We start from the raw sequence: 57,671 nt of genomic DNA on the forward strand, positions 1-57,671 counted from the left end.
GCGGACCAGCGACGAGATCGCCAGTCCGAGAATCGCCGAGGCGACACAGGTCGCCGCGACGGTGGCGAACAGTTCGGTGGTCGCCCCGATGGTCGAATGGCCGAGCAGAACGGCGCCGCGCGTCGGCGCGCTCTTGCCGATCACCACGATCGCGGTGATGATCGCCGACTGCAGGACCGCGAACCCGCAATACACCGCCGTTTTCGCGAGCAGGTAGGCCGTGGTCGACAGCCCGACCGCCTGCTCGCGCTGGAAGATCGGACGCTCGCCGACCAGGTCGCGGATGGTCAGCGCGGTACCCATGAACGCCGCGGCCGGCATCAGCAGGGCCAGAATCTGGGCCGCTTCGTCGGGCGTCCCGGCGTTTGCGCCGGGCAGATGGAATCCATTGCTGCCCGGAACGGTCAGGGACAGCGACCCCAGGATGAACGGCAACAGCGCCAAGAAGATGAAGTACGCCCGGTCGGCGACCACCAGGCGGATCTGCCGGCGGGCGACCGTCGAAATCTGGCGCCGCACACTGGTATGCACCGGTTCGCCCAGGGCCCCAGGCTCATCGGCCTTGTCCGGCACCGGTTTCTGCGGGCGCTTCTCGGCGTCACGCTGCTCGAGGAAGCGCCGGTTGGCCTCTTCGGGGTCGGCGCCCACCTTGGTGAAGATCTTCGCCCAGTCGGTGGTCCCCATCGCCTCGCCGATCTGGTCCGGCGGGCCGCAGTAGGCCGTCTTGCCGCCCGGGGCCACCAACAGCAGCTGATCGCAGGTGTCGAGGTAGGACAGCATGTGCGTCACCACGATCACCACCCGCCCGGCGTCGGCCAGCTGCCGCAGCATCATCATGACCTGGTGGTCGAGCGCGGGGTCCAGGCCCGAAGTCGGCTCGTCGAGGATCAACAGCGAAGGGCCGGTGAGCAACTCGAGCGCCACCGAGGCGCGCTTGCGCTGACCGCCGGACAGCTTGTCCACGCGGGTGTCGGCGTGCTTGGTCAGGTCGAGCTCTTCGAGGACCTGGGCGACGACCTTCGCCCGGTCGGATTTGCTGGTGTCGGGCGGCAGTCGCAGTTCGGCGGCGTAGCCGAGGGCCTGGTTGATCGTCAGCTGCCGGTGCACCACGTCGTCCTGCGGGACCATGCCGATGCGGCTGCGCAACGACGCGTATTCGGCGTGAATGTCGTGGCCCTCGAACGTAACCGAGCCGGAGCTGGGGGTGCTGTAGCCGGCGATGAGCCTGGCCAGGGTGCTCTTGCCGGCGCCCGACCCGCCGATGACGGCGGTCAGCGTGCCGGGGCGCGCGAGCAGCGAGATGTCGTCCAGCAGCTGTTTGCCGTTGTCGACGACGTACTTGACGTTGTGCACCTCCAGACCGACGGTGCGCGTCGCGGCCTCGCTGCGTTGGGTCAGGGCGCCGTCATGAAAAACCAGATCGATGTTGCCGATGGTGACTACGTCGTCGTCGGACAGGATCGCCGATCCGATCCGGGTGCCGTTGACGAAGGTCCCGTTGATGCTGTTGTCCCGGATTTCCGTGCCGAGCGGCGTCTGCACCAACGTCGCATGCCGGCGTGAGGCCAACACGTCGGAGACCACTATGTCGTTCTCCGCGGCGCGACCAATCGTCCTGGCGCCCGGGGTGCCCGCGGCGGCCGACGAGCGCGGTGAAAGCAACTTCACAAACCGCGTCGCAAGGTTCGACACGTCGGCGGTCTTGGCGTCGACCACGGTGAGTTCGGTGGGCGGCGTCGCGGCTGGCGGCGCCGCGCCGGCGTGCACGACGGTCCGCTCGTTGAGCGGTGCGCCGCGGAGGCCCGGCGCGGGCACGGGCCCGTCCGGCGCCGGGCGGGGCGGTGAAACCCGCTGGCGGGACGGCGAATTCGGCACCCCCACCGGCGGCCTGGGCGGCAGCGGTCGCGACGGTGCCGCGTTGGCGCCGCACCGGCCTGGATTCCTGACCGGATTCGTCTGCTCGGGAAGCGCCGACCAAGCCAGCGTCGGCGGCCCGGCCCCCGGGCTCGGCCGCGTCCTGCCCGGCCGGTCGGTGTAGCCCTGCCGCGGTCCGATGGCGAAGGTCAGCCGTGGCCCCTGCGGGTTGCCGACGTGAATGCTCTGACCGTCGTGGACGTCGATGACCGGCATCCGGTAGCCGTTGAGATAGGTTCCGTTCAGCGACCCGTTGTCTATTGCCAGCCAGCGGCCTTGGTCGAAACGCAGGATCAGGTGGGCACGCGAGATCCGTGGATCGGCGATGCGCACGTCGGCGTTGGTATCGCGGCCGATGACCACCTCGTGGCCGGCCGCGAAGGATCGTTGGGACCCGTCGTGCCGAATCGTCAGGATGGGCGGGGCGGGTCGAGTCACTACACAAGTATCGGTGCGTCGGGTGAGTGGTCTCTATCGGGATCGCCTGTGATTTCGCTATGTTTCGGTCCGGCCACTCATAACCGTTTCATAGCTTGCTGAGGCGAACCCCCCACCGGGATCCGGCATGATCTGAACGGAGGGGGTGCAGTCGGTTGTTTCGCGGGGCGCCGGGCACACCGTGGTGCCGGCCGCAGCGCCGACGCGGAGCAACGGCCCAATCGCGATGCCCTGGCAATGCGAAGGACGAGGGGACGAGGCGGTAGATGGATGAACACAAAGGGACTACCCGGCGCATCGGCGCCGGGCGCCGGCTGCTGAGGAACCCGCGTCAGGCCGGCGCGGCGATGCGCGCGAGCTTTCACTCGCTGCCCGCCGTGACGATCTCCCACCTGTTCCGCCGCATTCCTCCGGTCAGCTCGGCCCCGAGCGTCGAGCCCGAGGCCCCAAAGCGGGCCGATGGGTCTCGCCCGTCGATATCCGGCGGGGCGCCGTTCGCCGGCTACACGATCCTGCGGCAGCTGGGTGCCGGTGGCATGGCCGAGGTGTATCTGGCACTGCACCCCCGGTTGCCGCGTCGCGACGTGATCAAGGTGCTGGCGGAGGCGGTCACGGCCGATCCCGAATTTCGCGAAAGGTTCAACCGCGAGGCCGATCTCGCCGCGACGCTGTGGCATCCGCACATTGTCGGCGTGCACGACCGCGGCGAATTCAACGGTCACCTCTGGATTTCCATGGACTACGTCGAGGGCACCGACGCCTCCCGGCTGGTGAAAGAGCGCTACCGGGACGGGATGCCGATCCAGGAGGTGTGCGCCATCATCCACGCCGTCGCGGGGGCCCTCGACTACGCCCACGACCGCGGACTGCTGCACCGCGACGTCAAACCGGCCAACATCCTGCTCACCCATCCGGAAGACGGGGAACGCCGAATCCTGTTGGCGGACTTCGGTGTCGCGCGTCACCTTGGTGACATCAGCGGAATCACCGAGACCAACGTCGCCGTGGGTACGGTGGCGTACGCCGCGCCGGAACAGTTGACGGGATCCAACATCGACGGACGGGCAGACCAATATGCCTTGGCCGCAACGGCTTTCCATCTGCTCACCGGTGCACCGCCGTTTCAGCACTCGAATCCGATCGCGGTGATCGGCCAGCACCTGCACGAGGATCCGCCCCGGCTCAGCGATTACCGCCCGGAGCTGGCGCATCTCGATGAGGTGTTTCGCAAGGCGTTGGCCAAACGACCCGAGGACAGGTTCGAGCGGTGTCGCGCATTTGCCGCCGGTGTCGCCGAAGCCGGCCCGCGCGGCCGGGCCGGGTTGACGGCGCCGCCGCAGCGCGGACCGCGCGCCGTCGCTGCGGCGACGAACCACCGGTTCTCCTCGCGGACGCGGTGGGCGATCGGGTTGGTGTGCGCGATGCTCGTGGCCGTGGCTGCCACCGGATCGGTGCTGTACTCGGTTGAGCCGGACACGCCGCCGGCCAACCCGGCCCTCGCGTCCAAGCCGTCCGTCCCCGCGCCGGCCAGGTCCGGCGGACCGGTGCTCGACGGGAGCTACAAGCTGGACTACGACCAGGGCAAGCGGACCACCAATGGCGTCGCGATCCGCCACGACGGCCCCGCCACCGGCTGGTGGGCTTTCCGTTCGGTGTGCACCACCAACGGATGCGCGGCCACCGGGACCCGGCTGGACAACGCCGCCCACCAAACGGCCGACGGGGGCAAGACGGACACACTGCACTTTGTCGGCGGCTACTGGCAGGGCGCGCCCCAACAGGAGCGGCTGCCTTGTACCCAACCGCACGGCCAGGCCCGGGCCGCCCAGCAGGAGACCCTCGCCTGGTCGCTGGCGCCCCAATCCGACGGCACCCTGCGCGGCACCGTGACCGAGACCGTGCTCAGCAACGAGTGCGGCGCCCAGGGCGCGGTGGTGCGGGTGCCCGTGGTGGCGACCCGGGTCGGTGACGTGCCCGCCGGCGTGAACCTGAGCGACCCCGGCCAGGCCGTCAGCACGTCGACGGCGGCGTCGGCCCCGGCGCCGCCCGTGCTGGGCGGGTTGTGCGCCGACATCGACAAGCTGGCCTACGACCCGACCAACAGCGAGCAGATCGTCTGCGAGGGCAACAGCTGGGCCAAGGCCCCGATCACGATGGGCGTGCACGCCTCCGGCAGCTCGTGCGACCGCCCGGGCACTTCGGTGTTCGCGATGACCACTTCGAACGACGGCTATCTGCTGCAGTGTGACCCCGTCACCCGGACGTGGGCCCGTCCGGCGGGATAGCGGCCGTCCGCACCAATAGGCGACCTTCGAATCCGATATTCGCCCGCGCTCTCAAGTTCGCGGACCGCCTTGTCCCGTCAAGTTGGTACTGATGTGACGGATGTGGCCGCGTTGACCAGCACGGCGACGCTTGTCGGTGGGCGGTTCTACCCTGGTGGCATGGCTTTCGCCACGGAACATCCGGTACTCGCCCATTCGGAATACCGCGCGGTCGACGAGGTCGTGCGCGCCGGCGGCCACTTCGAGGTGGTCAGCCCGCACGCGCCCGCCGGCGACCAGCCGGCCGCCATCGACGAGCTGGAACGCCGCATCAAAGCGGGGGAGCGCGACGTGGTGCTGCTCGGCGCCACCGGCACGGGAAAGTCGGCCACCACCGCCTGGCTCATCGAGCGGCTGCAGCGGCCCACGCTGGTCATGGCGCCGAACAAGACGCTGGCCGCTCAGCTGGCCAATGAACTGCGAGAGATGCTGCCGCACAACGCCGTTGAGTACTTCGTGTCGTACTACGACTATTACCAGCCCGAGGCGTACATCGCGCAGACCGACACCTACATCGAGAAGGACAGCTCGATCAACGACGACGTGGAGCGGCTGAGGCATTCCGCGACGTCGTCGCTGCTGTCGCGGCGTGACGTCGTCGTGGTGGCGTCGGTGTCGTGCATCTACGGCCTGGGCACCCCGCAGTCGTATCTGGACCGCTCCGTGGAACTCAGCGTGGGCACTGAGGTGCCCCGCGACGCGCTGCTGCGGCTGCTGGTCGACGTGCAGTACGCCCGCAACGACCTGTCCTTCACCCGTGGCTCGTTCCGGGTGCGCGGCGACACCGTCGAGATCATCCCGTCCTACGAGGAGCTGGCGGTGCGCATCGAGTTCTTCGGCGACGAGGTCGAGGCGCTGTACTACCTGCACCCGCTGACCGGCGACGTGATCCGCCAGGTCGACTCGCTGCGGATCTTCCCCGCGACCCACTACGTCGCCGGCCCGGAGCGGATGGCCCACGCGATCTCCACGATCGAGGAGGAGCTGGCCGCGCGGCTGGCCGAGCTGGAGGGTCAGGGCAAGCTGCTGGAGGCGCAGCGGCTGCGGATGCGCACCAACTACGACATCGAGATGATGCGTCAGGTCGGCTTCTGCTCGGGCATCGAGAACTACTCGCGGCACATCGACGGTCGCGGCCCGGGCTCGCCGCCGGCGACCCTGCTCGACTACTTCCCGGACGACTTTCTGCTCGTCATCGACGAGTCGCACGTCACGGTGCCGCAGATCGGGGGCATGTACGAGGGCGACATGTCCCGTAAACGCAACCTGGTCGAATACGGCTTCCGGCTGCCGTCTGCGTGCGATAACCGCCCGCTGACGTGGGAGGAGTTCGCCGACCGGATCGGGCAGACGGTGTACCTGTCGGCCACCCCCGGCCCGTACGAACTCAGCCAGGCCGGCGGTGAGTTCGTCGAGCAGGTGATCCGGCCGACCGGACTGGTGGACCCGAAGGTCGTGGTCAAGCCGACCAAGGGGCAGATCGACGACCTGATCGGCGAGATCCGCAAGCGCACCGACGCAGACGAGCGGGTGCTGGTGACGACCCTGACCAAGAAGATGGCCGAAGACCTCACCGATTACCTGCTGGAGATGGGCATTCGGGTGCGCTATCTGCACTCCGAGGTCGACACCCTGCGCCGGGTGGAGCTGCTGCGCCAGCTGCGGCTGGGTGAGTACGACGTGCTCGTCGGCATCAACCTGCTCCGCGAGGGGCTGGACCTGCCCGAGGTGTCGCTGGTGGCGATCCTGGACGCCGACAAGGAGGGCTTCCTGCGGTCCTCGCGCAGCCTCATCCAGACCATCGGCCGCGCCGCCCGCAACGTCTCGGGCGAAGTCCACATGTATGCGGACTCCATCACGGACTCGATGAAGGAGGCGATCGACGAGACCGAACGGCGGCGGGCCAAGCAGGTCGCCTACAACGAGGCCCACGGCATCGACCCGCAGCCGCTGCGCAAGAAGATCGCCGACATCCTCGACCAGGTCTACCGCGAGGCCGACGACAGCGAAACGGTGGGGATCGGCGGCTCGGGACGCAACTCCTCGCGGGGCCGGCGCGCCCAGGGCGAGCCGGGCCGCGCCGTCAGCGCCGGCGTGTTCGAGGGCCGCGACACGACCAGCATGCCGCGGGCCGAACTGGCCGACCTGATCAAGGACCTCACCGAGCAGATGATGGCCGCCGCCCGTGACTTGCAGTTCGAGCTGGCCGCACGCTTCCGCGACGAGATCGCCGACCTGAAGAAGGAACTGCGGGGGATGGATGCCGCCGGCCTGAAATGAGTTTGCTGGCAGCGGATCTCAGGTCGGCACTATCGCGACACCCCATACGGTAGAAGGGTGACCGACACCGCGACCGTCACCGGCGGCTGGGACCAGCTGCTGGGTCCCAGGTATCTGAGGACCTCCATCCTGCTGGCCGGCGGAGTGGCCCTCTACGCCACCAACGAGTTCCTGACCACCAGCTTGTTGCCCAACACCATCGCCGAAATCGGCGGCAGCAGGCTCTACGCCTGGGTGACGACCTTGTATCTGGTCGGGTCGGTGGTGGCGGCGGCGATGGTCAATCCGATGCTGTTGCGCGTCGGGGCGCGCTCGTCCTACCTGACCGGACTTGCCGTGTTCGGCGTCTCCAGCCTGGTTTGCGCGGCGGCGCCGAACATGCAGGTTTTGATAGCTGGGCGCGCCCTGCAGGGCGTGGCCGGGGGGCTGCTGGCCGGCCTCGGATACGCCGTCATCAATTCCGCGCTGCCGCGCGCGCTGTGGACGCGTGCCTCGGCACTGGTGTCGGCGATGTGGGGCGTGGCTACGGTGGTCGGTCCCACGACGGGCGGGCTGTTCGCCCAGCTCGGCTTGTGGCGCTGGGCCTTCGTGGCGATGGCCGTGCTGACCGGCCTGATGGCCATGCTGGTGCCGGTCGCAATGGCCCGCGTCGAGCCCAGCACCGCCATGCCGTCGAGGAAGGTGCCGGTGCGGTCGCTGCTGCTGATCGGTGCGGCCGCGCTGGCGGTCAGCGTCGCCCAGATTCCGCGCAACACGCTGGCGACGTTCGCGCTGCTCGCCGCCGGCATCGCGCTGGTGGGGGTGTTCGTGGTTGTCGACTGGCGGACGCACGCGGCGATCTTGCCGCCCAGCGTGTTCGGCCCCGGTCCGTTGAAGTGGATCTACCTGACCATGGGCGCGCTGATGGGGGCCGCGATGGTGAACACCTACGTGCCGCTGTTCGGCCAGCGGCTGGCGCATCTGACGCCGATCGCGGCCGGCTTCCTGGGAGCCGCGCTGGCGCTGGGCTGGACGGTCAGCGAGATCATCAGCGCATCGCTGGAGAGCCCGCGAACGATCGGGCGGGTGATTGTGGCGGCGCCGATTGTCGCCGCGTCCGGCCTGGCCCTGGCGGCGGTCGCGCGACGCGGCGACGCGTCCCCGTGGACGGCGGGGCTGTGGGCGGTGGCACTGCTGGTGGCCGGGACCGGGATCGGAATGGCCTGGCCGCATTTGTCGGCGCGCGCGATGGCCTCGGTCGCCGACCCCGCCGAGGGCGGCGCCGCCTCGGCGGCGATCAACACCGTCCAGCTGATCTCCGCCGCGATCGCCGCCGGTTTGGCCGGCGTGGTGGTCAACACCGCCAAGGGAGGCGACGGGATGGCGGCGCACTGGCTGTTCACGGTGTTCACCGCGCTGAGCGCCGCCGGTGTGGCGGTTTCCTACCGCGCGACCCGAGGCGTGCGCGAGGCGCAGCCGGTCGGCTAGTTCGTGCCGGGCTCAGTCGGGGTTGTCGTCGGCCTGTAGGACCGCGACCACCCCGTCAACGTCGCCGAAAACTTGCCGTGCGTTCGCAATCTTGCTGCCCGACAAAGTCATGGTCACCCGGACCTCGCCGTCGTCGATGTCGTGGGCATCCGCGTCGAGCTCGGTGAGCTGCCAGTTCCGCTGCCCGCAGATTCGCAGCACCTCCCGCAGCATTCCCCGGCCGTTTTCGTAGATGATCTGCACCCGCACGGTGCCGCGCAGCTGGGCCGTCAAGCGGCCCTCGATGCCCTTGAAAAGCAGCGCGCTGACGAAGTGCAGGACCACGACCGCGGCGGCCAGCAGCAGCAAGCCGGCGCCCACGGCCATGCCGACTGCGGCCGATTCCCACACCGCGGCCGCCGTCGTGAGCCCGTGCACCGCACCGCGTCGGGTGATGATGATGCCCGCGCCCAAAAAGCCGATCCCGGAAACGATTTGGGCCGCGACGCGGGACGGGTCCAGCATGACCGTGCCGCCCGAGAGGACGTCGGCGAAGCCGTACTTACTGACCAGCATGATCAACGCCGCCGAGGTCCCGACGATCGTCTGGGTCCGCAATCCGGCGCTCTTGCCCTGGATGGTGCGTTCCAGGCCGATGAGCGTGGTCAACCCGAACGCGACGAACAGTTCGACGAGGTGCCGGACACCCTGTACGTTGCCACCCAGGAGCGGCGCGGCCAGCCAGCTCTGCATACTCGTCAACTACCCAACGAATGGCGGTTCACGCCGTCGGCAAAGCGGCAATCACCGCGTGGACTTCACCACCTGCGAATAATGGAACTGCCAACGTTCGACAATGCGGAAACCGAGATAACTCGGGAACCGATAAGCCGGGGCGCGCCCGAATGCGGCTCCCGGTGGCAATGACGGCCCGGATTGATGGTCGGGCAGCGACGTGTCTTTATTGGTAATCGTCCAGATCGCGGGACATTTGTTGATTTTGGCCGTCGTCAGCCACACGGCGACGTGGCCGTCCCACAGCGACCCCACCTTCGGCCCGTAGGCGCCGCGTTCGACGTCGATGAGCGACCGGAAGGCCGCGGGCCGGGTCGCCAGCAGGGCGCGGATCGGCCCGGGCCGCCACGGCACGGTGTTGTCCACCAGCAGACAGTCACCCGGCGCGGCGTGGGAGCTGATCAAATCGGCCACCTGGCTGTAGTCCCAGCCCTCCTTGGCGTACGGCCAGCGCTGAACGAACAGGTAGTTCGGCACCGCGGCGACGGCGCACGCCAGCACCACTGTCGCGATGGGCCCCGGCCTGCGGGCGATCGTGACGATGCAAACGGCCAGGACTACGGCCATCGCGGGGGCGGTGAAGATCAGGTAGCGGGGGTAGTAGATCGGTTCGCTGACGGCCGAATAGATGACCACGAGCGCGGTGGGGATGACCACCCACGCCGAGCAGATGATCAACAGCCGACGCGTGTCGCCGGCCGGGGGCCGGACGCCGGCCAGCCGGGCCGCGACCGCCGCCACGATGAGGACGGCCGACAGGATGGCGAACGGGACGCTGTGGTCGAAATACTGGCGCAGGATGATGTCGAACGCGTAATGCCAGCTGACCGGGTAAATCCAGTTGACCTGCCAAACCTGCGCGTGGGCGAACACGATGAACGGCGTCATGGCCGCGACCGCAACGCACGAGCTGATCGCCCACCAGATAACCGCGGATTTCCGCGCTTTCTCGGGCGCCAACAGCGGCACCATTACGGCGTAAACCGGCACCAACAGCACCATGTTCAAATTGAGCAGAATCGACAGCATTAATGCCAGCGCGTAGCAAACCCACAATCGCCCTCTGTTGCGGCGGGCGGCGACGACGAGCAATACGGTCAGCCAGACCGCCGCGGCGGCGGCGAAGGCATAGGGCCGCGCCTCCATGCCCGCCCAGGTGGTGCGCGGCAGGATGGCGAACATGACACCGGCGCAGATCGCCGTCGGCCGTGTCGAGAACTGCCGGGTGAATACCGTGACGCCCGCGGCGGCGGCGCCCACCGCCAGGGCGCTGGGCGCCCGCGACCAGAACTCGGTCGGCGGAAACAGCGCGAACCAACCGTGCATCACCAGGTAATACAGCCCGTGCACGGCGTCGATGTGGCCCAGCAGCCGCCACAGCTCCGCCAGCGTCCGGCTCCCGGCGGCCGAGATGGTCGCCCCCTCGTCGAACCACAGGGAGGGCCTGCAGGCCCACGCGCCGCTGACCACGGCCGCGAACACGGCGATCGCCCACGGGTCGAGCAACCGGCCCGGCGGACGCGCGGGCGCGGGCTCCTCGACTCCGTCCGCGACGCGCTGCTCGACGGTGGGCATGGACATGATGCTTGTCACTGTAAAGCGGAATCGCGGGGCCGGCTCACAAATCGCGGCCGGCCTATTAGCCGCGGGCGCCCGCATTCCGCGAAAAGCTGCGTTATGCAACGCTTTCCGCCTCGGGCCTGAGCATTTGATTGTTTTGTCATCGGCGATATTGTCCGCTGGCCCAGCGCGGCCCCGCAAATTGTCGACACGCCGCGCCACGCGGTGTCGGTAATCTGTTCCCTCTGCAACGGGCAAACGCGATACTGTCTTGGGTTGGCTGACCAACCGAAACTGGGAGGGTAAATGGGCGCCTATCAGACTGTGGTGGTGGGAACCGACGGCTCGGACTCGTCGATGCGTGCGGTAGACAAGGCGGCGCAGATCGCCGGACCCGACGCCAGGCTGATCGTCGCTTCGGCGTACCTGCCCCAGCATGAGGACAGCCGGGCCGCCGACGCACTGCGGAACGAGAGCTACAAGGTGTCCGGCACCGCGCCGATTTACGCGATCCTGCAGGACGCCAAGGAGCGGGCGCACAAGGCCGGGGCCAAGAACGTCGAAGAGCGCCCGATCGAGGGCGCCCCGGTCGACGCGCTGGTCAAGCTGGCCGAGGACGAAAAGGCCGACCTGTTGGTCGTCGGAAACGTCGGACTGAGCACGATCGCGGGCCGGCTGCTCGGATCGGTGCCGGCCAACGTGTCGCGGCGCGCCAAGGTGGACGTGCTGATCGTCCACACCACGAACTAGCTCGCGATCGCCAGTAGGGCCTACCAGCCCCGCGCGCGCCATTCGCCCAGGTGAGGGCGCTCTTCGCCCAACACGGTGTCGTCGCCGTGGCCGGGGTAGATGACGGTGGAGTCGTCGTACACGTCGAACACCCGGGTGGTGACGTCGTCGAGCAGCTGCCTGAAGTCCCCGGCCTGCCACGTCTTGCCGACCCCGCCGGGGAACAGGCAGTCGCCAGTGAACAGCTGCGTGACCCCGCCGGTCGCGGGCCCGTCGAGGGCCAGCGCGATCGATCCCGGCGTGTGCCCGCGCAGGTGGATGACGTCGAATGTCAGCTTGCCGATGTGCAGGGTGTCGCCGCCCGCGAGCAAACGCTCCGGTTTGACCGGCAGCGGTTCGGCGTCGATCTCGTTGACCGCGGTTGGCGCGCCGGTGGCCGCGGCCACGGCTTCGAGGGCCTGCCAATGGTCCCAGTGCTGGTGGCTGGTCACGATCAGTGACAGCCTCGGCGCGTAGCGCCGGATTAGACCGATCAAGACGTCCGCGTCGTTGGCGGCGTCGATCAACAACGTCTCCCCGGTCGCGGAACATGTCACCAGATACGCATTGTTGTCCATGGGGCCCACCGACACCTTTAGGATCGTGGCGCCGGGTAGGGTCCGGCGGGCCGCAGTACCAGGATCGACGTGTCCGGTGTAGTTGTCGCTCACCTTGTCGGGGGCAGTCATAGCGGCCACGTTACTGGTCAAACGTTGCTTGTCGGTACGGGCACATAGCATGGAATGCGCCGTGCGCATTACCGGCTGCAACACGTAAAGATCCACTGAGAGAGGGCAGCGTGGCTGACCGCCTGATCGTCAAGGGCGCCCGCGAACACAATCTGCGGGGCGTCGACCTCGACCTACCGCGCGACGCGCTGATCGTCTTCACCGGGCTGTCGGGGTCGGGCAAATCGTCGCTGGCCTTCGACACGATTTTCGCCGAGGGCCAGCGCCGGTACGTCGAGTCGCTGTCCGCCTATGCCCGCCAGTTTCTGGGCCAAATGGACAAGCCGGATGTCGACTTCATCGAGGGCCTGTCCCCGGCCGTGTCCATCGACCAGAAGTCGACCAACCGCAACCCGCGGTCGACCGTCGGGACGATCACCGAGGTGTACGACTACCTGCGGCTGCTCTACGCCCGCGCCGGCACGCCGCACTGCCCGGTGTGCGGCGAGCGGATCGCCCGCCAGACCCCCCAGCAAATCGTCGACCAGGTGCTGGCGATGCCGGAGGGCACCCGCTTTCTGGTGCTCGCCCCGGTGGTGCGCACCCGCAAGGGCGAGTTCGCCGACCTGTTCGAGAAGCTGAACGCGCAGGGCTACAGCCGGGTCCGGGTCGACGGCGTGGTGCACTCGCTGACCGATCCGCCCAAGCTGAAGAAGCAAGAAAAGCATGACATCGAGGTGGTGGTCGACCGCCTCACCGTCAAGGCCAGCGCCAAGCAGCGGCTCACCGATTCGGTCGAGACCGCGCTGAACCTGGCCGACGGCATCGTGGTGCTGGAGTTCCCGGACCACGGGGCCCACGAGCCCGATCATCACCGGGAGCAGCGGTTCTCCGAGAAGCTGGCCTGCCCCAACGGGCACGCGCTGGCGGTCGACGACCTGGAACCGAGGTCGTTCTCGTTCAATTCGCCCTACGGCGCCTGCCCCGAGTGCACCGGCCTGGGCATCCGCAAGGAGGTCGACCCCGACCTGGTGGTGCCCGATCCCGAAAGGACGCTCGCCGAGGGTGCGGTCGCCCCGTGGTCGACGGGCCACACCGCGGAGTACTTCACCCGCATGATGGCCGGGCTCGGCGACGAGCTGGGCTTCGACGTCGACACGCCCTGGCGCAAGCTGCCGGCCAAGGCGCGCAAGGCGATCCTCGAGGGCTCCGACCACCAGGTGCATGTGCGCTACCGCAACCGGTACGGCCGAACCCGTTCGTACTACGCGGATTTCGAGGGTGTGCTGGCGTTCCTGCAGCGCAAGATGGCCCAGACCGAGTCCGAGCAGATGAAGGAGCGCTACGAGGGTTTCATGCGTGACGTCCCCTGCCCGGAGTGCGAGGGCACCCGGCTCAAGCCGGAGATCCTCGCGGTCTCGCTGTCCGCCGGGGGGCGCGGCAAGAAGTCCATCGCCGAGGTGTGCGAGCTGTCGATCTCGGACTGCTCGGACTTCCTGAACGCGCTCACCCTGGGGCACCGAGAGCAGGCGATCGCCGGGCAGGTGCTCAAGGAAATCCAGTCGCGGCTCGGCTTCCTGCTCGACGTCGGGCTGGACTACCTGTCACTGTCGCGCGCGGCGGCCACCCTGTCCGGCGGTGAGGCGCAACGGATCCGGCTGGCCACCCAGATCGGCTCCGGCCTGGTGGGCGTTCTCTACGTGCTCGACGAGCCGTCGATCGGGCTGCACCAGCGTGACAACCGTCGGCTCATCGAAACCCTCACGCGGCTCAGGGATTTGGGCAACACGCTGATCGTCGTCGAGCATGACGAGGACACCATCGCCCACGCCGACTGGATCGTCGACATCGGTCCCCGCGCCGGTGAGCACGGAGGCGAGATCGTGCACAGCGGGACGTACGCCGAGCTCCTGGCCAACGAGGACTCGATCACCGGCGCCTTCCTGTCGGGCAAGGAAGCCATCGAGATGCCGGCGATCCGGCGTGCGATAGACCGCAAGCGTCAGCTCACCGTCGTCGGCGCCCGCGAGCACAACCTGCGCGGCATCGACGTCTCGTTCCCGCTCGGCGTGCTCACCTCGGTGACCGGCGTGTCCGGCTCCGGCAAGTCGACACTGGTCAACGACATCCTGGCCACGGTGCTGGCCAACCGGCTCAACGGTGCCCGGCTGGTCCCGGGGCGGCATACCCGGGTGACGGGTCTGGACCATCTGGACAAGCTGGTGCGGGTCGACCAGTCGCCGATCGGTCGCACGCCGCGGTCCAACCCGGCCACCTACACCGGCGTGTTCGACAAGATCCGCACCCTGTTCGCGGCCACTACGGAGGCCAAAGTCCGTGGCTACCAACCGGGCCGGTTCTCGTTCAACGTCAAGGGCGGCCGATGCGAGGCGTGCACCGGCGACGGCACGATCAAGATCGAGATGAACTTCCTGCCCGACGTGTACGTGCCGTGCGAGGTCTGCCACGGCGCGCGCTACAACCGCGAAACGCTGGAAGTGCACTACAAGGGCAAGACCATCTCCGAAGTGCTGGACATGTCGATCGAGGAGGCGGCGGACTTCTTCGAGCCGATCACCGGCATTCACCGCTACCTGCGCACGCTCGTCGACGTCGGCCTGGGCTACGTCCGGCTGGGTCAGCCCGCCCCGACGTTGTCCGGTGGCGAGGCGCAGCGCGTCAAGCTGGCCGCCGAACTGCAGAAGCGCTCGACGGGGCGGACCGTCTACATCCTCGACGAGCCCACCACCGGGCTGCATTTCGACGACATCCGCAAGCTGCTCACCGTCATCAACGGGCTGGTGGACAAGGGCAACACCGTCATCGTCATCGAGCACAACCTGGACGTCATCAAGACGTCGGACTGGATCGTCGACATGGGGCCCGAGGGTGGCGCCGAGGGCGGAACCGTTGTCGCCGAAGGCACCCCGGAGGACATCGCCGCGGTGCCGGAAAGCTACACCGGGAAGTTCCTCGCCGAGGTTATCGGCCGGGTCGCCCCGCCGCGGCGGTCGAGCCGGCGGCGCAAAGTCACCGCCTGAACGGCCATCCCGCCGCGGCCCAGCAGGCGGCGCAGTTGATACGGCCCGAACCGGCTCCCGATCCGCGAACCGGGCTGCGTTTCACTCATCGACGTCCCCCCGACGCTAAGCCAGCCGCCCTAGCCCTCGTCCTTGCGCATCGACTCGCGGAACTCGGCCAGCCGATCGGCCGCGGCGCGCTCGCGTTCGTCGTATTGCTCGGCGACAGAGCGGCCCTCCGGCGACTCGGCGTCCAATTCCGCGTCGCCCAAGGATGTCGCGTAGCGATTTTCGATCTTCTCGCGGACGGATTCGAAGGTCGGCACACCGGCGCTGTCGTACCCGGGATCGGGCGGGGTCGGTTCGTCGGGCATGAGGGTCACGTTACTAAAAGCCCGGCCGGGTCCCGCCGCTCGCGCTCCAGATAGCGCACCATTTGCTCCCAGTACACCAGCGTCAGCGCCATCTGCACCGTGACAGCGGCCGCGGCGGGCAGCGGGCGACGGCGGCGCGCGGCGACGACGGCACCGATCGCGGCCACCGATGTCAGCGCGCTGACCACCATGGCCGCGTCCCGGGGTCGACGGCTGATCCACAACTCCTCGCCCAGCATCGCCCGCGTCGACCACGCCCGCTCGTGCGCCGGCTTGCCGAATACGAACGGGTTGACGGCCAGCCACAGGCCAATCCACGCCGCATGGTTCCAGCGCCGCGTCCACGGTGGCACCAGGATCAGCGGGGTGCTCGCCCAGCGGGTCCAGGCGCTCCACGGATTGCAGTGCCGCGCAAAGATGGCGCGCCGAACCCGCGCAACGGCAAACACCAGCGGCCTACCGCCGGGCGGGATTGGAATGGTCGGCAGGGACGACGACCGGGGTGGCAGGCGCGGCCGGGGCGGCGCCGGGCAACGTGGTCCGCGGAATTCCCGGCGTGCCCAGCCGGCCGGCCAGCCACGGCAGCGCGGCGGCGAAGACCCGGTCGGCGAACGGCCAATCGTGCTTGCCCGGCTGCGCCAGCACCGCGCAGTCGATCCCGTTGGCGCGGCCGAGCGAACACAGCGAGTAAGCGGCCGCCGCCTGGTTGCCGGGGTTGGCTGCCGCTTCCCCTCTTGCGAGACGGATCGCGCCGCTGTCGGTCATCATCGGGTCGCGGCGCGGCGCGGGCGGGCCGTCGGAGGAGATCGCGAACCAGCCGGCCACGTCGCTGTACGTCCCGTGCCGGCTGATCACCGTCGTCGGGTCGAATGCCGCCCACGCGTCGGCGTTTCCGCCGAAGAGCCGGGCGATGGTTTGGGTCTTGCTTCCGGCGTTGGGGAAGAAGTCCCCCGCGACGTCGACGAACGCGCTGAACATGTCGGGGTGCATGACGGTCAGGTCCACGGCGCAAGTCCCGCCCATCGACCAGCCGGCGATGCCCCAGTGGGACCGGTCGCCGCTGACGCCGAACTTGGAAACCATATACGGCACAACGTCTTTGGTCAGATGGTCGGCGGCGTTACCGCGGACGCCGTTGACGCACTCGGTGTCGTTGTTGAAGGCCCCTCCGGAGTCGACGAACACCAACACCGGCGCCTTGCCGTCGTGGGCGGCCGCAAAGTCGTCGATAGTCTTGACCGCGTTGCCCGCGCGGGTCCAGTCCGCCGGGGTGTTGAACTGGCCGCCGATCATCATGACCGTCGGCAGCGCCGGCGGCGGGCTGCTGGTGAACCATTCGGGCGGCAGGTAAACCAGCTCACCGCGATGCTTGAAATGCGAGGCGTCAGAGGGGATCACCACCGGAACCACGCTGCCGTGCGGTGGGCGTGCCCGTTTGGCGGCCATCGCGGTGACGGTGGCCGGGTCGGTCTGATCGGGCAGGGGACCGGAGGAGATCTGGCTCCACGCGGCCTGCACGGTCGGGAAGTAGCCGACCCATAGGTTGAGCACCAGGGCGGCACACAGCGCGCACAACGGCACGGCCAGCAGGCCCGCCCCGCGCCGCCAGCGGCGAGCGCCGCGCCACCCCAGGATCAGCACCGCCACCGCCATGCCGGTCAACGTGATCCAGAGCCACAGTGCCGTCGGCGCGGGTTCGTCGGACAGGCCGCGGTCGACGATGTACCAGTGCGTCAGGTAGGCCACGGCGGCGCCGGCTAGCGCAGCCGCCGGCAACCACACCGCCCGCCACCGCCGCGATCGCCATCCGACGGCCAGCGTCAGCACGATCGCGGTCACCACCTGGATCGTGGTGGGCACCCAGCCGTGCATCAGCGAGGTGTGGCTGCTTGCCAGCAACTGCGTCGTGGCATTGGTCGTCGACGCGGTCACGGCATTCATTGTGATCCATCGTTAACCGGCCTGGAACATATTCACCGAATGTTCGCCGTCGGGCCGACCGCGCGTCGCGGGCCGCCTAGTGGGGCTTGGCCAGCGGAAATGGCAGGGTTTCGCGGATGCTGCGGCCGGTTATGAGCATGACGAGCCGATCGATGCCCATGCCGAGCCCGCCGGTGGGCGGCATCGCGTACTCCATGGCTTGCAGGAAGTCCTCGTCGAGCTCCATCGCCTCGGGGTCGCCGCCGGCGGCCAGCAGCGACTGCTCCTGCAGGCGGCGGCGCTGCTCCACCGGGTCGGTGAGCTCGCTGTACGCGGTCCCCAACTCGACCCCCCAGGCCACCAGGTCCCACCGCTCGGCGACGCCGCGCCGGCTGCGGTGCGGTCGGGTCAACGGCGAGACGGAGGTCGGAAAGTCGATGTAGAAGGTCGGTCGCTCGGTCCGGTTCTCGACCAGGTGCTCGTAGAGCTCCAGCACCACGGCGCCGGCGTCCCACTGCGCCCGATACGGAATGTGGGCGGCATCGGAGAGTTTGCGCAAAACGGACAGGGGCGTGTCGGGGTCGATGCGTTCCCCGAGCGCCTCGGACACCGCGTCGTGCACGGTCTTCACCGGCCAGTTCCCGGAGATGTCGACCGGTTGCAGGCGGCCGTCGGCGCCGGGGCGCAGCACCGTCTGCTCGCCGTTGGCGGCCTGTGCGGCGTTTTGGATGAGCTCCCGGCTACCGTCGATCCAGGCCGTGTAGTCGGCGTGCGCCTGGTAGGCCTCCAGCAGCGTGAACTCCGGGTTGTGGCTGAAGTCCACCCCCTCGTTGCGGAAGGCCCTGCCCAGCTCGAACACCCGCTCCACCCCGCCGACGCACAGCCGCTTCAGGTACAGCTCCGGCGCGATGCGCAGGAAAAGGTCCATGTCGTACGTATTGATGTGGGTGACGAACGGCCGGGCGGTGGCTCCGCCGTGGATTTGCTGCAGGATCGGCGTCTCGACCTCGATGAAACCCTTGGCGAACAAGGTTTCCCGCACCGAGCGCAGGACGCTGCTGCGCGCCGTGACCAGCTCGCGCGATTCGGGATTGACCGCCAGGTCGACGTAGCGGGTCCGTACCCGCGCCTCCGGGTCGGTCAGCCCCTTCCACTTGTTCGGCAGCGGCCGCAGGCACTTACCGATCATCCGCCAGTCGCGCACGATCAACGAGCGGGTTCCGTTCTTGGAAAAGCCCATGTGCCCGGTCATCTCGACGAGGTCCCCGAGGTCGATGGCCGCGGTGAAGTCCGCGGTGCGGCCGCGCTCCAGGCGTGAATTGTCCAGCAGCACCTGCAATTCGCCCGACCAGTCCCGCAGCTGGGCGAACAGCACCCCGCCGTAGTCCCGGATCCGCAATATCCGGCCGGCGACGGAGACGGTTTCCTGATCGTCGGCGTCCAGCACCCGGGAAACGGTGTGGCTGGGCGGGATTCCCACCGGATAGGCGTCAATGCCGTTGCGCCGCAGTACCTTCAGTTTCGCCAGGCGCACCCGCACCTGCTCGGGCAGGCGGGCTCTCGACTCTTCGAGTTCCGCGTCGTCGCGTCGTTGCTGCAACTCGCTGACGTCGGGCGCCGAGCCGTCGTGATGCAGCAGGCCCGACTCCGCCAGTCTGGGAGGCACGGCGGGGTGATGGCCGGTGTGCATCCTCTCGCGGCGGGTGAACGGCAAGACCAGGAAGCCCTCCGCGATCACCGAGGCGACGCCGACCCGCGGGATCAGGCGCGCGTCCTCGTAGCAGGCGTAGCGCGGAACCCATTCCGGTTGGTACTTCATGTTCGAGCGGTACAGCGTCTCCAGCTGCCACCACCGCGAGAAGAACAGGAGCAGCCCCCGCCACAACCGGGCGACCGGGCCTGCGCCGAGTTGCGCGCCCTGTTCGAACGCCGAGCGGAACATCGCGAAGTTCAACGAAATGCGGCTGATGCCAAGGGTTTCGGCGGTCAGCGCGAGCTCGCTGACCATGAGCTCGATGGTGCCGTTGGGGGATCCCGGCGAGCGGCGCATCAAGTCCAGGGAGACCCCGGTGGTTCCCCACGGGACCAGCGACAGCATCGCGACGACGGCGCCGTCGCGGTCCATCGCCTCGACCAGCAGGCAATCCCCATCGGCCGGATCGCCCAGCCGGCCCAGCGCCATGGAAAAGCCGCGCTCGGTCTGGGTGTCGCGCCAGGCGTCGGCGCGGGTGATGGTCTGAGCCATCTCCTCCGCCGAGATGTCGCGGTGCCGGCGGATGCGCACGGTCAGCCCGGCCCGGCGGGCCCGGGTCACGGCCTGGCGCACCCCGCGCATGTCGGGACCGGACAGCCGGAAATCGGCGGTCCGCAGGATCGCCTCGTCGCCCAACTCGAGCGCGTTCAGCCCGGCTTCCCGATAGACGCGCGCGCCCTGCGTGCTGGCGCCCATCACCCCCGGCGCCCAGCCGTAGGTCTGGCACAGCCCCAGCCAGGCATCGATGGCCTGCGGCCACGCCCGCGGGTCGCCGATCGGGTCACCGCTGGCCAGGCAGACGCCGACCTCGACGCGGTAAGTGATGGCGGCGCGGCCGCTCTGCGCGAACACCACCGACTTGTCGCGGCGGGTCGCGAAGTATCCGAGCGAGTCGTGCTTGCCGTATAGCTCGAGGAGCCCGCGGATGGCCGACTCGTCCTCACCCGTGAGCGCGTTCTCGGCGCGCTGCGATTGGAAGAGCACGATCGTCGCCAGGATCAGCGCCAGCGCTCCGAACAGGCCGAAGATCGCGTTGAGGAACACGTGCGGCTTGCCGGTGAACAGGTCCGGATCGGCCAGGGCGAATCCGACCACCCGGTTGGCCACGTAGGGCAGGCGGTCCTGGCGCGCCAGCGTTCCGGGCCACAACTCCACCAGGCCCCACGAGATCAGGATCCCGACCACATCCCCGGCGACCAGCACCGCGGCGGCTTTGACCAGCGCGCCTTTGCGGACCTTGGCCCAGAACTCCCGGTACGCCAGCACCAACAACACGATCGCGATGATGTGCACCGCGAACCCGAGGTTCTCGCCGAAGGTCTCGGCCGCGGTGTTGTCGCCCGCGGCCATGTCGGCGACGTTCAAGCCGGCGGCAAGGATCATCTGGCCGAGCAACACCAGCCAGGCGATCCGTTTTCGCGCGGTCAGTGCCGCGGCCAGCAAGGCGAGCACGAACGACCACGCGATGCTGGTGTCGGGGAAGTTGAACAGATAGCTGTTGATGAACTCGCGGGGGACCTTGATCAGCCACCGAAGCGCGGGGGACACGCTGGCCAGCAACGAAACCGTGGCGATGACGCCCACGATCCACCCGGCCGCCGCCGGTACCCAGCGATACCGGGATTGCGACCGACCGCGAGGTCCCGAACGGGGCCCCGAACGAGATGAAGCGAGTGTCACAGACCGCGAGGATATGCCCTCAGTCCGTGAAAAGCTTGGCGAAGCGCTAAGAGTGGCCAGCACTAATTGGTCCGGTCGCTCGGGCGTGCTCGTGCGCGCCGGACGGGGTCGGGGGCGAAGTGCAAAAAGCCGCCCCGTGGCTGCTAAACTGGCGTCCGCGACCATCCCGGCGAAGGCCAGGAACAGTAAGTGGAGTCCCACTCCCACCGCGCGCCACGAGGTTTTCTTCAAGGCTCGGCGGTCCGGTCACAGACATCGCGCATGTCTGTTCCGCGGGCAACGCGGGCGGCTTGACCAGTTGCAAGCCGTGATCGGTCGGCATTGGGCCCTGCTATTGCAGGGCTTTTCTGCTGGTGGTGTGGTGTTTCCGCCGCTGACTCCCGACCCAGGCCCTGGCCGTGAGCGCACGATATCTATCAGCCCAACAAGGGAGGCCCCATCAGCACTGAGACCCGCGTCAACGAGCGCATCCGCGTACCTGAAGTCAGATTGATCGGCCCCGGGGGAGAGCAGGTAGGCATAGTGCGCATCGAAGACGCACTGCGCGTCGCTGCGGACGCCGACCTCGACCTTGTCGAAGTTGCCCCGAACGCCAGACCCCCGGTCTGCAAGATCATGGACTACGGCAAGTTCAAATACGAGGCGGCGCAAAAGGCGCGCGAATCCCGCCGGAACCAGCAGCAGACCGTCGTCAAAGAGCAAAAACTGCGACCGAAGATCGACGATCACGATTACGAGACCAAAAAGGGTCACGTAATCCGCTTCCTGGAGGCGGGTTCGAAGGTGAAGGTCACCATCATGTTCCGCGGGCGTGAGCAGTCGCGGCCCGAGTTGGGCTACCGCCTGCTGCAGCGGCTGGGCGCGGACGTCGCCGAATACGGCTTCGTCGAAACGTCCGCCAAGCAGGACGGCCGGAACATGACGATGGTGCTGGCCCCGCACCGCGGCGCGAAGACCCGCGCCAGGGCGCGGCACCCCGAAGGACCGGGGGACGCCGCGGCACCGGACGCCGACGCCGGCGCCGACAGCCCTTCACCCAACTGACCTGAGACCACATAGCGAGCACTTCGAGAATTAGAGGAAACATGCCCAAGGCCAAGACCCACAGCGGGGCTTCGAAGCGGTTCCGGCGCACCGGAACCGGCAAGATCCTTCGCCAGAAAGCCAACCGTCGGCACCTGTTCGAGCACAAGCCCTCCACCCGGACCCGGCGGCTGGAAGGCCGCACCACCGTGGCGGCCAACGACACCAGGCGGGTCAACAAGCTGCTGAACGGCTGACCTTCAACAAGCCGAGCGTCGGCGCCAGTCGCCGCCGGCACCCGAACCAATTACTTTTCAAGTTACTTTCAGGAGAGCAGGAACCCCCATGGCACGCGTGAAGCGGGCGGTCAACGCCCACAAGAAGAGGCGCAGCATTCTCAAGGCCTCCAAGGGGTATCGCGGCCAGCGCTCGCGGCTCTACCGCAAAGCCAAAGAGCAGCAGCTGCATTCGCTGAATTACGCCTACCGCGATCGCCGCGCGCGCAAGGGCGAGTTCCGGAAACTGTGGATCTCGCGGATCAACGCGGCGGCGCGCGCCAACGACATCACCTACAACCGGCTGATCCAGGGTTTGAAGGCCGCCGGCGTCGAAGTCGACCGCAAGAACCTCGCCGACATCGCGATCACCGATCCCGCGGCGTTCACCGCGCTGGTCGACGTCGCCCGGGCCGCGCTGCCCGAGGACGTCAACGCGCGTTCGGATTCCGGAGAGGCCGCCTAAACCGGCATTGCAGGTGCTGACCGAACGTTCGGCCCGGGTCGCCGCGGCGGTCAAACTGCATCGCCACGTCGGCCGACGGCGGGCGGGGCGATTCCTGGCCGAGGGCTCCAACCTGGTCGAGGCGGCGGCAGCCCGGGGCCTGGTCCGCGACGTCTTCGTCACCCAAGCAGCGTCGCAGCGGTATGCGGCTTTGCTTGCCGCGCAGCATTGTCCGGTCCATGTGGTCAGCGAGCGGGCCGCGAAGGCGCTGTCCGACACCGTCACCCCTGCCGGATTGATCGCCGTCTGCGAGGTGCCTGCGACCGGCCTGGCGGACGTGCTGGCCGGTTCGCCCCGGCTGATCGCGGTCGCCGTCGAGATCAGCGAGCCGGGCAACGCCGGCACGGTGATTCGCATCGCCGACGCGATGGGCGCACAGGGCGTGATCCTCGGCGGGCACAGCGTCGACCCGTACAACGGCAAGTGTCTGCGCGCCTCGACCGGCAGCATCTTCTCGATCCCGGTGGCCGCCGCGCCCGATGCGGCCGCCGCACTGGGCGCCGTGCGCGCCGCGGGGCTGCAGGTGCTGGCGACGACCGTGGACGGCGAAACGCGCCTCGACGAGGCCGCGGCCCTGCTCGGCCGGCCGACGGCGTGGCTGTTCGGGCCCGAATCACAGGGCTTGCCAACCGAACTCGCGGCGGCGGCCGATCACCGCATGCGCATCCCGATGTCCGGCGGCGCCGAGAGCCTGAACGTGGCCTCCGCCGCGGCCATCTGCCTCTACCAGAGCGCGCAGGCGCTGGGCATGTTCAAGCGGCCCTGACGCGCCCCCGGGCGGGCCGCAGGCCCGCCAGCGACAGCGTCCCGTGCACCAGCGAGCCGGCGCGCTCCATCAGGGCCTTCGCGGGGTCGAGCGGCGAGCGCGGGGCGAGGCGGGAACGGGGGGGAAAATAATGCATCGGCAGCCCGCGGCGGTCGCGCGGCGGCGCCATGAACGGCGGAGCCTCCACCAACGGCGCGTTGCCGGGCAGCCGCCCCTCGGCTCGGCGGTATGCGGCCAGCGCACGGGGATGCAGCCGAATCTCGTCGGGAACCGCCAGGAAGGCCAGTTCCACGAGCTTGCCGAACAGGCGCAGCAGCACCTCGTCGCCGGGCGTCCAGCGCATGCCCGCCTTCTCCCGAACCGCGGGCTCGAACAGGCCCGCCGCGATCCAGCGCTGCCCGGCGACCAGCGGCTTGAACATCTGGTCCCAGATCGGCGTCGGCATCAGCACGAACTTGGGCTTGGGAATTCGAATTTGGAAGATGTCCAGCGTCGCCTGGTTGATTTCCAATTCCTCGCGGCAGACCCGATCCCAGTACTCGCAGAACTCCTCCCAGGAGGTGGGCACCGGCCGCATGCTCATCCCGTACATCCGGTACCACCGCACGTGCTCGTCGAACAGCTGCCGCTTCTCGGCCTCCGTCAAACCCCCGCAGAAGTACTCGGCCACCTTGATCACCAGCATGAAGAAGGTGGCGTGGGCCCAGTAGAACGTTTCCGGGTTCAGCGCGTGATACCGCCGGCCGGACGCGTCGACGCCCTTGATGGTGTGGTGGTAGCTCGTGATCTGCCGCCCGGTCTGGGCCGCGCGGTCGCCGTCGTAGACGACGCCCATGATCGGGTACACCGAGCGGGCCACCCGCTGCAGGGGCTCGCGCAGCAGGATCGAATGTTCCTCGACGCCCGCGCCCAGCTCCGGATACATGTTCTGGATCGCGCCGATCCAGACGCCCATCATTCCCGTGCGTAGGTCGCCGAAGTACTTCCAGGTCAGAGAATCGGGTCCGAGCGGATCGTCGGATCGCGTTGGAATGGCAGTCATCTCGGCCTCCTCGGCTCACGATAACTTTGACAACGCGCGTTGTCTACGATTTCGGCCGTTGCGCGCCGGCGGGTGTTATGGGGCGTCCACAGCGGTGTGGCGTCGCCGTGATCAGGCGATACGTTGCGAGCTGCGACACAAACGGTGGGGGCTTCATTGCCCGCCTCCGGCGGAACCAAATAACCTGGCCAGGTGGAACTCGCGCGTCGCGACTCGGATTCGGGCGGGCCCGAAGAATCGACGGTGACGTCATCCGATCCGCCACCGCGTTCCCCGGTCTCGGCGCACGGCGCCTCGCAGTGGTTGCACAGCCGGAATCACAGCCCCGCCGCGGTGGCGTTCATCCGCCGGGCCCGACGTCTGCTACCCGGCGATCCCGAGTTCGGCGACCCGCTGTCCACGGCCGGCGACGGTGGGCCGCGCGCCGCGGCGCGTGCCGCCGACCGGCTGCTGGGGGATCGCGACGCGGTGTCGCGCGAAGTCAGCCTCGGGGTGTTGCAGGTGTGGCAGGCGCTGACCGAGTCGGTCGCCCGCCGTCCCGCGAATCCCGAGGTGACGCTGGTGTTCACCGACCTGGTCGGCTTCTCGTCGTGGTCCCTGCAGGCCGGCGACGACGCGGCGCTCACCCTGCTGCGACAGGTGGCGCGCGCGGTCGAGCCGCCGCTGCTCGACGCCGGTGGCCACATCGTCAAACGGATGGGCGACGGCCTGATGGCCGTCTTCGGCGATCCCACGGTCGCGGTGCGGGCCGTCCTGGCCGCCAAGGAGGCGCTGAAGTCGGTCGAGGTGGCGGGCTACACGCCGCGGATGCGGGTCGGCATCCACACCGGGCGGCCCCAGCGGTTGGCGGCGGACTGGCTGGGTGTCGACGTCAACATCGCCGCGCGGGTGATGGAACGGGCCACCAAAGGCGGGGTCATGGTGTCAGGTTCGACACTCGACCTGATCGCCCAGAGCGAACTGGACGCGATGGGCGTGGTCGCCAAACGTGCACGTAAACCGGTGTTTGCGGGAAAAAGCACCGGCGTCCCGGCGGACTTAGCGATATATCGTTTGAGGACTCATAGGGAGTTGACAGCGCCCGATCACACTTCCGAAACCGATTACCCGACATAATGGATGCAATGTTTGGGGGCATCTTCACCCGGCTCGCCCGGGTCCAGTTCACGGTGGGGTACGTGGCGGTGCTGCTTGCCCTCAGCTGTGCCATCTTGCTGCTCGGCCCGCACGCGCATGACGTGCTCGTCGAGCGCGCCAGCACCAACCTGCACAACCTCGCCCACGGCCACGTCGGCACGTTGCTGGGCAGCGCGCTGGTCGTCGACGCCGGTCCGCTCTACTTCTGGCTGCCCTTCCTCACCTGCCTGCTCGCACTCGGCGAGCTGCACCTGCGCACGATCAGGCTGGTCGTGGCGTTCCTCGTCGGCCACATCGGCGCGACGCTGGTGGTGGCCGCCGCCCTCGCCGCGGCGGTCGAGTTCGGCTGGCTGCCCCTTTCGATCACCCGGGCCAGCGACGTCGGGATGAGCTACGGCGCCCTGGCGGTGCTCGGCGCGATGACGGCGGTGATTCCCCAACGCTGGCGGCCCGCCTGGGTCGGCTGGTGGGTGTCGGCCGGCATCGCCTCGGCAATCATCGGCGGTGATTTCACCGACGCCGGGCACACCGTCGCCGTGGTCCTGGGCGTGCTGGTGTCCGCCCGGTTCCGCCAGCCCATCCATTGGACGCCGGTGCGCTCCCTGATGCTGGTGGCCTCGTCGGGTTTCGGCTTCCTGCTCCTGGCCCACCACTGGGGAACCATGGCCGCGGCGCCCGCGGTCGGGGTGCTGGGCGCGCTGGCCGCCCACAAGATCGTGCAGTTCGTCACCGCGCGCGGCGAAGTGTTGGACGACGGCGCGCTGGCCGGTCCGCAGCCGGCTCCGGCGACCTAGACTTCCGCGGCTGCTCGGCCGCCCTTAGTCCGAAGCGCCCGCCGGACCGCGAGCACCGCATCACTATGATCGGCATTTGCGCTGGGCAATTTCCAGCCAGCCCCTCATCACCAAGGAGAGTGTCGCCGCGTGGGTGCTCAGCCCGTCGACCTGTCACCGGACGCCCTGGCCAAGGCCGTCGGCGCCGCCCGGGAGGCGATCGCGCTCGCCGGCGATCTGGAGGCCCTGGCACGCGTGAAGACCGAGCACCTCGGTGACCGCTCACCGCTGGCGCTGGCGCGGCAGGCGCTGGGTGGCGTCCCCAAGGACGAGCGGGCCGACGCCGGCAAGCGGGTCAACTCCGCACGAACTGAGGTCCAGCGCAGCTACGACGAACGACTGGCGACGCTGCGCGCCGAACGCGACGCGGCGGTGCTGGCCGCCGAGGGCATCGACGTCACGCTGCCGTCGAGCCGGCAGCCGATCGGCGCCCGGCACCCGATTACCCAGTTGGCCGAGCACATTGCCGACACCTTCGTCGCGATGGGGTGGGAACTGGCGGAGGGCCCGGAAGTCGAGACCGAGCAGTTCAACTTCGACGCCCTCAACTTCCCCGCCGACCACCCCGCGCGCAGCGAGCAGGACACCTTCTACGTCGCGCCGGACGATTCCCGGCAGCTGCTGCGCACCCACACGTCGCCGGTGCAGGTGCGCACCCTGCTCGCCCACGAGCTGCCCGTCTACATCATCTCGATCGGCCGCACCTTCCGCACCGACGAGCTGGACGCCACCCACACGCCGGTCTTCCACCAGGTCGAGGGGCTGGCGGTGGACCGCGGCCTGTCCATGGCGCATCTGCGGGGCACCCTCGACGCTTTCGCCCGCGCCGAGTTCGGCCCCGAGGCGCGCACCCGGATCCGGCCCCACTTCTTCCCGTTCACCGAACCCTCCGCCGAGGTCGACGTGTGGTTCGTCGGCAAGAAAGGCGGCGCCGGCTGGGTGGAGTGGGGCGGCTGCGGCATGGTGCACCCGAACGTGTTGCGGGCCGCCGGGATTGACCCGGACGTCTACTCCGGATTCGCCTTCGGAATGGGCCTGGAACGCACCCTGCAGTTCCGCAACGGCATCCCCGACATGCGGGACATGGTCGAGGGCGACGTCCGGTTCTCGTTGCCGTTCGGGGTGGGTGCCTGATGCGCATCCCCTACAGCTGGCTGCGGGAAGTGGTGGCGGCGGGCTCCCCGGGCTGGGACGTCACCCCCGGCGATCTCGAGCAGACGCTGGTGGGCATCGGCCACGAGGTCGAGGAGGTGGTCACCCTCGGCCCGGTCGACGGGCCGCTGACCGTGGGACGGGTGACCGGCATCGAGGAGCTTACCGGCTTCAAAAAGCCGATCCGCGCCTGCCGGGTCGACGTCGGCGAGGGGGCGGAACGCGACATCGTCTGCGGGGCAACGAACTTCGCCGTCGGCGATTTGGTGGTCGTGGCGTTGCCCGGCGCCACGCTGCCGGGCGGGTTCGCCATCTCGGCGCGCAAGACCTACGGCCGCGACTCGGACGGCATGATCTGCTCGGCGGCCGAGCTCGGTTTGGGCGCCGACCATTCCGGGATCCTGGTGCTGCCGCCCGGCACCGCCGAGCCGGGCGCCGACGGCGCCGCAGTGCTCGGATTGGACGACGTGGTATTCCATCTGGCGATCACCCCCGACCGGGGCTACTGCATGTCGGTGCGCGGGCTGGCCCGCGAGGTCGCGTGCGCCTACGGCCTCGACTTCGTCGACCCCGCCGACACGAAGCCGTTGCCGGCCGATGGCGAGGCCTGGCCCCTGACGGTGCAGGCCGAAACCGGTGTCCGCCGGTTCGCCCTGCGGCCCGTGACCGGCATCGACCCCGGGGCGGTGTCGCCGTGGTGGCTGCAACGCCGGCTGCTGCTGGCGGGCATCCGCGCGACGTCGCCGGCGGTGGACGTCACCAACTACGTGATGCTCGAACTCGGTCACCCCATGCACGCGCATGACTCCAACCGCATCTCCGGGGGCCTGGGCGTGCGGTTCGCCCGGCCCGGCGAGACCGTCGTCACCCTGGACGACATCGAGCGCCGGCTCGATCCGGCCGACGTACTCATCGTCGACGACCGCGCGACGGCGGCGATCGGCGGCGTGATGGGCGCGGCGAGCACCGAGGTGCGTGCCGACTCCACCGACGTGCTGCTGGAGGCCGCCGTCTGGGACCCCGCGGCCGTCTCGCGCACGCAGCGCCGCCTGCACCTGCCCAGCGAGGCCGCCCGGCGCTACGAGCGCGGGGTGGACCCGGCCATCTCGGTCGCCGCGCTGGACCGATGCGCCGCGCTGCTCGCTGACATCGCGGGCGGAGAGGTGTCGGGCGAGCTCACCGATTGGCGGGGCGACCCGTCGGTCGGCAACTCGGTCGCCGATTGGGCCGGCCCGCCGATTCGGATCCCCGCCGACCTGCCCGACCGCTTCGCCGGGGTGGCCTACCCCTCCGGCACCACCGCGCGGCGCCTCGAGCAGATCGGCGCGCTGGTGGCCGAAGATGGCGAGGCGTTGACGGTGACGCCGCCGAGCTGGCGACCCGACCTGGTGCAGCCGGCCGACCTCGTCGAGGAGGTCCTGCGGCTGGAGGGCCTCGAGTCCATCCCGTCGGTGCTGCCCGCGGCTCCCGCGGGCCGGGGCCTCACCGCGGGGCAGAAGCGTCGCCGCGCCATCGGCAGGTCGCTCGCCCAGTCCGGCTACGTCGAGATTCTGCCGACGCCGTTCCTGCCCGCGGGCGTGTTCGACGTGTGGGGCCTGCCGGCCGACGACCCGCGCCGCACGACCACGCAGGTGCTCAACCCGCTGGAGGCCGACCGCCCGCATCTGGCCACCACGCTGCTGCCGGCGCTGCTGGAAGCCTTGGTGCGCAACGTGTCCCGCGGGCTGGTGGACGTCGCGCTGTACGCCCTGGCGCAGGTGGTGCAACCGACCGAGGAGACCCGGGGTGTGCAGCCCATCCCCGTGCACCGGCGGCCGACCGACACCGAGATCGCGGTGCTGGACGCCTCGTTGCCGCGCCAACCGCAGCACGTTGCGGCGGTGTTGACGGGCCTGCGCGAACGCCGCGGCCCGTGGGGCCCGGGCCGCCGGGCCGAAGCCGCGGACGCGTTCGAGGCGGCGCGCATCATCGCCCGCGCCAGCGGGGTCGAGGTGAGCCTGCGGGCGGCCCAGCACCTGCCGTGGCACCCGGGCCGCTGCGCCGAGGTGCTCGTCGGGGAGACCGTCGTCGGCCACGCCGGACAGCTGCACCCGGCCGTGATCGAGCGCTCCGGCCTGCCGAACGGCACCTGCGCCATCGAGCTGAACCTCGACGCCATCCCGATCGTCCAGGCGCTGCCGGCGCCCACGGTGTCGCCGTTCCCGGCCGTCTTCCAGGACGTCAGCCTCGTGGTGCCCGCGCACGTACCGGCCCAGGCGGTGGCCGACGCCGTCCGTGAGGGCGCCGGCGAGCTGCTGGAAGACCTGCAACTGTTCGACGTCTTCACCGGTCCGCAGGTCGGGGAGGACCGCAAATCGCTGACGTTCGCCCTGCGTTTCCGTGCGCCGGACCGCACGCTGACCGAGGACGACGCCAGCGCGGCCCGCGATGCCGCCGTACGACGGGCCGCCGAGGCGGTCGGCGCCGAACTCCGCAGCTAGCCGCCGCCCGGAATGGATTTGCAAACCAATGCATAACCATGCAGAATCGGCGGAATGGCCGACGTATTCAGGGTGGCGATCGCCGGCGCCAGCGGCTATGCGGGCGGGGAAATCCTGCGCCTGCTGCTCGGGCATCCGGCCTACGCCGACGGGCGCCTCGTCATCGGGTCGCTGACCGCCGCGACCAGCGCCGGCAGCACGCTCGGCGAGCACCATCCGCACCTGACGCCGCTGGCCCAGCGGGTGGTGGAGCCCACCGAACTCGCCGCACTGGCCGGCCACGATGTGGTGTTCCTGGCCCTGCCGCACGGGCATTCGGCGGCGCTGGCCGAACAACTCGGCCCGGACACGCTGATCATCGACTGCGGTGCCGACTTCCGGCTCACCGACGCAGGCGCCTGGGAGCGGTTCTACGGCTCCCCGCACGCCGGCAGCTGGCCCTACGGGCTGCCCGAACTGCCCGGTGCGCGCGAACGGTTGCGCGGTGCGCGCCGCATCGCCGTCCCGGGTTGCTACCCGACCGCGGCGCTACTGGCGTTGCTGCCCGCGGTGGCCGAGGACCTGATCGAGCCCGCCGTCACGGTGGTCGCCGTCAGCGGCACCTCCGGGGCCGGTCGCGCCGCCAAGACCGATCTGCTGGGCTCCGAGGTCATCGGATCCGCGCGGGCCTACAACATCGCGGGCGCCCACCGGCACACCCCGGAGATCGCCCAGGGCCTGCGGGCCGTTACCGACCGCGACGTCACGGTGTCGTTCACCCCGGTGTTGATCCCGACCTCGCGCGGCATCCTGGCCACCTGCACCGCGCGCACCCGTGCGCCGCTGTCGCAGCTGCGGGCCGCCTACGAAAAGGCTTATGACGCAGAACCGTTCATTCACCTGCTGCCCGAGGGCCAGCTGCCCCGGACCGGATCGGTGATCGGCAGCAACGCGGCGCACCTCGCCGTCGCGGTGGACGAGGCCGCGGAGACGTTCGTGGCGATCGCCGCGATCGACAACCTGGTCAAGGGCACCGGCGGCGCGGCGGTCCAGTCGATGAACCTGGCGCTGGGTTGGCCGGAGACGCAAGGCCTTTCGGTGGTGGGGGTCGCTCCGTGACCGCGCCGGCGACGATGATGCCGGCGCAGCCGGGATTTGAGGAGCGGCGCATATGACCCGGATGGCCGAGGCGCGCCTCGTGCGCGAACAGGGCGTCACCGCGCCGGCCGGGTTCCGGGCCGCCGGCATCGCCGCCGGCATCAAAGCGTCGGGCGACCGCGACCTGGCCCTGGTTTTCAGCGAGGGGCCCGACTACGCGGCCGCCGGCGTGTTCACCCGCAACAAGGTCAAGGCCGCGCCGGTGCTGTGGACCCAGCAGGTGCTGACCACCGGGGCGCTGCGCGCGGTGATCCTCAACTCCGGCGGTGCCAACGCCTGCACCGGCCCGGGTGGCTTCCAGGACGCCCACGCCACCGCCGAGGCGGTCGCGGCCGCGTTGTCCGACTGGGGGACCGAGACGGGGGCCATCGAGGTCGCGGTCTGCTCCACCGGGTTGATCGGTGACCGGTTGCCGATGGACAAGGTGCTCGCCGGGGTGCGCGCCATAGTGCAGGACATGGCCGGCGGCCTCAGCGGCGGCGACGAGGCGGCCCGCGCGATCATGACCACCGACACGGTGCCGAAACAGGTTGCGCTGCACCACCCGGGCAACTGGACGGTCGGCGGGATGGCCAAGGGCGCGGGCATGCTGGCGCCGTCGCTGGCCACCATGCTCTGCGTGCTCACCACCGACGCGGTCGCCGAACCCCCGGCGCTCGACCGCGCGCTGCGCCGCGCCACCGCACGCACCTTCGACCGGCTCGACATCGACGGCAGCTGTTCGACCAACGACACGGTGCTGCTGCTGGCCTCCGGGGCCAGCGGAATCGCCCCCGCGCAGGCCGATCTCGATGACGCCGTCCTGCGGGTGTGCGACGACCTGTGCGTGCAGCTGCAGGCCGACGCCGAGGGCGTCACCAAGCGTGTCACCGTCACCGTCACCGGGGCCACCTCGGACGACGACGCGCTGACCGCCGCCCGGGTGATCGCCCGCGACAGCCTGGTCAAGACCGCGGTGTTCGGGTCCGACCCCAACTGGGGCCGCGTGCTGGCCGCCGTCGGCATGGCGCCGGTCCCGCTCGATCCGGATCGGATCATGGTGTCGTTCAACGGCTTCGCCGTGTGTGTTGACGGCGTGGGGGCCCCGGGCGCGCGCGAGGTGGACCTGTCCGGTGCCGACATCGACATCACCGTCGACCTAAGCGTGGGCGACGCCTCCGCGGTGGTGCGCACCACCGACCTGTCGCACGCCTACGTCGAAGAGAACTCGGCATACAGCTCATGACGATCAACACGCAGGAGCTGCCGACCGGGGTCAAAGCGCAGGTGCTGGCCGAAGCGTTGCCCTGGCTCAAGCAGCTTTACGGCAAGATCGTCGTCATCAAGTACGGCGGCAACGCCATGACCGACGACACGCTGCGGCACGCCTTCGCCGCCGACATGGCCTTCCTGCGCAACTGCGGCGTCCACCCCGTCGTCGTGCACGGCGGCGGCCCGCAGATCACCGCCATGCTGCGGCGCCTCGGCATCGCGGGCGACTTCAAGGGCGGGTTCCGGGTCACCACACCCGAGGTGCTCGACGTGGCGCGGATGGTGCTCTTCGGCCAGGTGGGCCGCGAACTGGTCAACCTGATCAATGCGCACGGCCCCTACGCCGTCGGCATCACCGGGGAGGACGCGCAGCTGTTCACCGCCGTGCGGCGCAGCGTCACCGTGGACGGTGTGGCCACCGACATCGGCCTGGTCGGGGACGTCGAGCGGGTCAACACCGCCGCCGTGCTGGACCTTATTGCGGCGGGCCGCATTCCGGTGGTGTCGACGCTGGCCCCGGACGTCGAGGGCGTGGTGCACAACATCAACGCCGACACCGCCGCGGCGGCGCTCGCCGAGGCCCTGCGGGCCGAAAAGCTGTTGATGCTCACCGATGTCGAGGGCCTGTACACCAGCTGGCCGGACCGCGAATCGCTGGTCAGCGAAATCGACACCGCCAGACTCGCGCAACTGCTACCCACACTGGAGGCGGGCATGATCCCCAAGGTCGAAGCGTGCCTGCGGGCCGTGACAGCGGGGGTGCCGAGCGCGCACGTCATCGACGGGAGGGTCGAACACTGCGTGCTGGTCGAGCTTTTCACCGACGCGGGCACCGGCACCAAGGTGGTTGATGAGGAGGAGCGGCGCCGATGACTGAGTCGGAGGCGATCAAGCAGCGCTGGGAAGCCGTGATGATGAACAACTACGGCACCCCACCGCTTGCTCTGGCCAGCGGTGACGGTGTCGTGGTCACCGACGTGGACGGCAACACATACCTGGACCTGCTCGGCGGCATCGCGGTCAACGTCCTCGGTCATCGCCACCCCGCGGTCATCGAGGCCGTCACGCGGCAGATGACGACGCTGGGCCACACCTCCAACCTGTACGCCAGCGAACCGGGCATCGCGCTGGCCGAAGAGCTGGCGGCCCTGCTGGGCTCCGACAAGACCGGCGCGCCGACGCGGGTGTTTTTCTGCAACTCGGGAACCGAGGCCAACGAGGTCGCGTTCAAGCTGTCGCGGCTGACCGGGCGCACGAAACTCGTTGCGGCGCAGGGCGGCTTCCATGGCCGCACCATGGGCTCGCTGGCACTGACCGGTCAGCCGAGCAAGCAGGCGCCGTTCGAGCCCTTGCCGGGTTACGTCACGCACGTGCCCTACGGCGACGCGGAGGCGCTGGCGGCCGCGGTCGACGACGCCACCGCCGCGGTGTTCCTCGAACCGATCATGGGGGAGGGCGGCGTCGTCGTCCCACCGGAGGGCTATCTGACCGCCGCGCGTGACATCACCTCGCGCCACGGGGTGCTGCTGGTGCTCGACGAGGTGCAGACCGGGATGGGCCGCACCGGAGCGTTTTTCGCCCATCAGCACGACGGCATCACCCCGGACGTCGTGACCATGGCCAAGGGGCTGGGTGGTGGGCTGCCCATCGGCGCGTGCCTGGCCGTCGGCCGGGCCGCGGACCTGATGGCGCCCGGCCTGCACGGCAGCACGTTCGGCGGCAACCCGATCTGCGCCGCGGCGGCGCGGGCGGTGCTGCGGGTGATCGCCGACGAGGACCTGGTCCGGCACGCCGATGTGCTGGGCAAGTCGGTGCGCCACGGCGTCGAGTCCCTGAACCACCCCCTGGTCGACCACGTGCGCGGACGCGGGCTGCTGCAAGGCGTGGTCCTGACCGCGCCGCGGGCCAAGGAAGCCGAAAGTGCCGCGCGGGCAGCCGGTTTCCTGGTCAACGCCGCCGCGGCCGACGTCATCCGGCTGGCCCCACCGCTGATCGTGACCGAAGCCCAGCTCGACAGCTTCGTCGCCGCCCTGCCGGGCATCCTGGACAGGGCCGCGGATGACTAGACACTTTCTGCGCGACGACGACCTGTCGCCCCAGGAGCAGGCCGAGGTGCTGCAGCTGGCCGCCGACCTGAAGAAGGATCCGTTCAGCTGCCGGCCGCTGGAGGGGCCGCGCGGCGTCGCGGTGCTCTTCGACAAGAACTCCACCCGCACCCGGTTCTCCTTCGAGATGGGCATCGCCCAGCTCGGCGGCCACGCCGTCGTGGTCGACGCCCGCAGCACGCAGCTGGGCCGCGACGAGACGCTGCAGGACACCGCGCGGGTGCTGTCCCGCTACGTCGAGGCGATCGTGTGGCGGACGTTCGGGCAGGACCGGCTCGAGGCCATGGCCGAGGTGGCCACCGTGCCGGTGGTCAACGCGCTGTCCGACGAGTTCCACCCCTGCCAGGTGCTGGCCGACCTGCAGACCATCGCCGAACGCAAGGGATCGCTTGCCGGACTGCGGATGTCCTACTTCGGCGACGGCGCGAACAACATGGCCCACTCGCTGCTCCTCGGCGGGGTGACCGCCGGCATCCACGTCACCATCGCCGCGCCGGACGGCTTCGCGCCCGACCCCGCCTTCACGGCGGCGGCCCGTGAGCGCGCCGAGGCCACCGGCGGCTCGGTCACCCTCACCACGGACGCCGACGCCGCCGCGGCCGGTGCCGACGTCCTGGTGACCGACACCTGGACGTCGATGGGGCAGGAGGACGACGGGCTGGATCGGGTCAAACCGTTCCGGCCGTTCGGAGTCGACGAGCGGCTGCTCGGCCTGGCCGACCCGGAAGCCATTGTGCTGCACTGCCTTCCGGCCCACCGTGGCGACGAGATCTCCGACGCGGTGATGGACGGGCCCGCCAGCGCGGTGTGGGACGAGGCCGAGAACCGGCTGCACGCCCAGAAGGCGCTGTTGGTGTGGCTGTTGGAGCGGCGCTCATGACTAGGTCGAAGACCACCCCCGAAACCACCCGGGCGGGCCGGCAAGACCGCATCGTGGCGATCCTGTCGTCGGCGTCGATCAGCAGCCAAAGCGAACTGGCGGCCCGGCTGGCCGACGAGGGCATCGAGGTAACCCAGGCCACGTTGTCGCGCGACCTCGAGGAGCTGGGCGCGGTGAAGCTGCGCGGCGCCGACGGCGGCGTGGGCGTCTACATCGTTCCCGAGGACGGCAGCCCGGTGCGCGGCGTCTCCGGCGGCACCGCGCGACTGTCCCGGCTGTTGAGTGAACTCCTGGTCTCCGCCGACGCCAGCGCCAATCTCGCGGTGCTGCGCACCCCGCCCGGCGGCGCCAACTATTTGGCCAGCGCGATCGACCGGGCGGCGTTACCGTACGTCGTCGGCACCATCGCCGGCGACGACACGGTCTTCGTGGCCGCCCGAGAGCCGATGACCGGCGCCGAGCTGGCCCGCACCCTAGAAGAGCTCACCTAAAAAAGGAGATTGGTTCATGTCAGATCGCGTCATCCTGGCGTACTCCGGCGGTCTGGACACCTCGGTCGCGATCAGCTGGATCGGCAAGGAGACCGGCCGCGAGGTGGTGGCGGTGGCGATTGACCTCGGCCAGGGCGGCGAGGACATGGAGGTCGTCCGCCAGCGGGCCCTGGACTGCGGCGCGGTTGAGGCCGTCGTCGTCGACGCCCGCGACGAATTCGCCGAGGGCTTCTGCCTGCCCACGATCCTGAACAACGCCCTCTACATGGACCGCTACCCCCTGGTGTCGGCCATCAGCCGGCCGCTGATAGCCAAGCACCTGGTGGCGGCCGCCCGCGAGCACGGCGGCAGCATCGTCGCGCACGGCTGCACCGGCAAGGGCAACGACCAGGTCCGGTTCGAGGTCGGATTCGCCTCGCTGGCACCGGATTTGGAGGTGCTGGCGCCGGTCCGCGACTACGCGTGGACGCGGGAGAAGGCGATCGCGTTCGCCGAGGAGAACGCCATCCCGATCAACGTCACCAAGCGCTCGCCGTTCTCGATCGACCAGAACGTATGGGGCCGCGCGGTGGAAACCGGCTTCCTGGAACACCTTTGGAACGCGCCCACCAAAGACATCTACTCCTATACCGAAGATCCGACCATCAACTGGAACACGCCCGACGAGGTGATCGTCGGGTTCGAGCGCGGCGTCCCCGTTTCCATCGACGGCAAACCGGTGTCCGTGCTGCAGGCCATCGAGGAACTCAACCGCCGCGCCGGCTGCCAGGGGGTGGGGCGCCTGGACGTGGTCGAGGACCGGCTGGTGGGCATCAAGAGCCGCGAGATCTACGAGGCCCCGGGCGCCATGGTGCTGATCACCGCCCACACCGAGCTCGAGCACGTCACGCTGGAGCGCGAGCTGGGCCGCTTCAAACGCCACACCGACCAGCGCTGGGCCGAGCTGGTCTACGACGGCCTCTGGTACTCACCGCTGAAAACCGCGCTGGAAGCGTTCGTCGCGAAGACCCAGGAGCACGTCACCGGCGAGATCCGAATGGTGTTGCACGGCGGCCACATCGCGGTCAACGGCAGGCGCAGCGCGCAGTCGCTCTACGACTTCAACCTGGCCACCTACGACGAGGGCGACAGCTTCGACCAGTCGGCCGCGAAGGGCTTCGTCTACGTGCACGGGCTGTCGTCCAAGATCGCGTCCCGCCGGGACCTGGCGGCCGACGACACGTGAGCACACGCGAGGGTTCGCTGTGGGGCGGGCGGTTCGCCGACGGGCCGTCGGACGCGCTGGCCGCGCTGAGCAAGTCCACCCACTTCGACTGGGTGCTGGCCCCCTACGACATCGTCGCCTCGCGGGCCCACACCGTGATCCTGTTTCACGCCGGGCTGCTCGATGAGGAACAGCGCGACGGGCTGCTGGCCGGATTGGACAGCCTCGCCGAGGACGTAGCCGACGGCAGCTTCACGCCGCTGGTGACCGACGAGGACGTGCACGCCGCGCTGGAGCGCGGGCTGATCGACCGGGTCGGCCCCGACCTGGGCGGCCGGCTGCGAGCCGGGCGGTCGCGCAACGACCAGGTGGCCACCCTGTTCCGGATGTGGCTGCGCGACGCGGTCCGCCGGGTCGCCGACGGGGCGCTGGAGGTGGTGGCCGCGCTGGCGGGCCAGGCCGCCGAGCATCCGACGGTGATCATGCCGGGCAAGACGCACCTGCAATCCGCTCAGCCGGTCCTGCTGGCCCACCACCTGCTCGCGCACGCACACCCGCTGCTGCGCGACGTCGACCGCATCGTCGACTTCGACCGGCGCGCGGCCGTGTCCCCGTACGGCTCGGGGGCGCTGGCCGGCTCGTCACTGGGCCTGGACCCGGACGCGATCGCCGCCAAGCTGGGTTTCGCGGAAGCCGCCAACAATTCCATCGACGCGACCGCCGCCCGGGATTTCGCCGCCGAGGCCGCATTCATCTTCGCGATGATCGCCGTGGACCTGTCGCGGCTGGCCGAGGACATCATCCTGTGGAGCTCGACGGAGTTCGGCTACGTCAGGTTGCACGATTCGTGGTCCACCGGCAGCTCGATCATGCCGCAGAAGAAGAACCCGGACATCGCCGAGCTGGCCCGCGGCAAGTCCGGGCGGCTGATCGGCAACCTGGCCGGGCTGCTGGCCACCCTGAAGGCCCAGCCGCTGGCCTACAACCGCGACCTGCAGGAGGACAAGGAGCCGGTGTTCGACTCGGTCGCCCAGCTGGAGCTGGTGCTGCCGGCGATGGCCGGCCTGGTGGCCAGCCTGACGTTCGACGTCGAGCGAATGGCGGCCCTGGCCCCGGCCGGATACACGCTGGCCACCGACATCGCCGAATGGCTGGTGCGCCGGGGGGTGCCGTTCCGGGCCGCGCACGAGGCCGCCGGGGCCGCCGTACGGACGGCCGAGGGGCGTTCCGTGGGCCTCGACGAGCTGACCGACGACGAGTTGGCCGCCATCACCCCCGAGCTGACACCGCAGGTCCGTGAGGTGTTGACGATCGAGGGCTCGGTGTCGTCGCGCGACCGGCGGGGCGGAACCGCGCCGGTCCGGGTCGCCGAGCAGCTCGAAGCCGTCCTGGCCGAGTCCGAGGAGCTCAAAGCGCGGCTCGGCGCCAGGGAATGAGAGGACTTTGGTTTCTGTGCCGGGCGGTGCCGGGCCGACTAAACTTCGGCCAGGAAACGATCCGGGTGAACATGTCGGCCCTGATCTTCGTGACCAAGGGGTGGGCCCAATGAGCGTCGTCGCGGGCGTATTCGGCGCTTTGCCGCCGTATCGCTACTCCCAGCGGGAGCTCACCGATTTCTTCGTCAGCATTCCGGAGTTCGAGGGCTACGAGGACATCGTCCGGCAGTTGCACGCCAGCGCGAAGGTCAACAGCCGGCACCTGGTGCTGCCGCTTGAGCGGTATCCCACCCTGACCGACTTCGGCCTGGCCAACCGGATTTTCATCGAAAACGCCGTCAACCTGGGCTGCGAGGCGCTTTCGGGCGCGCTCGACGAGGCCGGCCTGCGTCCCCAGGACCTGGATGTGCTGATCACGACGACGGTTACCGGCCTCGCGGTGCCCTCCCTGGACGCCCGGATCGCCGGGCGGCTGGGGCTGCGCGAAGACGTGCGCCGGGTGCCGCTGTTCGGCCTGGGCTGCGTGGCCGGGGCCGCGGGCGTGGCCCGGCTCAACGACTACCTGCGGGGGGCGCCCGACGCCGCCGCTGCCCTCATCTCGGTCGAGCTCTGCTCGCTCACCTACCCGGGCTACAAGCCGTCGCTGCCGGGCCTGGTGGGCAGCGCGCTGTTCGCCGACGGGGCCGGTGCCGTGGTCGCCGTCGGCGAGCGCCGCGCCGAACAGCTGGGGGCCGCAGGCCCCGCCATCCTCGACTCGCGCAGCACTCTGTATCCCGATTCCCTGCGGACCATGGGCTACGACGTCGGCGCCGCGGGATTCGAGCTCGTGCTGGCCAAGGACCTGGCTCAGGTGGTCGAGGAGCACATCGAGCGGGACGTCACGGGGTTCCTCGGCGCGCACGGCCTGACGACGACCGACATCGGGGCCTGGGTGAGCCATCCCGGCGGCCCGAAGATCATCGACGCGATCAACGCGAGCCTGAGCCTGCCGCCGGATGCGCTGGAACTGACGTGGCGTTCGCTGGGTGAGATCGGCAATCTCTCGTCGGCGTCCGTGCTGCACGTCTTGCGGGACACCCGGGCCAAGCCGCCACCCAGCGGGAGCCCGGGGTTGATGATCGCGATGGGTCCGGGATTCTGTTCCGAACTCGTACTGTTGCGCTGGCACTGAGCTGAGGCGTTGCTTCTTGTACCCCGTGTTTTATTGCCCAGGTCACGCCCCGTGAGCAGCAGCCCCGAAGAGCTCGTCAGGGCCCTCCGCGCAGCGCTGAAGGACAACGAGCGGCTGAAGCGCGAGGCGCGCGAATACCTCGTCGCGGCAACCGAACCCGTGGCGGTGGTCGGGATGGGTTGCCGGTATCCCGGGGGTGTGGATTCCCCGGAGGCCCTGTGGCAGATGGTGGTTGAGGGCCGCGATGTGGTCTCCGACTTCCCCGCGGACCGGGGGTGGAACTTGTCGGGCCTGTTCGACCCCGACCCCGACGCGGTGGGGAAGTCCTACGCCCGGTGCGGCGGCTTCCTGCCCGACGTGGCCGACTTCGACGCCGCGTTCTTCGGCATCGCCCCCAGCGAGGCGCTGGCGATGGACCCGCAGCAACGCCTGTTGTTGGAGGTGTCCTGGGAGGCGTTGGAGCGGGCGGGGATTGTCCCCGCCGACTTGCGGGGTTCGGCGACGGGCGTGTTCGCCGGGATCTTCCACGGTTCGTACGGCGGCCAGGGCCGGGTGCCCGGACACCTGGAGCGCTACGGGCTGCGCGGGTCGACGCTGAGCGTGGCCTCGGGCCGGGTGGCCTACGCCCTGGGCTTGGAGGGCCCGGCCGTCTCGGTCGACACGGCCTGTTCGTCGTCGTTGGTGGCCATGCACCTGGCCGCCCGGTCTCTGCGCGCCGGCGAGTGTGACCTGGCGCTGGCGGGCGGCGTGACGGTGATGGCGACGCCGGCCATGTTCATCGAGTTCAGCAGGCAGCGGGCGCTGGCCCCCGACGGGCGGTGCAAGGCCTACGCCGGCGCCGCCGACGGCACCGGATTCTCCGAAGGCGTCGGCGTGCTGGTCCTGGAACGCTTCTCCGACGCGCGCCGCTTGGGGCATCCGGTGCTGGCGCTGCTGCGCGGGTCGGCGGTCAATCAGGACGGCGCCTCGAACGGGCTGGCGACGCCCAACGGGCCGTCCCAGCAGCGGGTGATCCGCGCCGCGCTGGCCGATGCGCGCCTGCGCGCGGCCGACGTGGATCTGGTGGAGGGGCATGGCACGGGCACCACCCTCGGGGATCCGATTGAGGCGCAAGCGGTTCTGGCGACGTACGGGCAGGACCGGCTGGCGGAGCGGCCGTTGTGGCTGGGGTCGATCAAGTCCAACATGGGCCACACCTCGGCGGCGGCGGGCGCCGGCGGGGTGATCAAGGTGGTGCAGGCGATCCGGCACGGGGTGATGCCCAAGACGCTGCACGTGGACGTGCCGACACCGCATGTGGATTGGTCGGCGGGTGCGGTGTCGCTGCTGACCGACGCGCGGGAGTGGCCGGCGCTGGACCGGCCGCGCCGCGCGGGGGTGTCGTCGTTCGGGATCAGCGGCACCAACGCCCACATCATCGTGGAGCAACCGCCGCTGGAGACGCCCGCGCCCGCCGGTGACGACGCGCCCGCGCCGTGGGTGCTCTCGGCCCGGTCGGCCGACGCGCTGGCCAATCAGGCGTCCCGGCTCCTGGCGCGGGTGAACGACGACCGGGGTCTGCGGGTGGTCGACGTGGCATGGTCGTTGGTTTCGACGCGGTCGGTGTTCGAGCACCGGGCCGTCCTGGTGGGCGCCGACCGCGAACGCCTGCTGGCGGAGCTGGCCGGGCTGGCCGCCGGCATGCCCGGCGCGGGCGCGGTGGTGGGCCGGGCGCAACCGGTGGGCAAGACGGTGTTCGTGTTTCCCGGGCAGGGCTCGCAATGGCTCGGCATGGGGGCCGAACTGCTCGAACACTCAGCGGTTTTCGCCGAACACCTGCAGCGCTGCGAGAAGGCGCTCGCCGAACACGTGGAGTGGTCGTTGGTCGACGTCCTGCGCGGGGCGCCGGGCGCCCCCGGGCTGGACCGGGTCGACGTGGTGCAGCCGGCGCTGTGGGCGGTGATGGTGTCGCTGGCCGAGTTGTGGCGATCGGTGGGCGTGGTCCCCGATGCGGTGATCGGGCATTCGCAGGGCGAGATCGCGGCGGCCTATGTGGCGGGGGCGCTTTCGCTGGAGGACGCCGCCAGGGTGGTGGCCCTGCGGAGCCGGCTGCTGGTCGGACTGTCGGGTGCGGGCGGCATGGTGTCGCTGGCCTGCGGCCTGGCCCGCGCCGAGGAATTGATCGCCGAGTGGGGCGATCGGCTGAATGTCGCTGCCGTGAACGGTGTTTCGGCTGTGGTGGTGTCGGGCGAGGTGGACGCGCTCGAGGAGTTGATGCGCCGCTGCGAGGCTGGCGATGTGCGCGCCCGCAGGATCGACGTCGACTACGCCTCCCACTCCCGGCACGTCGACGCGATTCGCGCGGAGCTGGCCGAGGTGCTGGCCGGCATCGCTCCGCGGTCGTCCCCGGTCGCCCTGTACTCCACGGTGACCGGCGAACTGCTGGACACCGCCGGCCTGGACGCCGACTACTGGTACCGAAGCATCCGGCAAACGGTCCAGTTCGAGCGGGCGGTGCGCAACGCGTGCGGCGCCGGTTACGGCGTGTTCGTCGAATGCAGCCCGCACCCGGTGCTGCTCACCGCCGTCGAGGAGACGGCAGCCGATTGCGGCGGCGAGGCGATCGTGGTCCCGTCGCTGGGCCGCGACGACGGTTCGCTGCAACGGTTTTGGCTCTCGGCGGGCCAGGCCCACGTGGCCGGCGTGCCGATGGACTGGCGGGCCGCCATCGCCGGTCTCGGCGGTCGGCGCGTCGACCTGCCGACGTACGGCTTTGTGCGGCAGCGGTTTTGGCTGCCCGGCGGATCGACGAATTCGGGCGATGTGGCCGCCCTGGGGCTGGCCGATGCGCGGCACGCCCTGCTGGGCGCGGTGGTGCAGCGCCCCGATTCCGGCGGGGTGGTGCTTACCGGCCGACTGTCGACCGCGGCGCAGCCGTGGCTGGCCGACCACGCGGTCGGCGGCACGGTGTTGTTCCCCGGTGCGGGGTTCGTCGAGCTGGCCATCCGCGCCGGCGACGAGGTCGGCTGCGGGGCGCTCGAGGAGTTGACGTTGTCGGCCCCGCTGGTGCTGCCGGCGGCCGACGGTGTGCAGGTGCAGGTGGTGGTCGGCCCGGCCGACGAGTCGGGTCAGCGCGAGCTGTCGGTGTATTCGGCGGGCGCTCAGTCGGAGTGGGTGCTGCACGCCGAGGGCCTGGTGCGCCCCGCGGCGGTGCCGCCGGCCGCGGACCTGTCGGTGTGGCCGCCGGTGGGGGCGGCGCCGGTGGATGTGGCCGACGCCTACGCGCGCCTGGCGGAGCGGGGCTACGAGTATGGCCGCGCCTTCCGCGGCCTGCGGGCCATGTGGCAGCGGGGCGAGGAGATCTTCGCCGACGTCGTGCTGCCGGACGAACTCGGCGCGCAGGACGGCGGGTTCGGAATACACCCGGTGGTGTTGGACGCGGCGCTGCACGCCCTCGGTGCCGCCGCCGGGCCGGGCCAGACCGTGTTGCCGTTCTCCTGGCAGGGGGTGTCGTTGCACGCGGCCGGCGCATCGCGGGCGCGGGTCCGGCTGGCGCCCTCCGGCGCCGGGGCGGTGTCGGTGGAATTGGCCGACGGCTCCGGGCTGCCGGTGTTGTCGGTGCGCGCGTTGGCGATGCGCCCCGTCTCGGCCGAGCAGCTGTCGGTCGCGGCCGCGCCCGCCGAAGGCTTGTTCGAGGTGGCGTGGTCGCCGATAGCGTTGAGCGGCAACCGCATCGATCACGACGCCACGCTGTGGGAGCCGGGCGCCCACGGCGGCGACGTGGTGCGGTCGGTGCACGCGGCCGCCACCGAGGCGCTCGTCGAGTTGCAAGCGCGCTTGCGCGACGAGGGGTCCGGCACGTTGGCGGTGCAGACCCGCGGGGCGGTCGCGCTCGCCGGTGAGGACGTCGCGGACCTGGCCGGTGCGGCGGTGTGGGGGCTGGTGCGGTCGGCCCAGGCCGAGCATCCGGGCCGGGTGGTCTTGATCGACTCCGACGGCTCGCTGGACGCGCGGGCCGTGATCGGCTGCGGCGAGCCGCAATTGGCGGTCCGCGCTGGTGTGGCCTACGCCGCCCGCATGCGGCCGGCGCGAAGGGGAGCGGTCTTGCGGCTGCCGGCCGCGGGCTGGCGGCTGGACGCCGGCGGCGGGGGCACGCTGGAGGATTTGGTGGTCAGCCCGTGCCCGCGTACGGAGCTGGAGGCCGGGCAGGTGCGGGTGGCGGTGGCCGCGGTCGGGGTGAATTTCCGGGATGTCCTGGTGGCCTTGGGCATGTACCCGGGCGGTGGTCAGTTGGGCGCCGAGGGCGCAGGCGTGGTCGTCGAGGTCGCCCCCGACGTGGTTGGGCTGGCGGTCGGCGATGCGGTGATGGGGCTGCTGGGCGTGGTCGGTTCCGAGGCCGTGGTGGATCAGCGGTTGGTCACCCGGGTACCGGAGGGCTGGTCGCCGGTCACGGCCGCGGGCGTGCCGGTGGTGTTTCTCACCGCACTCTACGGGTTGTCGGTATTGGCGGGGCTGCGCGCCGGGGAGCGGGTGCTGGTGCACGCCGCGACCGGCGGGGTGGGCATGGCCGCGGTTCAGCTGGCGCGGCACTGGGGCGCGGAGGTGTTCGCCACCGCGAGCCGCGGCAAGTGGGACACCTTGCGCGCCATGGGATTCGACGAGGATCACATCGGCGATTCGCGAACGCTGGACTTCGAGGAGAAGTTCTCCTCGGCCACCGGCGGGACCGGGGTGGACGTGGTGCTGAATTCCCTGGCCGGCGAGTTCACCGACGCGTCGCTGCGGCTGCTGACGCCCGGCGGGCGTTTCGTCGAGATGGGCAAGACCGACGTCCGCGATCCGCACGTCATCGCCGAACGACATGGAGGCGCGCGGTATTGCGCCTTCGACCTGATGGAGGCCGGCCCAGACCTCACCGCGACGATGCTGACCCAGATCGTCGAGCTGTTGCGGGACGGCGCCCTGACGCCGCTGCCGCTCAAGACCTTTGACGTCCGCTGCGCCGCGGCGGCGTACCGGTACGTCAGCCAGGCCCGCCACATCGGCAAGGTCGCGCTGACCATCCCCTCCGGGCCCGGCGCGGTGCTGAGCGGGTGCGGCGGGCTGGCGGGCGGCAGCGTGGTGATCACCGGTGGCACCGGCATGGCCGGCTCGGCGCTGGCCCGTCACCTCGTGGAGCGCTATCGCGTCGCGCATGTGGTGCTGGCCAGCCGCGCCGGCGCCGGGGCCGCGGGGGTCACCGAGGTGGTGGATCGCCTGCAGGCGGCCGGCGCCGGGGTGTCGGTGGTGGCCTGCGACGTCGCGGATCGCGACGCGGTCGCGGCGATGCTGGCACAGATACCGGCGCAGTACCCGCTGCGCGGTGTGGTGCATGCGGCCGGCGTCCTCGACGACGGGCTGGTCTTGTCGCTGACCCCGGATCGGCTGGACACGGTGCTGCGGGCCAAGGTCGACGGGGCCTGGTACCTGCACGAGCTGACCCGGGAGCTGGATCTGTCCGCGTTCGTGGTGTTTTCGTCGATGGCGGGAATCGTCGGCACGCCGGGCCAGGCCAACTACGCGGCGGCCAACAGTTTCCTCGACGGGCTGGTCGCCTACCGGCGGGCGCACGGGCTGCCGGGCCTGTCGCTGGCGTGGGGCCTCTGGGAGCAAGCGTCGGCGATGACGGCCCACCTCGGCGAGCGCGACAAGGCCCGGATGAGCAGGCTCGGCATCGCGCCACTGTCCACCGAGCAGGCGCTGGAGTCGTTCGATGCCGCCATGCTGGTCGACGCCCCGGTGCTGATGGCCGCCCGCGTTGATCGGGTCGCCTTGTCCGACAACGCCGCCGCGCTGCCCCCGCTGTTGAGCGAGCTGGCCGCCCGCACCACCCGGCGTATCATCGACGACGCCGATACGACCGCCCTGATGACGGGTCTCACCGCGCGCCTGCACGGCCTGGCCCCCGAGGCGCGCCGGCGCGAGCTGGTCGACCTGGTCTGCGGCAATGCGGCGACCGTGCTCGGGCTGCCCAACCCCGCCGACATCAACGCCGGCCGCGCATTCCAGGACCTGGGCTTTGATTCGCTCACCGCCGTCGAACTGCGTAACCGGCTGAAAACCGCTACCGGCCTTACGCTTTCGCCCACGCTGATCTTCGACTATCCCACACCGGAGGTGCTGGCCGGCCACCTGGACTCCCAATTGGCCGACCCGGCGGCGAGCGACCAGCCGGACCTGATGGCCCGCTTCACCGACATCACCCGGGAATTGCAGGCGCTACTCGGCCAGCCGGACTGGTCCGCGGGCGACAAATCGGCGCTGAGGGCCCGCCTGCACAGCCTGCTCGCCGCGCTGGGCCCCGCCGACCACCTCGCCCCCGAGGACATCGACGCCGACCTCGTTGCCGCGACCGAAAGCGAACTCTTTGCCATCCTCGACGAAGAACTCGGCCACTGAGGCCACGATGCCGGATATCACGCAGCACGTCGATTACCTGAAGCGTCTGACCGCGGATCTCAGGCGGGCGCGGCGGCGCGTCTCGGAGCTGGAAGGCCGGCTGTCCGACCCGATAGCGGTGGTGGGCATGGCGTGCCGCTACGCCGGTGGGATCGATTCGCCGGAGACCCTGTGGGACATGGTGAATGCGGGCCGCGACGCGGTGTCGGACTTCCCGGCGGACCGCGGCTGGGATGTGGAGGGGCTGTACGACCCGGACCCGGACGCGGCCGGGAAGATGTACACCCGGCAAGGCAGCTTCCTGCGCGACGCGGCCGACTTCGACGCCGGATTCTTCGGGGTCGGCCCCAGCGAGGCCCTGGCGATGGATCCCCAGCAGCGGCTGATGCTGGAGATCTCGTGGGAAGCGTTGGAGCGGGCCGGCATTGACCCGCTGGGGCTGCGCGGCTCGGCGACCGGAGTGTTCGCCGGCGTAATCCACGCCGGATACGGCGGCGAGGTGAAGGGCGAGTTGGAGGGCTATGGGCTGACCGGTTCCACCCTGAGCGTGGCCTCGGGCCGGGTGTCGTACGTGTTGGGCCTGGAAGGCCCTGCGGTATCGGTGGATACCGCGTGTTCGTCGTCGTTGGTGGCCATGCATCTGGCGGCGCAGTCGCTGCGTTCCGGGGAGTGCGACCTGGCGCTTGCCGGTGGTGTGACGGTGATGGCCACGCCCGCCGCGTTCGTGGAGTTCAGCCGGCAGCGGGCGCTGGCCCCCGACGGCCGGTGCAAGGTGTACGCCGGTGCGGCCGACGGGACGTCGTGGTCGGAAGGCGCAGGAGTCCTGGTGCTGGAGCGGCTGGCCGACGCGCGGCGACTGGGCCATCCGGTGGTCGCGGTGCTACGGGGTTCGGCGGTGAACCAGGACGGCGCCTCCAATGGTCTGACCGCGCCCAACGGGCCGTCCCAGCAGCGGGTGATCCGCGCCGCCCTGGCCAACGCCGGGTTGACGGCGGCGGACGTCGACGTGGTCGAGGGCCACGGCACCGGAACGGTTTTGGGTGACCCCATCGAGGCCCAGGCCCTGTTGGCGACGTACGGGCAGGACCGGCCGGCGGACCGGCCGCTGTGGCTGGGATCGATCAAATCCAACATCGGTCACACGTCGGCCGCGGCCGGGGTGGCCGGGGTCATCAAAATGGTGCAGGCGATGCGGCACGGGATGATGCCCAAGACGCTGCACGTGGACGTGCCGTCACCGCATGTGGACTGGTCGGCGGGCGCGGTGTCGCTGCTGACCGATGCCCAGAAGTGGCCGGCGCGGGACGGCCAGCGCCGGGCGGGGGTGTCGTCGTTCGGGATCAGCGGGACGAATGCCCACGTGATCGTCGAGCAACCGCCCGCCGAACCGGAAACCGTTGCCCCGCTTACCTATAATTCTCGACCCGCGATCCCGTGGCTGATATCGGCCCGGTCGGCCGACGCGCTGGCCGCCCAGGCGGGGCGGCTGCTAGACCATCTCGACGCCGAGCCGGAGCTGCGCGCCGCGGACGTGGGCTGGTCGCTGGCCACCACCCGGGCGGCCCTGGAGCATCGCGCGGTGCTGGTGGGGAGCGATCGCGACACGCTGGCGGCCGGGCTCGCGCGGGTGGCGTCCGGGGAGCCCGGCCCGGGCGTGGTCGTCGGGCGCACCCGCCCGGTTGGTAAGCGCGCGTTCGTTTTTCCCGGCCAGGGTTCGCAGCGGCTCGGGATGGGACGGGAACTGCATCAGCGCTTTCCGGTGTTCGCCGGGGCTTTCGACGAAGCCGTGGCGGCGGTGGATGTCCATGCGCGGTTGCCGCTGCGCGACGTGATGTGGGGCACGGATCCGGAGTTGTTGCAGAGCACGGAGTTTGCCCAGCCGGCGCTGTTCGTGCTCGAGGTCGCCCTGGCGGCGCTGTGGCGGTCCTGGGGCGTGACGCCCGACGTGGTGATCGGGCACTCGGTGGGGGAAATCGCCGCGGCCTGTGTGGCCGGGGTGCTGTCGCTGGAAGACGCGGCGCGGGTGGTGACCGCCCGCGGCCGGTTGATGGCGGCGCTGCCCGCGGGTGGGGTGATGGTGGCGGTGAACGCGACCGAGGCCGAGGTCGCTTCGCTTCTGAACGACAACGTGAGCATCGCGGCGGTCAACGGTCCGGACGCGGTCGTGCTGGCGGGCGAGCGGGCGGCGGTGACGGCCGCGGCCGATCGGCTGGCCGACTGCGGGAGGCGGGTGCGGCAGCTTGCCGTCTCGCACGCGTTCCACTCGCCGCTGATGGAGCCCATGATCGAGGAGTTCTCCGCGGTGCTGGCCGGGGTGTCGCCCGGTGCGCCGCGAATCGACCTGGTGTCCAACGTGACCGGGCAATTGGCCGGACCCGGATACGGGTCCGCCGACTACTGGGTCGAGCACGTACGCCGGCCGGTGCGGTTCGTCGACGGTGTGCGGTGTGCCGGATCGCTGGGCGCCGGTGCGTTCGTGGAAGTGGGTCCGGGCGCGGCGTTGACGGCCGCGGTGGAACAGTCCCTGGCGACCGAGCCGGCCGTTTCCGCGGTATCGATGGCCAAGGACCGCCCGGAAGTCGAGTCGCTGCTGCTGGCGGCCGGCCGGCTGTTCGCCTCCGGCGCCGGCGTGGACTGGGCCGCCGTGTTCGACGGCCTCGCAGCCCACCGGGTCGACCTGCCGACGTATGCCTTTCAGCGGCGCCGGTTTTGGCTGCCGACCGAGTCGGTGGGCGCCCGGGACACCGCCGGCCTGGGTCTGACCGCGGCCGAGCACGCGCTGCTGGGCGCGGTGGTCGAACGGCCCGATTCGGGCGGGGTGGTGCTGACGGGCCGGCTGTCGACGGCGGCCCAGCCGTGGCTGGCCGATCACGCGGTGACCGGGACCGTGTTGTTCCCGGGCGCCGGGTTTGTGGAGCTGATGTTGCGGGCCGGCGACGAGGTCGGCTGTCCGGTGATCGAGGAGTTGACGCTGTCGGCCCCGTTGCCGCTGCCGAGCAGCGGCGCGGTGCGGGCGCAGGTGGTGGTGGACGCCGCCGGCGAGGGCGGGTCACGCGCGGTCGCGGTGTATTCGCAGGCCGGTACGGAGTGGACGTTGCATGCCCAGGGCGTGTTGGGCGAAGGATCGCCCAACCCCGGCGCCGATCTCTCGGTGTGGCCGCCAGTCGGTGCCACGGCGGTCGACGTGGCCGGCGCCTACGACGATTTGGCGGCGCGCGGCTATGGGTACGGCACGGCCTTCCGGGGCCTGCGGAAGGTGTGGCGGCGGGGCGACGAGACCTTCGCCGAGGTCGAGGCGCCGCAGCATGCGGGTGTGACGGTGGGCGGGTTCGGGATTCATCCTGTGGTGCTCGACGCGGCCCTGCACGCGTTGGGGGTGGCCGACGAGCGGGCCGAGACCGTCTTGCCGTTCTCCTGGCAGGGCGTGTGCCTTCATGCGGCCGGGGCGTCGCGGGTCCGGGTCCGGCTGGCGCCGGTGGGCAACGACGCCGTGTCGGTCGAACTGGCCGACTCGTCGGGCTTGCCGGTGCTGTCGGTGCGCGAGCTGGTGACGCGTCCGGTCTCGGCCGCGCAGCTGTCGGCGGCCGCGGCGGCGCGCGCCGGTGGCGGCGAACTGCTGGAGGCAGTGTGGTCCCCGGTTTCGTTGTCGGACAACGGCATTGACAGACCCCCTGAGGTGTGGCAGCCGCAGCCGAACGCCCAGGACGTGGTCGGATCGGTCTACGCCGCCACGCATGAAGCGTTGGGTGTGTTGCAGTCCCGGGGTGATGGGTCCGGGCCGTTGGTGGTCCTGACCCGCGGCGCTGTCGCGCTGCCCGGTGAGGACGTGTCGGATCTGGCCGGTGCGGCGGTGTGGGGGCTGGTGCGGTCGGCGCAGGCCGAGCACCCCGGCCGGGTGGTGTTGGTCGACTCCGACGGTTCCCTCGACCTCGGAGCCGTAATTGGCTGCGGCGAACCGCAATTGATCGTCCGCGAGGGCATCGCCTACGGTGCCCGGCTGAAGCCGGTCAACGCGCACCCCGTGTTGCGGCTGCCCGAAGCGCCGTCGGTCTGGCGGCTCGCCGCCGGTGACGCCGGGACGCTGGAGGACCTGGCGGTGCAATCCGGCCCGCCGGCGGAGCTGGCCGCCGGTCAGGTGCGGGTGGCCGTGGCGGCGGCCGGGGTGAACTTCCGCGACGTGCTGGTGGCCCTGGGCATGTATCCGGGTGCGGCGCAGTTGGGTGCCGAGGGCGCCGGGCTGGTGACCGAGATCGGTCCGGGCGTCACCGATTTGGCCGTCGGTGACGCGGTCATGGGGATCCTTGGCCTGACGGGCTCGGAGACGGCCGTCGACCGGCGGTTGGTGACCCGGGTGCCACCGGGATGGTCGTTCACCGAGGCGGCCGGGGTTCCGGTGGTGTTCCTGACGGCGTATTACGGGCTGTCGGACCTCGGCGGTCTGCGGGCCGGCGAGCGGGTGCTGGTGCACGCGGCCGCCGGCGGGGTGGGCATGGCGGCCGTGCAGCTGGCCCGGCATTGGGGCGCCGAGGTCTTCGCGACCGCCAGCCGCGGCAAGTGGGACACCCTGCGCGCCATGGGCTTCGACGACGCCCACATCGCGGATTCGCGAACGCTGGACTTCGAGGACAAGTTCTCCGTCGCGACGGGCGGCGCCGGCATGGACGTCGTGCTCAACTCGCTGGCCGGCGAGTTCACCGACGCCTCGCTGCGGTTGCTGAGCGCCGGCGGGCGCTTCATCGAGATGGGCAAGACCGACCTGCGCGACCCGGGCGCGATCACCCAAACCTACCGCGCGTTCGATCTGATGGAGGCCGGCCCGGACCGCATCGCGGAGATGTCGGCCGAATTGGTGCGGTTGTTCGCGGCCGGCGCTTTGAAGCCATTGCCGGTCAAGGCCTTCGATGTGCGCCGCGCCGCGGACGCTTACCGGTTTGTCAGCCAGGCCCGCCACATAGGCAAGGTCGTGCTCACGATGCCCGACGGGCCCGCCGGGCTGGCCGGCGGCACCGCATTGATCACCGGTGGGACCGGCATGGCGGGCTCGGCGGTGGCCCGTCACCTCGTCGAGCGCCATCGCGTGCCACACGTCATGTTGGTCAGCCGCGGCGGCGAGCGGGCGGACGGCGTGCCCGCGTTGGTCGCGGAGCTGCGTGAGGCGGGGGCCGAGGTGTCCGTGTTGGCCTGCGATGTCGCCGACCGCGACGCCGTGGCGCGGTTGCTGGCGCAGGTACCCGCGCGTTTCCCGCTGCGCGGCGTGTTCCATGCGGCGGGCGTGCTCGACGACGCGGTGATCGCGTCCCTGACGCCGGAGCGCATCGATACTGTGCTGCGGGCAAAGGTCGACGGGGCGTGGCACCTGCACGAGGTGACCCGGGAACTGGATCTGTCGGCGTTCGTGGTGTTTTCGTCGGTGGCGGGGATCGTGGGCTCGCCGGGCCAGGGCAACTATGCGGCCGCCAGCAGCTTCCTCGACGCCCTGGCGGCGTACCGACACGCCCACCGCCTGCCCGGCCTGTCGATCGCCTGGGGGATGTGGGAAGAGGAGTCGGCCATGACCCGGAACCTCGACGACCGGGACAGGGCGCGGATGAGCCGCGCGGGGCTGGCCGCGCTGTCCACGCGCCAGGCGCTCGACCTGCTCGACGCCGCGCTGCTGGCCGAGCCGACCGTCGTCGTGGCCACCCGCCTCGACACGGCCGCACTGACGCACGCCGGCGCCGCGCTGCCGCGGCTGTTGAGCCAGCTGGCCACCCGGCGGGCGCGGCGGGTCCTCGACCCCACCGACATGGTGTCGCTGACGGGGTTGCGGGCGCGGCTGGAGGGCCTGGGCCCCGAGCAGCGGCGGCGCGAGCTGGTGGAGCTGGTCTGCGGCAACGCCGCCACGGTGTTGGGCCACAGCACCGCGGACGTCGACGGCGAGCAGGCCTTCGGAGATCTCGGGTTCGACTCGCTGACCGCGGTCGAGCTGCGCAACAGGCTCAAAATCGCGACCGGACTGACCCTTTCGCCGACGCTGATCTTCGATTATCCCACCCCCGCGGCCCTGGCCGAGCACCTCGACGGCCAGCTGGCCACCGGGGCAAGTGGCGAGCCGCCCGATCGCATGGCCCGCTTCAACGACGTGGCCCGCGAATTGCAGGCGCTGCTCGGCCAACCCGACTGGAGCCCGGGCGACAAGGCGCAGCTCGTCACCCGGCTGGAAGGCATGCTGAACGGCCTCACCGGCCCGGCGGAAATCCCCTACCCGGACCAACCCGACGATCCGTTCGAGGACGACATCGCCACCGCCACCGAAAGCCAGCTTTTCGCCATCCTCGACGAAGAGATGGGGCCCTAGCATGACGGACGTCGCGGTCATCGGGCTCGCGTGCCGATTCCCCGGCGCGGCAAGCCCGCGCGAGTTCTGGGATCTCGTCCGCGACGGCCGTGAAGCGACGCGGCTGCCCGGGGACGTCGCGGAGTTCGACGCCGACTTCTTCAACCTCTCGCCCCGCGAGGCGTCCGCCATGGACCCCAGGCAACGGTTGGCCCTCGAACTGACTTGGGAGGCCTTCGAAGACGCGTTCGTGGTGCCCGAAGCGGTTCGCGGAACGGCGATCTCGGTGTACCTCGGGGCGATGGCCGACGATTACGCCGTCCTCACCCTGCGGGATATCGCCGACAACCTCGATCACCACTCGTTCGCCGGCATCAGCCGCGGGATGATCGCCAACCGGGTCTCGTATGCCTTCGGGTTGCAGGGGCCCAGCATGACCGTCGACTCCGGTCAATCGTCGTCGTTGGTCGCCGTGCACCTGGCCTGCGAGAGCCTGCGCGCGGGCGAGTCGGCGCTGGCGATCGCCGGCGGGGTTCACCTCAACCTGGCCGACGAAACCGCAATGCTGGAACGCGAATTCGGCGCGCTGTCGACGTCGGGTCACACCTACGCGTTCGATCGGCGCGCGGACGGCTATGTGCGGGGCGAGGGTGGGGGACTGGTTCTGCTGAAGCCGTTGCCGGCGGCCCTGCGGGACGGCGACCGGATTCACGCGGTCATCCGGGGCAGCGCGGTCGCTAACGCCGGGCACAGCGCCGCGGGCCAGACGGTGCCTTCGGTTTCCGGTGAGGCCGAGGTCATCCGCAGGGCGCTCGCCGCCGCCGGCCTGGGTAGCGCCGACATCGACTACGTCGAGGCGCACGGCACCGGCACGAAGGTCGGCGACTCGGTGGAGGCTCAGGCGCTGGCCGAGGTGTTCGGCGCGCGCGAGCACCCGCTGCGGGTGGGGTCGGTGAAGACGAACATCGGCCACGCCGGGGGCGCCGCGGGAATTGCCGGCCTGCTCAAGACCGTGCTGGCGGTGCGGCATTCGGTGCTTCCGCCGAGCCTCAACTACGCCGACGCCAATCCCGAAATCGAACACCTGCGGGTCAACACCGACGCGCTGCGCTGGCCGGTGGCGGGTCGCCCGCGCCGCGCCGGGGTTTCGTCGTTCGGCATGGGCGGGACGAACGCGCACGTCGTCGTGGAACAGGCTCCCGCGCAACCGGATCCACCCGCGGATGCGCGTGACGGGCCGGTTGCGTGGGTGTTGTCGGCACGCTCGGAGCAGGCCCTGGCCAACCAGGCGCACCGGTTGGCGGAGCGGGTGGCCCACTCGGGGGTTACCGCGGCGGACGTGGGCTGGTCGTTGGCGACGACGCGATCGGTGTTCGAGCAGCGGGCGGTGCTGGTGGGCCACGATCGGGATGCGCTGACGCGCGACCTGTCCGGGCTGGCGGCCGGGGAGCCGGTCCCCGGTGTGGTGATGGGCCGGGCCGGGTCGGCGGGCCGGACGGCCTTCGTGTTCCCCGGCCAGGGCTCGCAATGGCCGGGAATGGGCCGCCAACTCCATCAACGGTTTCCGGCCTTCGCCCGCGCCTTCGACGAGGCCGCGGCGGCGATGGACGCCCACCTGCGGTCGCCGGTGCGCGACGTGATGTGGGGTACCGACGCCGAATTGTTGCAGGGCACCGAGTTCGCGCAGCCGGCGTTGTTCATCCTCGAGATCGCCCTGGCCGCGCTGTGGCGGTCCTGGGGTGTGACACCCGATGTGGTGCTGGGTCATTCGGTGGGGGAGATCGCCGCCGCGTGCGTGGCGGGGCTGTTGTCCCTGGACGACGCGGCGCGCATCGTGGCGGCCCGCGGCGAATTGATGGCGGCGCTGCCGGAGGGCGGAGTGATGGTGGCCGTGGGCGCCGGCGAGGCCGAGGTCGCCCCGATGCTTGGCGGGAGCGTCAGCATCGCGGCGGTCAACGGACCGAGCTCGGTGGTCCTGTCCGGTGAGCGGGCCGCGGTGGGCGCCGTGGCCGACCGGCTGGCGGACACCGGCCGGCGGACGCACCGACTGGCGGTCTCACACGCGTTTCATTCGCCGTTGATGGAGCCGATGCTCGAGGAGTTCGCGCATCGAGTGGCCGACATCCAACCGCAGCAGCCGCGAATTTGCTTGGTGTCCAACGTCTCTGGTGAGCCGGCCGGGCCGGGATACGGATCGGCGCGGTACTGGGTCGAGCATGTGGTCCGGCCGGTGCGTTTCCTCGACGGTGTGCGCACCGCCGAGGCCCTGGGGGTGACGGCGTTCGTCGAGGCGGGCCCGGGCGGTGGGTTGAGCGCGGCGGTCGACCAATCGCTGACGACCGAGCGGCCGATCTCCGTGGTCACCATGCCCAAAGGCGCTCCGGAGATCGAATCGCTGCTCAACGCGGCCGGCCGGCTGTTCACCGCCGGCGTGGGCGTGAGCTGGCCGGGCGTGTTCGCCGGCGCCGGGGGCCGCCGGATCGATCTGCCGACGTATGGCTTTGCCCGGCAACGATTCTGGCTGGGCGACGCGCATAATGCGTTGCCGGCCAAGGCGCCTCGGTCGCCCGGCCTGGCCGAACAACTGAACGCGCTGCCGCCCGCGGAGCAGCAGAGCCGGCTCGCCGAGCTGGTCTGCGAGCACACGGCCGCCGTGTCGGGGCATCCGGACGGACGTGCCATCGACCGCGACCGCGCCTTCGCCGACCTCGGGCTCGACTCGCTGACCGGCGTCGAACTGCGCAACCGGCTGACGACGGCCACCGGGTTGGCGCTGTCGCGGTCACTGATCTTCGACTATCCGACCCCCGCGGCGCTGGCCGATCATCTGCGGCGGCAACTATTCCGGCGCGAGGACGACCAATCCGACGAGGAAAAGGTATGGTCCGCACTGCGCAGGATCCCGCTCGTCGAGCTCCGGAGAACCGGGCTGCTCGACAAGCTTCTCCTGCTCGCCGGTGGGCCGGAAACCGTTGTCGCCGAACCGGTCATCGACATTATCGACTCGTTGAGCCCCGACGCACTGGTCGCGATGGCGCTGAACTCCGCCGACGACGAGGACGGCGAATGACGGAATTCGAAAGCAATACAACACATGTCGAATACGCCGAATTTTTGCCGGGCTACTCGGAACGGCTTAAACTTCGAAAATTGATCAAAATCCCTTCTGGGCTGGGACGGATGCAAGAGGGTAGGGCATGAGCGTCATCGCGGGCGTGTTCGGAGCGTTGCCCCCGCATCGTTACAGCCAGGCCGAAATCACCGACCAGATCGTCGAATTCCCCGCATTGAAGGAGCACGAGGGGGTGGTTCGACGGTTGCACGCCGCCGCCAAGGTGAACAGCCGCCACTTGGTCCTGCCGCTGGAGCGATACCCGTCGCTGACCGATTTCGGCGAGGCCAACGAGGTCTTCATCGAGCATGCCGTCCAACTCGGCTGCGAAGCCTTGCTGGGCGCGCTGGACGAGGCCGGCCTGCGGCCCCAGGACATCGACATGATCGCCACCACCACGGTCACCGGCGTTGCGGTGCCGTCGCTCGACGCGCGGATCGCCGGGCGGCTCGGCCTGCGCCCGGATGTGCGCCGGGTGCCGCTGTTCGGACTGGGCTGCGCGGCCGGGGCGGCGGGGGTGGGCCAACTGCACGACTACCTGCGCGGCGCGCCGGACGGCGTCGCCGTCCTGGTGTCGGTGGAGCTGTGCTCGCTCACCTTCCCGGCGGTCAAGCCGACCGTGTCGGGCCTGGTGGGAACCGCCATGTTCGGCGACGGGGCCGCCGCCGTGGTCGCCGTCGGCGACCGCCGCGCCGACCGGCTGAGCCCCAGCGGGCCCGACATCGTGGACTCCCGCAGCCGCCTCTACCCCGAATCGCTGCACATCATGGCCTGGAACGTCAGCTCGACCGGGCTGCACCTGGTGATGTCACCCGAGCTCACGAACCTCATCGACCGTCACCTGGCCGGCGACGTCAGCCGGTTCCTGGGCGCCCACGGGCTGACGAAGGACGACGTCGGCGCCTGGCTGGCGCACCCCGGCGGTCCCAAGGTCATCAACGCGATCGGCACCAGCCTCGGGCTAGCGCCAGACGCCCTCGAGCTGACCTGGCGCTCGCTGGGCGAGGTCGCCAACCTGTCGTCGGCCTCGGTGCTGCACATCCTGCGTGACACCATCGCCAAGCCGCCGCCCGGCGGCAGCCCCGGGCTGATGCTCGCGATGGGCCCGGGATTCAGCTCCGAGCTCGTGCTGTTGCGCTGGCGCTGAGCGGCTCACTCCAGCGCCTCGGACAGATTCAGCCAGCGGCTCTCCGTCGCCGCGACCTCGTCTTCCAACGCGCGCAATTCCTGGGTGAGCCGCGTGATGCCGACGTGGTCCGCCTGGTCATGCTCGGCCAGCTCGCGGTGTTTGTCCGCGATGTGGTCGGCCAGCCGCGCGAGCCGGCGGTCGACGCCGGCCAGCTCCTTCTCGGCGGCCCGGCGCTGGGCTCCCGACATCCCCGCCGGCTCAACCGGGGCGACGGTGGCAGGCGGCGCGGCCGCGGCGGCTTCCCGCCGCGCCAGCCGCAGGTACTCGTCGATGCCGCCGGGCAGGTGCCGCAGCCGGCCATCGAGAATGGCGTACTGCTGGTCGGTGATCCGTTCGAGCAGGTAGCGGTCGTGGGAGACGACGATCAGGGTGCCCGGCCAGGAGTCGAGCAGGTCTTCCATGGCGGCAAGCATGTCGGTGTCGACGTCGTTGGTCGGCTCGTCGAGGAGCAACACGTTGGGCTCGGACAGCAGGGTGAGCATCAGCTGCAATCGCCGCCGCTGCCCGCCGGAGAGCTCGCCGACGCGGGCGGACAGCTGGCCACGACCGAAGCCGAGCCGCTCCAGCAGCTGGGCGGGCGTCATCTCCCGGCCCTCGACGGCCAGCGCGTCGCCCTGCTGGTCGAGCACGGCGAGCTGAACGGTCTTGCCGCGCTTGACGCGCCCGGTGTCCGGCTTGATGCTCCCGGCGATCAGCCCCAGCAGCGTCGACTTCCCGGCGCCGTTGGCGCCGACGATGCCGGTGCGTTCGCCCGGGGCGATCCGCCACTCGACGTCGCGCAGCACCGGGTGATCACTAAAAGGCGGGTA

Annotated in this window: 36 protein-coding genes (2 of these 36 cut by a window edge); 26 read left to right on the forward strand and 10 right to left on the reverse strand. The window is 70.3% G+C overall.

The genetic code is table 11. The features are described 5' to 3' along the window. Nucleotides 1–2,352, reverse strand: the 5' portion of a protein-coding gene (locus A5678_RS06755; protein WP_197502055.1) for an FHA domain-containing protein. 309 nt of this gene lie to the left of the window's left edge; only the first 2,352 of its 2,661 coding nucleotides appear in the window; the start codon lies at nucleotides 2,350–2,352; its stop codon lies beyond the left edge, outside the window. A 266-nt stretch (nucleotides 2,353–2,618) separates the two neighbouring features. Between A5678_RS06755 and A5678_RS06760 the strand changes: the two genes are divergently transcribed. The 3 genes from A5678_RS06760 to A5678_RS06770 all read left to right on the forward strand — a co-directional run bounded on the left by A5678_RS06760 (nucleotide 2,619) and on the right by A5678_RS06770 (nucleotide 8,423). Next, on the forward strand, nucleotides 2,619–4,637 hold the full coding sequence (locus tag A5678_RS06760; RefSeq protein WP_068040112.1) for a serine/threonine-protein kinase: 2,019 nt from the start codon (nucleotides 2,619–2,621) through the stop codon (nucleotides 4,635–4,637). 159 nt (nucleotides 4,638–4,796) lie between these two features. Continuing rightward, a complete protein-coding gene (gene uvrB, locus A5678_RS06765) occupies nucleotides 4,797–6,956 on the forward strand; it encodes an excinuclease ABC subunit UvrB (RefSeq protein WP_068040225.1) in 2,160 nt (719 codons plus the stop codon). Between the two features lie 57 nt (nucleotides 6,957–7,013). Next, complete coding sequence (locus tag A5678_RS06770; protein WP_068040117.1) at nucleotides 7,014–8,423, forward strand: MFS transporter; 1,410 nt, start codon at nucleotides 7,014–7,016, stop codon at nucleotides 8,421–8,423. A 12-nt stretch (nucleotides 8,424–8,435) separates the two neighbouring features. Here A5678_RS06770 and A5678_RS06775 read toward each other — a convergent pair whose 3' ends face one another. Next, nucleotides 8,436–9,155 (reverse strand): MgtC/SapB family protein, encoded by a 720-nt coding sequence (locus A5678_RS06775; RefSeq protein WP_068040118.1) that lies wholly within the window; start codon nucleotides 9,153–9,155, stop codon nucleotides 8,436–8,438. A gap of 51 nt (nucleotides 9,156–9,206) precedes the next feature. Beyond that, nucleotides 9,207–10,778 (reverse strand): glycosyltransferase family 39 protein, encoded by a 1,572-nt coding sequence (locus A5678_RS06780; RefSeq protein ID WP_068040119.1) that lies wholly within the window; start codon nucleotides 10,776–10,778, stop codon nucleotides 9,207–9,209. Between the two features lie 285 nt (nucleotides 10,779–11,063). Between A5678_RS06780 and A5678_RS06785 the strand changes: the two genes are divergently transcribed. Continuing rightward, nucleotides 11,064–11,507: a universal stress protein gene (locus A5678_RS06785; RefSeq protein WP_068040120.1), complete on the forward strand. Its 444-nt coding sequence runs from the start codon at nucleotides 11,064–11,066 to the stop codon at nucleotides 11,505–11,507. Between the two features lie 20 nt (nucleotides 11,508–11,527). Here the strand turns inward: A5678_RS06785 and A5678_RS06790 are convergent, their stop codons facing one another. Next, nucleotides 11,528–12,214 carry an MBL fold metallo-hydrolase gene (locus tag A5678_RS06790; protein WP_068040122.1) on the reverse strand — a complete coding sequence of 229 codons (687 nt, stop codon included), beginning with the start codon at nucleotides 12,212–12,214 and terminating at the stop codon, nucleotides 11,528–11,530. Nucleotides 12,215–12,324: 110 nt separating this feature from the next. Here A5678_RS06790 and uvrA point away from each other — a divergent pair, with 110 nt between their 5' ends. Continuing rightward, nucleotides 12,325–15,234, forward strand: a complete 2,910-nt coding sequence (uvrA, locus tag A5678_RS06795; protein ID WP_068040124.1) for an excinuclease ABC subunit UvrA — start codon at nucleotides 12,325–12,327, stop codon at nucleotides 15,232–15,234. A gap of 119 nt (nucleotides 15,235–15,353) precedes the next feature. Here the strand turns inward: uvrA and A5678_RS06800 are convergent, their stop codons facing one another. From A5678_RS06800 to lysX, 4 genes are all read right to left on the reverse strand, one after another. After that, on the reverse strand, nucleotides 15,354–15,587 hold the full coding sequence (locus tag A5678_RS06800; RefSeq protein WP_068040227.1) for a hypothetical protein: 234 nt from the start codon (nucleotides 15,585–15,587) through the stop codon (nucleotides 15,354–15,356). A gap of 5 nt (nucleotides 15,588–15,592) precedes the next feature. Beyond that, nucleotides 15,593–16,036, reverse strand: coding sequence for a DUF6653 family protein (locus A5678_RS06805; RefSeq protein WP_197502056.1), 444 nt, complete (start codon nucleotides 16,034–16,036; stop codon nucleotides 15,593–15,595). A 7-nt stretch (nucleotides 16,037–16,043) separates the two neighbouring features. Then, nucleotides 16,044–17,528, reverse strand: a complete 1,485-nt coding sequence (locus A5678_RS06810) for an alpha/beta hydrolase family protein (protein WP_197502057.1) — start codon at nucleotides 17,526–17,528, stop codon at nucleotides 16,044–16,046. A gap of 76 nt (nucleotides 17,529–17,604) precedes the next feature. Continuing rightward, the gene (gene lysX, locus A5678_RS06815) at nucleotides 17,605–20,940 is read right to left on the reverse strand and encodes a bifunctional lysylphosphatidylglycerol synthetase/lysine--tRNA ligase LysX (protein ID WP_082945420.1); all 3,336 of its coding nucleotides are present in this window, start codon (nucleotides 20,938–20,940) and stop codon (nucleotides 17,605–17,607) included. 438 nt (nucleotides 20,941–21,378) lie between these two features. On the opposite strand from lysX, the gene infC reads away from it, so the two are divergent. The 4 genes from infC (at nucleotide 21,379) to A5678_RS06835 (ending at nucleotide 23,509) form a co-directional block, all read left to right on the forward strand. Further along, the gene (gene infC / locus A5678_RS06820) at nucleotides 21,379–21,984 is read left to right on the forward strand and encodes a translation initiation factor IF-3 (RefSeq protein WP_082945421.1); all 606 of its coding nucleotides are present in this window, start codon (nucleotides 21,379–21,381) and stop codon (nucleotides 21,982–21,984) included. Between the two features lie 41 nt (nucleotides 21,985–22,025). After that, nucleotides 22,026–22,220: a 50S ribosomal protein L35 gene (rpmI, locus tag A5678_RS06825; protein WP_068040130.1), complete on the forward strand. Its 195-nt coding sequence runs from the start codon at nucleotides 22,026–22,028 to the stop codon at nucleotides 22,218–22,220. 88 nt (nucleotides 22,221–22,308) lie between these two features. Then, a complete protein-coding gene (gene rplT / locus A5678_RS06830) occupies nucleotides 22,309–22,704 on the forward strand; it encodes a 50S ribosomal protein L20 (protein WP_068040132.1) in 396 nt (131 codons plus the stop codon). A 13-nt stretch (nucleotides 22,705–22,717) separates the two neighbouring features. Beyond that, nucleotides 22,718–23,509: an RNA methyltransferase gene (locus A5678_RS06835; protein WP_068040232.1), complete on the forward strand. Its 792-nt coding sequence runs from the start codon at nucleotides 22,718–22,720 to the stop codon at nucleotides 23,507–23,509. Here A5678_RS06835 and A5678_RS06840 read toward each other — a convergent pair. Further along, nucleotides 23,496–24,551, reverse strand: a complete 1,056-nt coding sequence (locus tag A5678_RS06840) for an oxygenase MpaB family protein (RefSeq protein WP_068040134.1) — start codon at nucleotides 24,549–24,551, stop codon at nucleotides 23,496–23,498. The genes A5678_RS06835 and A5678_RS06840 overlap by 14 nt on opposite strands. Nucleotides 24,552–24,743: 192 nt before the next feature. On the opposite strand from A5678_RS06840, the gene A5678_RS06845 reads away from it, so the two are divergent. From A5678_RS06845 to A5678_RS06925, 17 genes are all read left to right on the forward strand, one after another. Next, nucleotides 24,744–25,667, forward strand: a complete 924-nt coding sequence (locus A5678_RS06845; RefSeq protein WP_068040136.1) for an adenylate/guanylate cyclase domain-containing protein — start codon at nucleotides 24,744–24,746, stop codon at nucleotides 25,665–25,667. An 8-nt stretch (nucleotides 25,668–25,675) separates the two neighbouring features. Next, the gene (locus A5678_RS06850) at nucleotides 25,676–26,482 is read left to right on the forward strand and encodes a rhomboid-like protein (protein ID WP_068040235.1); all 807 of its coding nucleotides are present in this window, start codon (nucleotides 25,676–25,678) and stop codon (nucleotides 26,480–26,482) included. A 129-nt stretch (nucleotides 26,483–26,611) separates the two neighbouring features. Continuing rightward, complete coding sequence (pheS, locus tag A5678_RS06855; RefSeq protein ID WP_068040138.1) at nucleotides 26,612–27,655, forward strand: phenylalanine--tRNA ligase subunit alpha; 1,044 nt, start codon at nucleotides 26,612–26,614, stop codon at nucleotides 27,653–27,655. Then, complete coding sequence (gene pheT / locus A5678_RS06860) at nucleotides 27,655–30,153, forward strand: phenylalanine--tRNA ligase subunit beta (protein ID WP_068040140.1); 2,499 nt, start codon at nucleotides 27,655–27,657, stop codon at nucleotides 30,151–30,153. The genes pheS and pheT overlap by 1 nt, the downstream gene beginning before the upstream one ends. 54 nt (nucleotides 30,154–30,207) lie before the next feature. After that, entirely contained in the window at nucleotides 30,208–31,251 is a 1,044-nt protein-coding gene (gene argC, locus A5678_RS06865; protein ID WP_068040142.1) for an N-acetyl-gamma-glutamyl-phosphate reductase, read from the forward strand. Nucleotides 31,252–31,303: 52 nt separating this feature from the next. After that, on the forward strand, nucleotides 31,304–32,515 hold the full coding sequence (argJ, locus tag A5678_RS06870) for a bifunctional glutamate N-acetyltransferase/amino-acid acetyltransferase ArgJ (RefSeq protein WP_068040145.1): 1,212 nt from the start codon (nucleotides 31,304–31,306) through the stop codon (nucleotides 32,513–32,515). Next, nucleotides 32,512–33,414: an acetylglutamate kinase gene (argB, locus tag A5678_RS06875; RefSeq protein ID WP_068040147.1), complete on the forward strand. Its 903-nt coding sequence runs from the start codon at nucleotides 32,512–32,514 to the stop codon at nucleotides 33,412–33,414. The genes argJ and argB overlap by 4 nt, the downstream gene beginning before the upstream one ends. Continuing rightward, nucleotides 33,411–34,607 (forward strand): acetylornithine transaminase, encoded by a 1,197-nt coding sequence (locus A5678_RS06880; RefSeq protein WP_068040151.1) that lies wholly within the window; start codon nucleotides 33,411–33,413, stop codon nucleotides 34,605–34,607. The genes argB and A5678_RS06880 overlap by 4 nt, the downstream gene beginning before the upstream one ends. After that, nucleotides 34,600–35,526 carry an ornithine carbamoyltransferase gene (gene argF / locus A5678_RS06885; RefSeq protein WP_068040153.1) on the forward strand — a complete coding sequence of 309 codons (927 nt, stop codon included), beginning with the start codon at nucleotides 34,600–34,602 and terminating at the stop codon, nucleotides 35,524–35,526. The genes A5678_RS06880 and argF overlap by 8 nt, the downstream gene beginning before the upstream one ends. After that, on the forward strand, nucleotides 35,523–36,017 hold the full coding sequence (locus tag A5678_RS06890) for an arginine repressor (protein WP_066953103.1): 495 nt from the start codon (nucleotides 35,523–35,525) through the stop codon (nucleotides 36,015–36,017). The genes argF and A5678_RS06890 overlap by 4 nt, the downstream gene beginning before the upstream one ends. 16 nt (nucleotides 36,018–36,033) lie before the next feature. Next, nucleotides 36,034–37,242 (forward strand): argininosuccinate synthase, encoded by a 1,209-nt coding sequence (locus A5678_RS06895; protein WP_068040155.1) that lies wholly within the window; start codon nucleotides 36,034–36,036, stop codon nucleotides 37,240–37,242. Then, nucleotides 37,239–38,657, forward strand: coding sequence for an argininosuccinate lyase (gene argH, locus A5678_RS06900; RefSeq protein ID WP_068040156.1), 1,419 nt, complete (start codon nucleotides 37,239–37,241; stop codon nucleotides 38,655–38,657). The genes A5678_RS06895 and argH overlap by 4 nt, the downstream gene beginning before the upstream one ends. Nucleotides 38,658–38,766: 109 nt before the next feature. Then, a complete protein-coding gene (locus A5678_RS06905) occupies nucleotides 38,767–39,828 on the forward strand; it encodes a type III polyketide synthase (protein ID WP_068040158.1) in 1,062 nt (353 codons plus the stop codon). A 51-nt stretch (nucleotides 39,829–39,879) separates the two neighbouring features. After that, nucleotides 39,880–46,245, forward strand: coding sequence for a type I polyketide synthase (locus tag A5678_RS06910; RefSeq protein WP_068040160.1), 6,366 nt, complete (start codon nucleotides 39,880–39,882; stop codon nucleotides 46,243–46,245). A 7-nt stretch (nucleotides 46,246–46,252) separates the two neighbouring features. Then, nucleotides 46,253–52,582, forward strand: a complete 6,330-nt coding sequence (locus tag A5678_RS06915; RefSeq protein ID WP_068040162.1) for a type I polyketide synthase — start codon at nucleotides 46,253–46,255, stop codon at nucleotides 52,580–52,582. Between the two features lies 1 nt (nucleotide 52,583). Beyond that, a complete protein-coding gene (locus tag A5678_RS06920) occupies nucleotides 52,584–55,631 on the forward strand; it encodes a type I polyketide synthase (protein ID WP_068040164.1) in 3,048 nt (1,015 codons plus the stop codon). A gap of 127 nt (nucleotides 55,632–55,758) precedes the next feature. Continuing rightward, nucleotides 55,759–56,820 carry a type III polyketide synthase gene (locus A5678_RS06925; RefSeq protein ID WP_068040166.1) on the forward strand — a complete coding sequence of 354 codons (1,062 nt, stop codon included), beginning with the start codon at nucleotides 55,759–55,761 and terminating at the stop codon, nucleotides 56,818–56,820. Between the two features lie 5 nt (nucleotides 56,821–56,825). Here the strand turns inward: A5678_RS06925 and A5678_RS06930 are convergent, their stop codons facing one another. Beyond that, nucleotides 56,826–57,671, reverse strand: the 3' portion of a protein-coding gene (locus tag A5678_RS06930) for an ABC-F family ATP-binding cassette domain-containing protein (RefSeq protein ID WP_068040168.1). Its footprint extends 885 nt past the window's final position; the window shows 846 of its 1,731 coding nt (coding positions 886–1,731); its start codon lies off the right edge, out of view — the gene reads right to left on this strand; its stop codon occupies nucleotides 56,826–56,828.

Source organism: Mycobacterium sp. E2733 (genome assembly GCF_001667585.1).
Taxonomy (GTDB): Bacteria; Actinomycetota; Actinomycetes; order Mycobacteriales; family Mycobacteriaceae; genus Mycobacterium.

Coding starts and splice junctions, on each gene's coding strand:
- A5678_RS06925 (WP_068040166.1), top strand. CDS start 55,759: ATGAGCGTCATCGCGGGCGTGTTCGGAGCGTTGCCCCCGCATCGTTAC.
- pheT (WP_068040140.1), top strand. CDS start 27,655: ATGCGCATCCCCTACAGCTGGCTGCGGGAAGTGGTGGCGGCGGGCTCC.
- A5678_RS06790 (WP_068040122.1), bottom strand. CDS start 12,214: ATGACTGCCCCCGACAAGGTGAGCGACAACTACACCGGACACGTCGAT.
- A5678_RS06920 (WP_068040164.1), top strand. CDS start 52,584: ATGACGGACGTCGCGGTCATCGGGCTCGCGTGCCGATTCCCCGGCGCG.
- argB (WP_068040147.1), top strand. CDS start 32,512: ATGACGATCAACACGCAGGAGCTGCCGACCGGGGTCAAAGCGCAGGTG.
- argF (WP_068040153.1), top strand. CDS start 34,600: ATGACTAGACACTTTCTGCGCGACGACGACCTGTCGCCCCAGGAGCAG.
- argC (WP_068040142.1), top strand. CDS start 30,208: ATGGCCGACGTATTCAGGGTGGCGATCGCCGGCGCCAGCGGCTATGCG.
- A5678_RS06850 (WP_068040235.1), top strand. CDS start 25,676: ATGTTTGGGGGCATCTTCACCCGGCTCGCCCGGGTCCAGTTCACGGTG.
- A5678_RS06895 (WP_068040155.1), top strand. CDS start 36,034: ATGTCAGATCGCGTCATCCTGGCGTACTCCGGCGGTCTGGACACCTCG.
- A5678_RS06800 (WP_068040227.1), bottom strand. CDS start 15,587: ATGCCCGACGAACCGACCCCGCCCGATCCCGGGTACGACAGCGCCGGT.
- A5678_RS06810 (WP_197502057.1), bottom strand. CDS start 17,528: ATGAATGCCGTGACCGCGTCGACGACCAATGCCACGACGCAGTTGCTG.
- A5678_RS06840 (WP_068040134.1), bottom strand. CDS start 24,551: ATGACTGCCATTCCAACGCGATCCGACGATCCGCTCGGACCCGATTCT.
- A5678_RS06880 (WP_068040151.1), top strand. CDS start 33,411: ATGACTGAGTCGGAGGCGATCAAGCAGCGCTGGGAAGCCGTGATGATG.
- A5678_RS06780 (WP_068040119.1), bottom strand. CDS start 10,778: ATGTCCATGCCCACCGTCGAGCAGCGCGTCGCGGACGGAGTCGAGGAG.
- A5678_RS06905 (WP_068040158.1), top strand. CDS start 38,767: ATGAGCGTCGTCGCGGGCGTATTCGGCGCTTTGCCGCCGTATCGCTAC.
- A5678_RS06785 (WP_068040120.1), top strand. CDS start 11,064: ATGGGCGCCTATCAGACTGTGGTGGTGGGAACCGACGGCTCGGACTCG.
- A5678_RS06760 (WP_068040112.1), top strand. CDS start 2,619: ATGGATGAACACAAAGGGACTACCCGGCGCATCGGCGCCGGGCGCCGG.
- argJ (WP_068040145.1), top strand. CDS start 31,304: ATGACCCGGATGGCCGAGGCGCGCCTCGTGCGCGAACAGGGCGTCACC.
- uvrB (WP_068040225.1), top strand. CDS start 4,797: ATGGCTTTCGCCACGGAACATCCGGTACTCGCCCATTCGGAATACCGC.
- A5678_RS06890 (WP_066953103.1), top strand. CDS start 35,523: ATGACTAGGTCGAAGACCACCCCCGAAACCACCCGGGCGGGCCGGCAA.
- rpmI (WP_068040130.1), top strand. CDS start 22,026: ATGCCCAAGGCCAAGACCCACAGCGGGGCTTCGAAGCGGTTCCGGCGC.
- rplT (WP_068040132.1), top strand. CDS start 22,309: ATGGCACGCGTGAAGCGGGCGGTCAACGCCCACAAGAAGAGGCGCAGC.
- A5678_RS06915 (WP_068040162.1), top strand. CDS start 46,253: ATGCCGGATATCACGCAGCACGTCGATTACCTGAAGCGTCTGACCGCG.
- A5678_RS06775 (WP_068040118.1), bottom strand. CDS start 9,155: ATGCAGAGCTGGCTGGCCGCGCCGCTCCTGGGTGGCAACGTACAGGGT.